This window comes from Bradyrhizobium sp. I1.14.4 (assembly GCF_050435825.1).
Taxonomy (GTDB): Bacteria; Pseudomonadota; Alphaproteobacteria; order Rhizobiales; family Xanthobacteraceae; genus Bradyrhizobium.
The window spans coordinates 432,792-489,038 of sequence record NZ_JBNDLA010000001.1; the positions used below are offsets into that span (position 1 = coordinate 432,792).

At 62.7% G+C, this 56,247-nt stretch carries 52 protein-coding genes and 1 pseudogene (2 of these 53 running past the window's edge); 37 read left to right on the forward strand and 16 right to left on the reverse strand.

Features of this window, described 5'->3' with window-relative positions; all coding sequences use genetic code 11:
• Positions 1–2,017 carry the 5' portion of a tetratricopeptide repeat protein gene (locus ABIB78_RS02035; RefSeq protein ID WP_429020835.1) on the reverse strand. Its footprint begins 452 nt before the window's first position, so only the first 2,017 of its 2,469 coding nucleotides appear in the window; its start codon is at positions 2,015–2,017; its stop codon lies beyond the left edge, outside the window.
• A gap of 149 nt (positions 2,018–2,166) precedes the next feature.
• A complete protein-coding gene (locus tag ABIB78_RS02040) occupies positions 2,167–3,969 on the reverse strand; it encodes a tetratricopeptide repeat protein (RefSeq protein ID WP_429020837.1) in 1,803 nt (600 codons plus the stop codon).
• Between the two features lie 926 nt (positions 3,970–4,895).
• Here ABIB78_RS02040 and ABIB78_RS02045 point away from each other — a divergent pair.
• The 13 genes from ABIB78_RS02045 to ABIB78_RS02105 all read left to right on the forward strand — a co-directional run bounded on the left by ABIB78_RS02045 (position 4,896) and on the right by ABIB78_RS02105 (position 19,097).
• Positions 4,896–5,120 (forward strand): hypothetical protein, encoded by a 225-nt coding sequence (locus ABIB78_RS02045; protein ID WP_429020840.1) that lies wholly within the window; start codon positions 4,896–4,898, stop codon positions 5,118–5,120.
• A 104-nt stretch (positions 5,121–5,224) separates the two neighbouring features.
• The gene (locus ABIB78_RS02050; protein ID WP_429020842.1) at positions 5,225–6,919 is read left to right on the forward strand and encodes an arylsulfatase; all 1,695 of its coding nucleotides are present in this window, start codon (positions 5,225–5,227) and stop codon (positions 6,917–6,919) included.
• Positions 6,920–7,057: 138 nt separating this feature from the next.
• Entirely contained in the window at positions 7,058–8,008 is a 951-nt protein-coding gene (locus ABIB78_RS02055) for an HAD family hydrolase (RefSeq protein ID WP_429021516.1), read from the forward strand.
• A 96-nt stretch (positions 8,009–8,104) separates the two neighbouring features.
• The gene (locus ABIB78_RS02060) at positions 8,105–8,437 is read left to right on the forward strand and encodes an HdeA/HdeB family chaperone (RefSeq protein WP_429021518.1); all 333 of its coding nucleotides are present in this window, start codon (positions 8,105–8,107) and stop codon (positions 8,435–8,437) included.
• A 51-nt stretch (positions 8,438–8,488) separates the two neighbouring features.
• A complete protein-coding gene (locus ABIB78_RS02065) occupies positions 8,489–9,463 on the forward strand; it encodes a formylglycine-generating enzyme family protein (RefSeq protein WP_429020845.1) in 975 nt (324 codons plus the stop codon).
• Between the two features lie 60 nt (positions 9,464–9,523).
• On the forward strand, positions 9,524–10,900 hold the full coding sequence (locus ABIB78_RS02070; protein ID WP_429020848.1) for a DUF3300 domain-containing protein: 1,377 nt from the start codon (positions 9,524–9,526) through the stop codon (positions 10,898–10,900).
• Positions 10,901–10,932: 32 nt separating this feature from the next.
• Positions 10,933–11,961, forward strand: a complete 1,029-nt coding sequence (locus tag ABIB78_RS02075; protein ID WP_429020851.1) for an AAA family ATPase — start codon at positions 10,933–10,935, stop codon at positions 11,959–11,961.
• A 7-nt stretch (positions 11,962–11,968) separates the two neighbouring features.
• The gene (locus tag ABIB78_RS02080; protein WP_429020853.1) at positions 11,969–12,955 is read left to right on the forward strand and encodes a DUF58 domain-containing protein; all 987 of its coding nucleotides are present in this window, start codon (positions 11,969–11,971) and stop codon (positions 12,953–12,955) included.
• A complete protein-coding gene (locus ABIB78_RS02085) occupies positions 12,948–13,439 on the forward strand; it encodes a DUF4381 domain-containing protein (protein WP_429020856.1) in 492 nt (163 codons plus the stop codon). Before ABIB78_RS02080 ends, ABIB78_RS02085 begins: the two co-directional genes overlap by 8 nt.
• Positions 13,432–14,430, forward strand: coding sequence for a vWA domain-containing protein (locus ABIB78_RS02090; RefSeq protein ID WP_429020859.1), 999 nt, complete (start codon positions 13,432–13,434; stop codon positions 14,428–14,430). Before ABIB78_RS02085 ends, ABIB78_RS02090 begins: the two co-directional genes overlap by 8 nt.
• The gene (locus ABIB78_RS02095; protein WP_429020861.1) at positions 14,423–15,946 is read left to right on the forward strand and encodes a VWA domain-containing protein; all 1,524 of its coding nucleotides are present in this window, start codon (positions 14,423–14,425) and stop codon (positions 15,944–15,946) included. The genes ABIB78_RS02090 and ABIB78_RS02095 overlap by 8 nt, the downstream gene beginning before the upstream one ends.
• A complete protein-coding gene (locus ABIB78_RS02100; protein ID WP_429020864.1) occupies positions 15,943–17,340 on the forward strand; it encodes a BatD family protein in 1,398 nt (465 codons plus the stop codon). Before ABIB78_RS02095 ends, ABIB78_RS02100 begins: the two co-directional genes overlap by 4 nt.
• An 80-nt stretch (positions 17,341–17,420) precedes the next feature.
• Complete coding sequence (locus ABIB78_RS02105) at positions 17,421–19,097, forward strand: arylsulfatase (RefSeq protein ID WP_429020867.1); 1,677 nt, start codon at positions 17,421–17,423, stop codon at positions 19,095–19,097.
• Positions 19,098–19,135: 38 nt separating this feature from the next.
• Here ABIB78_RS02105 and ABIB78_RS02110 read toward each other — a convergent pair whose 3' ends face one another.
• A complete protein-coding gene (locus ABIB78_RS02110) occupies positions 19,136–19,399 on the reverse strand; it encodes a hypothetical protein (protein WP_429020869.1) in 264 nt (87 codons plus the stop codon).
• 110 nt (positions 19,400–19,509) lie between these two features.
• Between ABIB78_RS02110 and ABIB78_RS02115 the strand changes: the two genes are divergently transcribed.
• The 6 genes from ABIB78_RS02115 (at position 19,510) to ABIB78_RS02140 (ending at position 25,942) form a co-directional block, all read left to right on the forward strand.
• Positions 19,510–19,953 carry a hypothetical protein gene (locus ABIB78_RS02115; protein ID WP_429020872.1) on the forward strand — a complete coding sequence of 148 codons (444 nt, stop codon included), beginning with the start codon at positions 19,510–19,512 and terminating at the stop codon, positions 19,951–19,953.
• Positions 19,954–20,136: 183 nt separating this feature from the next.
• Positions 20,137–21,492, forward strand: a complete 1,356-nt coding sequence (locus ABIB78_RS02120; protein WP_429020874.1) for a DUF1254 domain-containing protein — start codon at positions 20,137–20,139, stop codon at positions 21,490–21,492.
• Positions 21,493–21,587: 95 nt separating this feature from the next.
• A complete protein-coding gene (locus tag ABIB78_RS02125) occupies positions 21,588–22,586 on the forward strand; it encodes a DUF1254 domain-containing protein (RefSeq protein ID WP_429021521.1) in 999 nt (332 codons plus the stop codon).
• Between the two features lie 10 nt (positions 22,587–22,596).
• Entirely contained in the window at positions 22,597–22,836 is a 240-nt protein-coding gene (locus ABIB78_RS02130; protein ID WP_429020876.1) for a DUF3302 domain-containing protein, read from the forward strand.
• On the forward strand, positions 22,836–23,777 hold the full coding sequence (locus ABIB78_RS02135) for an HlyD family secretion protein (protein WP_429020878.1): 942 nt from the start codon (positions 22,836–22,838) through the stop codon (positions 23,775–23,777). Before ABIB78_RS02130 ends, ABIB78_RS02135 begins: the two co-directional genes overlap by 1 nt.
• 158 nt (positions 23,778–23,935) lie before the next feature.
• Positions 23,936–25,942 (forward strand): adenylate/guanylate cyclase domain-containing protein, encoded by a 2,007-nt coding sequence (locus tag ABIB78_RS02140; RefSeq protein WP_429020881.1) that lies wholly within the window; start codon positions 23,936–23,938, stop codon positions 25,940–25,942.
• A gap of 27 nt (positions 25,943–25,969) precedes the next feature.
• Here ABIB78_RS02140 and ABIB78_RS02145 read toward each other — a convergent pair whose 3' ends face one another.
• The gene (locus ABIB78_RS02145; protein ID WP_429020883.1) at positions 25,970–27,022 is read right to left on the reverse strand and encodes a SphA family protein; all 1,053 of its coding nucleotides are present in this window, start codon (positions 27,020–27,022) and stop codon (positions 25,970–25,972) included.
• Positions 27,023–27,364: 342 nt separating this feature from the next.
• On the opposite strand from ABIB78_RS02145, the gene ABIB78_RS02150 reads away from it, so the two are divergent.
• Positions 27,365–27,559 (forward strand): sigma factor-like helix-turn-helix DNA-binding protein, encoded by a 195-nt coding sequence (locus tag ABIB78_RS02150; protein WP_429020885.1) that lies wholly within the window; start codon positions 27,365–27,367, stop codon positions 27,557–27,559.
• A gap of 242 nt (positions 27,560–27,801) precedes the next feature.
• On the opposite strand, the gene ABIB78_RS02155 is transcribed toward ABIB78_RS02150, so the two are convergent.
• From ABIB78_RS02155 to ABIB78_RS02185, 7 genes are all read right to left on the reverse strand, one after another.
• Positions 27,802–28,734: a sugar-binding protein gene (locus tag ABIB78_RS02155; RefSeq protein ID WP_429020888.1), complete on the reverse strand. Its 933-nt coding sequence runs from the start codon at positions 28,732–28,734 to the stop codon at positions 27,802–27,804.
• A 94-nt stretch (positions 28,735–28,828) separates the two neighbouring features.
• Positions 28,829–29,911: an ABC transporter permease gene (locus tag ABIB78_RS02160; protein WP_429020890.1), complete on the reverse strand. Its 1,083-nt coding sequence runs from the start codon at positions 29,909–29,911 to the stop codon at positions 28,829–28,831.
• On the reverse strand, positions 29,911–30,675 hold the full coding sequence (locus ABIB78_RS02165) for an ATP-binding cassette domain-containing protein (RefSeq protein WP_429020893.1): 765 nt from the start codon (positions 30,673–30,675) through the stop codon (positions 29,911–29,913). Before ABIB78_RS02165 ends, ABIB78_RS02160 begins: the two co-directional genes overlap by 1 nt.
• A gap of 40 nt (positions 30,676–30,715) precedes the next feature.
• Entirely contained in the window at positions 30,716–32,065 is a 1,350-nt protein-coding gene (locus ABIB78_RS02170; RefSeq protein ID WP_429021523.1) for a carbohydrate porin, read from the reverse strand.
• A gap of 299 nt (positions 32,066–32,364) precedes the next feature.
• Positions 32,365–33,426 (reverse strand): ABC transporter permease, encoded by a 1,062-nt coding sequence (locus tag ABIB78_RS02175; protein ID WP_429020896.1) that lies wholly within the window; start codon positions 33,424–33,426, stop codon positions 32,365–32,367.
• Positions 33,423–34,949, reverse strand: a complete 1,527-nt coding sequence (locus ABIB78_RS02180) for a sugar ABC transporter ATP-binding protein (protein ID WP_429020899.1) — start codon at positions 34,947–34,949, stop codon at positions 33,423–33,425. The genes ABIB78_RS02175 and ABIB78_RS02180 overlap by 4 nt, the downstream gene beginning before the upstream one ends.
• 64 nt (positions 34,950–35,013) lie before the next feature.
• Positions 35,014–35,979 (reverse strand): sugar-binding protein, encoded by a 966-nt coding sequence (locus ABIB78_RS02185; protein ID WP_429020902.1) that lies wholly within the window; start codon positions 35,977–35,979, stop codon positions 35,014–35,016.
• A 241-nt stretch (positions 35,980–36,220) separates the two neighbouring features.
• On the opposite strand from ABIB78_RS02185, the gene ABIB78_RS02190 reads away from it, so the two are divergent.
• The 3 genes from ABIB78_RS02190 (at position 36,221) to ABIB78_RS02200 (ending at position 39,166) form a co-directional block, all read left to right on the forward strand.
• Entirely contained in the window at positions 36,221–37,492 is a 1,272-nt protein-coding gene (locus ABIB78_RS02190; RefSeq protein ID WP_429020905.1) for an ROK family protein, read from the forward strand.
• An 83-nt stretch (positions 37,493–37,575) separates the two neighbouring features.
• Positions 37,576–38,334, forward strand: coding sequence for an SDR family NAD(P)-dependent oxidoreductase (locus ABIB78_RS02195; RefSeq protein WP_429020907.1), 759 nt, complete (start codon positions 37,576–37,578; stop codon positions 38,332–38,334).
• 172 nt (positions 38,335–38,506) lie between these two features.
• On the forward strand, positions 38,507–39,166 hold the full coding sequence (locus tag ABIB78_RS02200) for a TetR/AcrR family transcriptional regulator (protein WP_429020909.1): 660 nt from the start codon (positions 38,507–38,509) through the stop codon (positions 39,164–39,166).
• Positions 39,167–39,196: 30 nt separating this feature from the next.
• Here ABIB78_RS02200 and paaZ read toward each other — a convergent pair whose 3' ends face one another.
• Together paaZ and paaG are read right to left on the reverse strand one after the other, a co-directional pair.
• Positions 39,197–41,224, reverse strand: a complete 2,028-nt coding sequence (paaZ, locus tag ABIB78_RS02205; RefSeq protein ID WP_429020912.1) for a phenylacetic acid degradation bifunctional protein PaaZ — start codon at positions 41,222–41,224, stop codon at positions 39,197–39,199.
• A gap of 104 nt (positions 41,225–41,328) precedes the next feature.
• Positions 41,329–42,126 (reverse strand): 2-(1,2-epoxy-1,2-dihydrophenyl)acetyl-CoA isomerase PaaG, encoded by a 798-nt coding sequence (paaG, locus tag ABIB78_RS02210; RefSeq protein WP_429020915.1) that lies wholly within the window; start codon positions 42,124–42,126, stop codon positions 41,329–41,331.
• A gap of 150 nt (positions 42,127–42,276) precedes the next feature.
• Here paaG and ABIB78_RS02215 point away from each other — a divergent pair, with 150 nt between their 5' ends.
• The 6 genes from ABIB78_RS02215 to ABIB78_RS02240 all read left to right on the forward strand — a co-directional run bounded on the left by ABIB78_RS02215 (position 42,277) and on the right by ABIB78_RS02240 (position 48,032).
• Positions 42,277–43,461, forward strand: coding sequence for an ABC transporter substrate-binding protein (locus tag ABIB78_RS02215; protein WP_429020917.1), 1,185 nt, complete (start codon positions 42,277–42,279; stop codon positions 43,459–43,461).
• 92 nt (positions 43,462–43,553) lie between these two features.
• Entirely contained in the window at positions 43,554–44,426 is an 873-nt protein-coding gene (locus tag ABIB78_RS02220) for a branched-chain amino acid ABC transporter permease (RefSeq protein ID WP_429020918.1), read from the forward strand.
• A gap of 3 nt (positions 44,427–44,429) precedes the next feature.
• Entirely contained in the window at positions 44,430–45,377 is a 948-nt protein-coding gene (locus tag ABIB78_RS02225) for a branched-chain amino acid ABC transporter permease (protein WP_429020921.1), read from the forward strand.
• Positions 45,377–46,150, forward strand: coding sequence for an ABC transporter ATP-binding protein (locus ABIB78_RS02230; RefSeq protein ID WP_429021525.1), 774 nt, complete (start codon positions 45,377–45,379; stop codon positions 46,148–46,150). The genes ABIB78_RS02225 and ABIB78_RS02230 overlap by 1 nt, the downstream gene beginning before the upstream one ends.
• A complete protein-coding gene (locus ABIB78_RS02235; protein WP_429020924.1) occupies positions 46,143–46,847 on the forward strand; it encodes an ABC transporter ATP-binding protein in 705 nt (234 codons plus the stop codon). Before ABIB78_RS02230 ends, ABIB78_RS02235 begins: the two co-directional genes overlap by 8 nt.
• A 204-nt stretch (positions 46,848–47,051) precedes the next feature.
• Positions 47,052–48,032 carry an AraC family transcriptional regulator gene (locus ABIB78_RS02240; RefSeq protein WP_429020927.1) on the forward strand — a complete coding sequence of 327 codons (981 nt, stop codon included), beginning with the start codon at positions 47,052–47,054 and terminating at the stop codon, positions 48,030–48,032.
• A 43-nt stretch (positions 48,033–48,075) separates the two neighbouring features.
• Here ABIB78_RS02240 and ABIB78_RS02245 read toward each other — a convergent pair whose 3' ends face one another.
• A complete protein-coding gene (locus ABIB78_RS02245) occupies positions 48,076–48,342 on the reverse strand; it encodes a hypothetical protein (protein WP_429020930.1) in 267 nt (88 codons plus the stop codon).
• Positions 48,343–48,507: 165 nt separating this feature from the next.
• Between ABIB78_RS02245 and ABIB78_RS02250 the strand changes: the two are divergent.
• The 4 genes and pseudogenes from ABIB78_RS02250 to ABIB78_RS02265 form a co-directional block, all read left to right on the forward strand.
• A pseudogene (locus ABIB78_RS02250) lies at positions 48,508–48,678 on the forward strand (DUF4424 family protein); the annotation flags it as partial.
• A gap of 170 nt (positions 48,679–48,848) precedes the next feature.
• Positions 48,849–50,060: an acyl-CoA dehydrogenase family protein gene (locus ABIB78_RS02255; RefSeq protein WP_429020932.1), complete on the forward strand. Its 1,212-nt coding sequence runs from the start codon at positions 48,849–48,851 to the stop codon at positions 50,058–50,060.
• Positions 50,061–50,078: 18 nt separating this feature from the next.
• Positions 50,079–50,591 (forward strand): hypothetical protein, encoded by a 513-nt coding sequence (locus ABIB78_RS02260; protein ID WP_429020935.1) that lies wholly within the window; start codon positions 50,079–50,081, stop codon positions 50,589–50,591.
• A 262-nt stretch (positions 50,592–50,853) separates the two neighbouring features.
• Complete coding sequence (locus tag ABIB78_RS02265; RefSeq protein WP_429020937.1) at positions 50,854–51,972, forward strand: branched-chain amino acid ABC transporter substrate-binding protein; 1,119 nt, start codon at positions 50,854–50,856, stop codon at positions 51,970–51,972.
• An 84-nt stretch (positions 51,973–52,056) separates the two neighbouring features.
• Here the strand turns inward: ABIB78_RS02265 and ABIB78_RS02270 are convergent, their stop codons facing one another.
• On the reverse strand, positions 52,057–52,230 hold the full coding sequence (locus tag ABIB78_RS02270) for a hypothetical protein (protein ID WP_429020939.1): 174 nt from the start codon (positions 52,228–52,230) through the stop codon (positions 52,057–52,059).
• Between ABIB78_RS02270 and ABIB78_RS02275 the strand changes: the two genes are divergently transcribed.
• Complete coding sequence (locus tag ABIB78_RS02275) at positions 52,220–53,269, forward strand: hypothetical protein (RefSeq protein WP_429020941.1); 1,050 nt, start codon at positions 52,220–52,222, stop codon at positions 53,267–53,269. The two genes, ABIB78_RS02270 and ABIB78_RS02275, sit on opposite strands and share 11 nt — an antisense overlap.
• Positions 53,270–53,311: 42 nt before the next feature.
• Entirely contained in the window at positions 53,312–54,199 is an 888-nt protein-coding gene (locus ABIB78_RS02280; RefSeq protein WP_429020943.1) for a class I SAM-dependent methyltransferase, read from the forward strand.
• On the opposite strand, the gene ABIB78_RS02285 is transcribed toward ABIB78_RS02280, so the two are convergent.
• Positions 54,158–54,736, reverse strand: coding sequence for a TetR/AcrR family transcriptional regulator (locus ABIB78_RS02285; RefSeq protein ID WP_429020944.1), 579 nt, complete (start codon positions 54,734–54,736; stop codon positions 54,158–54,160). The two genes, ABIB78_RS02280 and ABIB78_RS02285, sit on opposite strands and share 42 nt — an antisense overlap.
• A gap of 81 nt (positions 54,737–54,817) precedes the next feature.
• Between ABIB78_RS02285 and ABIB78_RS02290 the strand changes: the two genes are divergently transcribed.
• Together ABIB78_RS02290 and ABIB78_RS02295 are read left to right on the forward strand one after the other, a co-directional pair.
• Positions 54,818–55,135 (forward strand): monooxygenase, encoded by a 318-nt coding sequence (locus ABIB78_RS02290; protein WP_429020947.1) that lies wholly within the window; start codon positions 54,818–54,820, stop codon positions 55,133–55,135.
• A 157-nt stretch (positions 55,136–55,292) separates the two neighbouring features.
• A protein-coding gene (locus tag ABIB78_RS02295) for an aldo/keto reductase (RefSeq protein ID WP_429020950.1) crosses the window boundary here: on the forward strand, positions 55,293–56,247 show its 5' portion. The gene runs 95 nt beyond the window's last position; 955 of the gene's 1,050 nt are visible here — the first part of the coding sequence; its start codon is at positions 55,293–55,295; its stop codon lies beyond the right edge, outside the window.

The window sequence follows — 56,247 nt, forward strand, 5'->3', positions numbered from 1 at the left end:
GATTGACGGCCGCAGGCGCATACTGATCACTGAGGCGCAGCGCGGCGAGGTATTCTGCTTCGGCGTTGGCCACTTGACCCTCGCGCGCGAAGAAGGTCCCGAGAGTGGTCCGCCCTTCCGGCCGGTCGGCATTCAAGCGCTGGGCTTCGATAAATTCCTGCGCCGCTTTTTCGTAGTCGGCGCGATGCTCCGGCGGCTGAAGCGATGCCGGCAATCCCGCCAGGAGGGATGCGGCGCGGATGCGAACGCCCCGCACCGGGTCTGCGAGTGCGCTGGCTGCAATCGGCCAGAGCCGTTGTACGGGAATGCCATTCAGCATGTCGAGTGCGCCGATACGCACCATCGGATCCGGATCGTTCAGGCCGGTGCGCGCAATGTTTACGACATCTGGAGACAAGTAGACGTTCAACTCGGCAAGGGCGCCAGCGCGGGCGAATCCTGGATTCTGCGCGTTAACGGCAATACTCGCCAGGGAAGCGGCCGCACCGATCTGGTCGGTCCAGGCCGCATGAAACGCAGGTCCGTAGGCCTGAAAGCCCTTGCGTTCGGGGCCATGCCAGCGCTCGATGGCAGCCGCCGCCCATTCCGCCGGCTTGTCCTTGTGACAGTCATTGCACGCATTTGGCGTGCCAAGCTGCACGGACAGATCTGGGCGCGGCACCCGAAAACTGTGATCGTGCCGTTGATCCACGACCATATAGGTATGGATGGGCATGTGGCATGACGCGCAGGTCGGCGGCGGAGTCACGGCGGCGTGTTGACGATGGGAGGGGACTGCAAAACTTTCAGGCGCGTGACATTGCAGGCAGACGTTGTCTCCCGAGAGGCGCGTCTTGCCGCTGTGCGGATCGTGGCAGTCGCTGCAGGTCACGCCTGCCGCGAACATCTTGCTCTGCTTGAACGAGCCATAGTTGTAGACCTCGTCCTGCATCTGCCCGTCCGGATAGTAGAGTCCTCTGGACAAGGGCGAAACCGTATGGGTTTCCGACAGCCATTGGCCAGGAATCCAATTCTCCGAGATCTGCCCGCGCCTTGCGTGACAGAGACCGCAGGTTTCGACCTCCTTGCGCAGCGTTGCGGGCGGCAAACTGCGTGCAGCCGTGGCGACATTCTTTTCATGCGACCACGAGACGTCCCGCCGTTCTGTAAAGCGGACCAACAGTCCCATCATCTCATCATCGGTCTTGCCAAACGGCCACATGCTCTTCTTCGCCGACGCCCAGCCGACATGGTTCGAACCCTGACCATGACAGGCTTCGCAGCCGACGCTGATTTCGGCCCACGTCGTGTTGAAGCGATTGGTCGAGGAATCGTAGTTTTTCCGAACCCCCGTGGAGTGGCATTCACTGCACATGAAGTTCCAGTTCTGATTCAATTTCGTCCAGTGGAGAATGTCGCCGTGGTCAATCTTCTCGTCCGGATAAAGATGAAACCACCGTTGTCCGCCCTTCTCCTTGGGGCGCGCGTCCCAGGCGATCGTCAGAGCCTGCAAGCGACCGTCGGGAAACTCGATCAGATATTGCTGAAGCGGATCGATGCCGAACGTATATTTGATTTCGTACTCGGTCAGAGAGCCGTCAGGTCCGTCGGTCTCGACGAAGAACTTGCCATCCTTGCGAAAGAAGCGGCTGCGCGTCCCGAAATGTTCAAAACTTGCATTGTTGAAGTCGCCAAGCACGGTCTTTTCGGTCGCATGATCCATCGCATGCTTGTGCTGTGATTGCCGCCAAAGGTCCGCTTCCTCCCGATGGCAACCGGCGCAGGTCTCGCTGCCGACAAATTTTGCGACGTCAGGCGAAGCCGCGGACTTCCGGCCTTCGAACGGCAAATGCGTTCCCGTGCCGAAGACAAGCCAGTAGACGAGGCCGCAGCCGATCAGCAGGAGGGCAGTTACGGCAGCAATGATGCGGATGCGATTTGCGGACGGCTCGCTTTTCGAAATACCGTCGTTCCGATTGCGGCCTTTATGCCCTGGGCGCTTGTTCGATCGACCGGAGCGCGACTTAGACGGTGTCAAACGGGGACCCTCGAGCCTGCATTCGCGTGCGGCAGCTTCAACCGCTGCTCCAATCGTCGACTGGCATCAATTCGAATAACGAAAACGAATAACGAAAACTTGGCAAAGCGCAAGCACGGTGGGACGTCAACGAGGACAAGCCGACCGGATCATTTGGAGGCGATCGATTGGGCTTTGCGTAGGCCCGTCATCAGAGCGTCGACAATTTGATCCGTTGCGCCGTGGCGACGCAGAAAGCCCTCCGGATCGCGAGCCACGGGTTCGTACTGTGACATTTTTTCCAAGGCCTGCCGTGCAGCGTCTCGATTTCCAAGCTCGTCATTCGCCACGGCGAGCAGGAGCTGACTGAACCCGGCATCGCCGAGCTGGGATCGTTCTGCGACCGCACGCATTTGCGGGTAGTTTCCTTTCAAATAAAGATCAATGGCGATGAGATGAAAGTACCAGCTCGGAGGGTTCAAACTGCGCTCGATTGCGCGCTTGAGGATCGGAATCCCTTCTTCGAAATTCCCACGTGCGGCAAGCCGCCAGCCAAGTTGGGCGAGGACCTCCGGATCATTCGGATTGAGCGCCACCGCTTGACGGGTGACACGCTCGCTTTCTTCGTATCGCCCCACATAATAGTAGGCAGCGCCGAGGGCTTTGAGCGCCAGTGGGTTGTTCGGTTGCAGGGTCACCGCATGGGCAGTCGCCTCGAGGGCCTTCTCGTATTCCTTTTGCCGGTTACCGTCACCCGTATACCCCAGTCGCCCTGCATCGACGTGCAGCCATCCGAGCATGGCCCAGCCATCACTATAGCCTGGATCGCGTCGAACGGTCTGCTCAAGGCAACGCAGAACGGGATCGAATTCCGTCCGCGAGAAATTTCGGCGGTAGCCATAGGCGCGCAGGACGCACGCGTAGCTTTCCATGTTCGATACTGCAGGCGGCGATGGACTGTTGCCCAAATCGCTCTTGACCACGCCATAAGGCTGGCCGATCACGGTAGCAATCTCGTCTGCAAGATCCGCCTGGACACCCATGAGAGACTGGGAATTGGACGGTCGGGCGTAGGTCTTCGTCCAGACGACCTCGCCATTTGTCGCATTCACTACTCGCGTCGTGACGCGCACCTCGTCGGTATTCGTCTGGACGCTTCCATTAATGACATAAGTGACGCCAAGCTTGCGTGCGAGCTGCACGGCCGCCAGGCTGGAGTCCTGGTCCGACCCGAACGGGAAAGTGTATAGTCGGAAGCCGGCAAACCGAAACAAATTGCCGACCAGTTCCTGACCTATTCCAATTGCGAAATAGCGTGTGCCTTCTCCGGGGCTCAGTACCTCGAATGGCATAACCAGCACGGCAGGGTCGCGCGAGGAGCTCAAATGAGGTCGCGTCCTGCCGGAGAGCAAGATCCATCCCAGCACTCCGATAGCCAGACCGACAACGAACGCCGCGACGATCGGGAAATGACGGAGAAAACCTGGCTTGCTCGCCGACCTGCCATTGCCTGCGACATCATGCGTCGAACGATCCCGAATCTCCGACGCTTGATGGCTAGTTGAGGTGGCAGGCGGCGCGCCATGCCATTCGAAATTGGGAACGTACGAGCCCTTTGGAATCGAAATGCGGACCGCGTCATTTTGGCCGGCGTCCATATAGTAGCTGTCGAGATCGCGGCGCAACCGTCGGGCTTCGAGGCGGACGACCGGGTCGGCTTGGGGATCGAAGGAGTCGTCACGGCCGAATACGGCCAAGGCTATGGTAAAGCCCTTCAGGCTGTCGGCGCGCCCCGAAAGCGTTTCATCGACGATGAAGCGAAGAAATGCGCGCCGCCGCTCGCTGGCCTGGAAGTGCGTGCTTGAGAAGATGCGCTCCAGCTCGGTCCATACATCCTTCGGCGACAGCCCGGCGCCTTCGCGGCAGGTGACGTCGGACGAATCGCGTTCAGACGCAATGGGCAATTTACGCATCGAATTTGCGAGCCCACGAGGGTTCTTGCAAAGAGGGTTCTTGCAAAAAATTCTAGTGTCACTTATCCGCAATTGCAACTCACAAGCGAGCCATCCCTCCACCTCTGATCGCTGGTTATTTTTTCTCTTGCTGATCGATAGGACCCGCCTATGCGCGCTATTGTCGCAGCAGGATCGCGCAGCGCGAAGAGCGGGCTCGTGATCGCTCTCATTTGCTGCGCCAATCGGCGCGTCCTTGCGCACCTTTTCGTGCATAGGGCCGTAATGTTGTTCCGATTAGTCAGGACAAAATGTCGGCTGCGGCGGAACCGGGTGGCGACCAGCCGGGAAGTATTCTCCGCGAAACAGGTTCGAAGCTTGAAGGATGATCCTCGCGCCCCTGCTTGCCGATTCCGCGCACACTGAGGAGCGCCAGCGCGGCCGTCCTCAGTGTGCAGTGAAGAAAAGGCGCGTCGTTCCTACGGTCGAATGCCATTCTTGCGCGCGCAGTCACGGTAGGCGGAATAGCCCGCAGCGTTCCGCGCATTAGCGGCTCCGCTCGTCATGTTAGCCGCGCCGGCCGCGGCAGCTTCGTTCGCTTGCCTGAAACATTCGGCGCGGATCGCATCAACGCTCTTCTTTGGCGCAGCCTCCGCCGGGTACGCGGCGCCAAGCACCGGGACAAGCAAAGCTAAAGTTCTGAGCAACCTTACATTCATCATGTTGGACCTCCCTGTCTGAGATGCGGCTAACAATGACGCGAGTCCTAACCCATGGCTGGCTGAAGGGGGAGGTACGAACATGTTCGTACCTTGACGCGCTTGCACCCGGGGCGATGCTGGCTGCTTGTGATGCTGTCTGCTTGTTCTGCTTATAGTGTTTGCTGATGCGCGTGTGCCTAGGTCTTCCCCGATGTCGGTAGTTCCATGGAGGGAATTCGATCCATCGTGATCCGTTTTCCGCAGCGCGAACTTGAAATTCGGCGCCGCTTCGTTCGCGACCCGCATTTCAGATCGATTTGTTCAGACTACGAGGAGGCGTCGAGGGCGCTCCGTCATTGGCAACAGGCCGTCAAGGACGGAGATCGGGAAGGGGGTCGAAGAGCCGAGGAATACGTCACGCTCCTCGGCGAACTGGAAGAGGAGATCCTGACACATTTGAGCCGCCCGTGAGCCACCGGCGATCGAATGGCAAACGTGTCGGAATGAATTGGTCCTGACCTTCGTTCGCAACGCCGCAACGGCAGTGCAACGGCGATGCCGACGTTAAGCTGCAAATGGAAGCTGCAAATGAAATCGAGGAGGTGAGAGCCGTGAAAGACGCAATAAGAGACAAATTGAGGCAGTGCGCGTTTGCGGCGCTGGCAGTGCCGCTGTGGATCGGTGCAACAGCAGCTCAGGCTCAAGCCCCGGTCGAAAAGCCAAACATCATCCTGATCCTGTCGGATGACTTCGGCTACGGGGACGCCGGCGCGTATGGAGGCGGCGAAAATCGTGGCATGCCGACTCCAAGCATCGATCGTCTCGCGTCCGAAGGCATGCAATTCATGTCATTCTATGCGCAGCCGAGTTGCACGCCCGGCCGGGCTGCCGTGCAAACCGGCCGGATACCAAATCGTAGCGGCATGACGACCGTGGCATTCCAGGGACAGGGCGGAGGCATGCCGGCAGCGGAATGGACCCTGGCCTCGGTCTTGAAGACCGGCGGTTACAAGACCTTCTTCACCGGCAAATGGCATCTGGGCGAAGCCGACTACGCGCTTCCGAGTGCGCAGGGCTACGACGAGATGAAGTATGCGGGATTGTATCATCTCAACGCGTATACCTATGCCGATCCCACCTGGTTTCCGGACATGGACCCCGAGTTGAGAGCCATGTTCCAGCGAGTGACCAAGGGGGCACTATCTGGAAATGCCGGGCAACCGGTGAAAGAGGAGTTCAAGATCAACGGCCAGTACGTCAACACGCCGGACAAGGGCATCGTCGGCATTCCGTTCTTCGATGACTATGTCGAGAAAGCGTCGCTCGACTATCTGGACCGGAGCAAGGGATCGAAAGAGCCCTTCTTCATGAGCATCAACTTCATGAAGGTGCATCAACCCAACATGCCGGCTCCGGATTTCCAGGGGAAGTCGTTGTCGAAGAGCAAGTACGCGGATTCGGTGGTGGAGAACGACACGCGCATCGGCCGCATCTTGGACAAGGTGCGATCGCTTGGACTCGACAAGAACACTTACGTGTTCTGGACCACCGACAACGGCGCGTGGCAGGACGTCTATCCTGACGCCGGTTACACGCCATTCCGCGGCACCAAGGGCACCGTCCGTGAGGGCGGCAACCGCGTCCCGTCCATCGCATGGGGCCCGGGCATCAAGCCCGGAACGAAGAACTCCGACATTGTTGGCGGTCTCGACTACATGGCGACCTTCGCCAAGCTTGCCGGCGTGAAGCTGCCGGAGAACGACCGCGAGGGTAAGCCCATCATGTTCGACAGCTACGATATGTCACCGGTCCTGTTTGGAACGGGAAAGTCGGAGCGCAAGGCCTGGTTCTACTTTACGGAGAACGAACTCACGCCCGGCGCGGTGCGTCTCGGCAACTACAAGGCCGTGTTCAATCTGCGCGGCGACGATGGTGTGAAGACCGGAGGTCTTGCAGTCGATAGCAACCTGGGCTGGAAGGGGCCGGACTCATATGTGGCGACCGTTCCACAGGTCTTCGATCTCTGGCAGGACCCGCAGGAGCGCTATGACGTGTTCATGAACAACTACACGGAGCGCACCTGGACCATGGTCACGATCAGCGGGGCGACCAAAGACCTGATGCAGACATATGTGAAGTATCCTCCGCGCAAGCTCCAGAGCGAAAGCTATGCAGGGCCGATCACCCTCACGCAGTATCAGCGGTTCCAGTTCTTCAGGGAGCAGCTCGCGAAGGACGGTTTCAGCGTCGGCCTGCCCACCGGCAACTAGATCGAGCGCATGGAACGGCCTCGAACAATTCGAGGCCGTTCCGTTCTCCGTTTTGACTTGGATGGGCAGGGACCTATGAAGCGAATTCCAGTCGACCGACGGACGATCCTGGCAGGCTTGCTGGCCTCGGCTGCCACGATGTCTCCGTCCGGTCATTCAGCGCTCGCGCAGGAGGGTCCCCTTTCGTCGTGGAGTGAGGGGCAGGCAAAAAAAGCGATCCTGGACTTTGTCTCTGCAGTTACGAAAGAAGGAGCACCGGAGTTTGTGCCCATTTCGGAGCGCATCGCAACCTTCGACAACGACGGCACGCTCTGGTGCGAACAGCCGATGTACGTGCAGCTGGCCTTTGCGCTGGATCGGGTAAAGGCGTTGTCCGACAAGCACCCGGAATGGAGAAAAAAGCAGCCGTTCAAAGCTGTGCTTGACAACGACGTCCCCGCTCTCGCCAAGGCCGGCGAAAAGGGCCTGATCGAGCTCGTCATGGCGACCCATGCCGGCATGACGACGGCGGAGTTCGAAAAAATCGCCAGCGACTGGATCGCAACGGCGCGCCATCCGAAGTTCAATAGACCCTATACCGAACTGGTCTACAAACCGATGCTGGAATTGCTCGGGTATCTGCGGGCCAACGGTTTCAAGACTTTCATTGTTTCAGGCGGCGGCATCGAATTCATGCGGCCATGGAGCGAGCGCGTCTACGGCATACCGCCGGAGCAGGTCGTGGGCTCCAGCATCAAGACCAGGTTCGATATCGACAAGGGCCAGCCCGCGTTGATCCGCTTGCCTGCCATCGATCTCATCGACGATGGCCCGGGCAAGCCGGTTGGCATCAATTCGCATATTGGTCGTCGGCCGATCGCGGCCTTCGGCAATTCGGATGGCGATTTTCAGATGCTGCAATGGACAACGGCAGCCAGCGGTCGCCGTTTCGGTCTCATCGTACATCACACAGACCCGGACCGGGAATATTCGTACGACCGGAAGTCTTCGTTCGGTCGGCTCGACAAGGCGCTTGATGCGGCGCAGTCCAATGGCTGGACCGTTGTCAGCATGAAGGATGATTGGAAACGCGTGTTCAGTTTTCAGTAAGAGAGACGAAGTCAATGTGAGCGAACGACGATCGAGCAGGTAGTTCGATGGAAGAGCCGGGGTCTCAAGCAAAAGGGTGATTTACGCATGTCAGTCATGAAGCGAATCTGCGTCGTGCTCGCAATGGCCATTTTGGCGCTTGCCGCATCAGGCGCACAAGCACAAACGCCTTTATCGACCTATGCCGATTCAAAGGGGTATGTTGACGTTCAGGCGCTGACTTGCGCCCAACTTGCCGGAACGTATCAGGAAGACGCCGACATGTTGGCGGCCTGGTACAGCGGCTGGTACAACGGCCTCGCAAAAAAGCACTACGCCCACATTACACGCGCAAAATCCGGAGAGCACCAGCTGATCCTCTATTGCAGGGCTCATCCTGATTTGAAGATCATTGAAGCGATCGACACGCTCTTGAAGAACGAAAAGTAGGTCGGCAAGGGCTCGCAATCATTCGCGCCGCGGAGTGGTGGAGATCGGACGATGTTGCTGCCTTCCGAATTTGTCGGCGATCCGGACCACGGCATCATCGAAGATATGGCGTGGATTCCGGCCGGCACGTTTCACATGGGGTCGAATGACCATTATTACGAAGAGGCGCCCGTTCATCGCGTGACGGTCGACGGATTCTGGATCGACCGAACACCCGTGACCAATCGGCAGTTCAAGCAATTCGTCAACGCCACCGGGCATGTGACGACCGCGCAGGTGATCCCGGATCCGAAAGACTATCCCGGCGCACGCCCCGAAATGCTTTATGCGGGCTCGCTTGTGTTCTCACCGCCGGCGCAGGTCACCGACCTGCGGGACTGGAGTCAGTGGTGGACCTTCATGAAAGGCGCGAACTGGCGTCGTCCTTACGGTCCAAAGAGCAACATCAAGGACCTCGACGATCACCCGGTTGTGCATGTCACCTACGCCGATGCGCTCGCTTACGCGCAATGGGCCGGCAAGGATCTTCCGACGGAAGCCGAGTGGGAGTTTGCCGCACGTGGCGGACTTGACGGTGCCGAGTTTGCATGGGGCGACGAGTTCACGCCCGGCGGCCAGCATTTGGCCAATACGTGGCAGGGCCAGTTTCCAGCACAAAATCTGGTCACCGACGGCTATGAGCGCACCTCGCCGGTGAAGGCCTTCCCGCCGAATGGCTACGGGTTGCACGACATGATCGGCAATGTCTGGGAATGGACGGCCGATTGGTGGTCTGCGAAGCATGAGGCCGACGCATCCAAGCCGTGCTGCATTCCGCTAAATCCGCGCGGCGGCGCTGAAGGCGCGAGCCTCGATCCCCACCAGCCCAATATTCGAATTCCACGAAAGGTGCTGAAGGGCGGCTCTCACCTGTGCGCGCCCAATTATTGCCGACGCTATCGCCCCGCAGCGCGGCATGCGGAACCGATCGACACATCGACGAGCCATGTTGGCTTCAGGTGCATCCTGCGCGCGAGCAGTGCTTAAGGATTCTGGAGTCTCGCTCTTGAATGAGATGCGCAGACGTGACGCAGAGGAGACGCGGCGATGGGTGAACGGATCGTGGACAGGTTGCGCAGCGCGGTGGTCTGCGCAGCCTTGTTGAGTCCTGTCTCAGGCATCGTGCCCATGCCCGCCCTGGCGCAAGCAACGGCGCCGGCTGCTTCGCCAACCGCAGCGCCGGATAGTCCGGCCCAAGCTCAGGGCGGTAGCCCCGCTCCCCAGGCCAGCCCGGCTCCGACGCCGGCAGCAAGTCCGGTGCCGGCGGCAACAGCCGCCCTGTCCGAGGGGCAAATCGAGCAACTCGTCGCGCCGATCGCGCTCTATCCCGATTCTTTGCTTTCGCAAATCCTCATGGCATCGACCTATCCGCTCGAAGTGGTGGAAGCCGCACGCTGGTCGAAGGAGAACGCCGGCGTCAAGGGGAAGGCGCTCGAGGATGCCATGCAGAAGCAGTCGTGGGATCCAAGTGTAAAGGCGCTCGCCGCGATCCCGCAGACATTGCAGATGATGAGCGAGAAGCTCGAATGGACCCAACAGCTTGGCGATGCGTTCCTGGCGCAGCAGCAGGACGTCATGGCCGCCGTTCAAACATTGCGTGCGCGCGCAGATGCCGCGGGCAACCTCAAGTCCACGCCACAGCAGACAGTGACGAAGTCGGCGCCGCCTGCCGGCGTCACGCCGCCGGCCGGGACGCAGCAAGCGATCGTCATCGAACCTGCCGACCCCGATACTTACTACGTTCCGGTCTACGACCCGGGGGTTGTCTACGGTGCATGGGATTATCCAGCGTATCAGCCGTTCTACTGGTACCCGCCCGGCTACGCTGCGGCAGGTGTGATCGGCTTCACCGCCGGCGTTGCGGCAGGTGCCGCAATCTGGGGCCGTTGCGACTGGTGGCGGCGTGACGTGAACATCAACGTCAACCGATACAATCAGTTCAATCACACCAACATTGTGAATGCAGGCTGGACCCATAATCCGGCGCATCGAGGCGGCGTTGCCTATCACAACGCCGGCGTCGCGGCACGGTTCGGCAGCGGCAATACGGCCGCCGCGCGTCAGGGCTTGCGCAACCGCGCCGGCTCTCCGGGAGGAAGGTTCTCGAACGCCGGCGCCGGGCGCGCGAAGGACGTGGCTTCGCGACGTACTGCAAATCGCGGCGCCGGCGTTTCTCGCCATGCCAGTCGTAAGCAGGTGACCCGCACCCGTGCCGGAGCGGGCGGTCGCGCTACCGTTTCACGGAAAAGCGTCAGTCGCGCCCGGGTCAGCGGACGTGTCGGTGGTGGTGGCGTCCGCGCGCATGCGATCCGGGCAGGCGGGATCCGAGCGGGCGGCGGTGGCCTCCACAGAGGCGGGGGCTTTCGCGGAGGTGGCGGCTTTCATGGAGGCGGCGGCTTCCACGGCGGAGGTCGGCGTCGATAGTCAAGGCCAAACAGGTTCAAAGAGGCGATCGGATGTCCAATCTCGATGCCAGCCAAAGGAGCGAGGCCGCTGCGGTTGAGCACTCGGCGGGCGCGCGAAACGCTGTACGCGAGCTCAAATCGCGGATTGGCGAGTCCGTGCTCGGCCAGGATCATCTGGTCGAGAGCATGCTGATCGGGCTGCTTGCCAACGGCAATCTCCTGATCGAGAGCCTCCCGGGTCTTGCCAAGACCCGCGCGGTCAAGACGCTGGCAAAGCATCTCGCCGCCGATCTGTCGCGCGTGCAATTCACGCCTGATTTGTTGCCATCCGATGTGACCGGCGCCGAGATCTATGTTCAAACGGAGAAGGGTGGCCAATTCCAGTTCCAGAAGGGACCGATCTTCGCCAACCTCGTGCTTGCCGACGAGATCAACCGCGCGCCGGCAAAGGTGCAGTCGGCGCTGCTCGAAGCGATGGAAGAGCGTCAGGTCACCGTTGCCGGCAAGACCTACAAGATGCCCGACCTGTTCATGGTGCTCGCGACCGAGAACCCGATCGAGCAGGAAGGCACCTACTCGCTGCCGGAGGCCCAGCTCGATCGCTTCCTCATGCATGTCGTCATCACGTATCCGGACGAGGCCGTCGAAGGCGAGATCATCAGGCTCAATCGTGCCGAAAGCGCGCAGAAGCCGAAGGGCTACGCCGCGGAGCCGCCGTCGATACCGCAACAGACGATCCTTGACGCGCGCGGCGAGATCGACGGGATCTTCGTCTCCGACCTCGCCCAGAAGTATATGGTGGACGTGATCTACGCGACTCGTTTCCCGAGCCGCTATGGCGACCCGCTGGGCAAATGGATCCAGGTCGGTGCCAGCCCGCGTGGCAGCCTTGCGCTGGACCGCTGCGCGCGCGCCCGCGCCTGGCTCGATGAATATGAGTTCGTGACGCCTGACCACGTACGTGCGGTGGTTCATGACTGCCTGCGGCATCGGTTGATCCTCAGCTACGACGCGGTGTCACAGGGGGTCACGCCGGACCAAGTGATCGACAAGATCGTCGAGCTGGTCGCATCAGCCTGAGGCCGTCATGACCGAGACATTAGCCAAAACGCCTGGTGTCTATATCGGTCTCGACGATCTGATCGCGCTCGAACAGCGCGGAGGCAGGGTTTCCTTCCTGCCGCGCCAGCCGGTGCACAGCCTGCTGTCCGGCCGCTTCGCCTCGCGGATGCGCGGACGCGGGCTCAACTTCGAGGAGATCAGGGATTATCGTGCCGGCGACGATGTCCGGTCGATCGACTGGAAGGTGACGGCACGCCTGCAGAAGCCCCATATCCGTGTCTTCAATGAGGAGCGCGATCGGCAGGCGGTTCTCCTGGTCGACCAGCGCCTCTCGATGTTCTTCGGCAGCCGGCTTGCGATGAAGTCGGTGGCCGCGGCGCAGGCCGCGGCGATCGGCGCCTGGCGGGTGCTCGGTGTCGGCGACCGCGTCGGCGCGATCGTGTTCAACGACCGGGATATGGTCGAGGTGAGGTCACGGCGCAGCCGGGCGACCGTGCTCCAGATCCTCTCGGCCATCGTGACGCAGAACCAGGCGCTCGGCGTCGGGCGCGGTCTCGTCTCCGCACCGGCCATGCTCAATACCGCGCTGGAGCATGCCCAGCGCCGCGCATTGCATGACGCGATCGTCATCATCATCACCGATTTCGACGGCGCCGACGATGCGACGCGCAAGATGATCGGCGCGATGGCGCGGCACAATGACGTCGTCGCCCTGCTGGTCCACGATCCCTTGCAAAGTGACCTGCCGCCCTCCGCCAGCATGACCGTGACCGATGGCGAGTTGCAGATCCGGCTCGAGGTCGGGCGCGACAGTGTTCGCAAGAGCATTTCTCAGGCGACGGAGGAACGCCTGAAGGGCGTCTTTGCCCTGACGCACGAGCTCGGCATTCCCGTGCTGCCGCTCAGCGCAGCCGAGGAGACCGCCGCGCAGCTTCGTCGCCTGCTTGGCGCGATGCCCGCCAGGCACGGGCGCGGCGGCGGCCACAGAGGAGCGGAGGCGACGCTTGGCTGAAGCTCAACCTGCCAACATCGATCCGGTCGCTGGCCTCGTCGACATCCCGTTGCCGCGCGAAGTCAGCCTGTGGCCGCAGACCTGGGAATCGCGGAGCGCGATTGCCCTGCTTCTGGCGGTGGCGATCGCTACGGTGTGGTGGCTCGTGCGCCATCGGCGCGCCAACCGCTATCGGCGCGAGGCACTCGCAGAGTTGAGGGCGATGGAACAGGCAAGCTCGTCTGGGCGCGAAGAGCTGCTGACGCGATTGACGCTGCTGGTCCGACGAACCGCGCTTGCGGCTTTCCCACGCGAGCAGGTGGCGTCCCTGGCCGGACCGGCATGGCTTTCATTTCTCGACCGGCGCTATGGCGGGCAAGAGTTTTCGCAAGGTGCCGGCCGTTTGCTTGTCCGTGGGCCGTATCAGCCAGTTCAACCGGACGAAGCCGAACTGCAATCGCTCTCCGGCCTGGTGCGTCGCTGGATCAAGGTGCACCATGCTTGAGTTCGCCTGGCCATGGTTGTTCGGGTTGCTGCCGCTGCCAATTTTGGCGTGGTGGTGGCTGCCTCCTTATCGTGCCCGGCAAGCGTCGATACAGGTGCCATTCTTCGAGCGGCTGGCGGCCGCAACGGGCCAGACGCCGCAACGGGGTGCCGTGGTGCTTGAACGACGCGCCGTGCAGATGATCGCGGCGGTCGCGATCTGGATTCTCCTGGTTGCAGCTCTGGCAAGGCCGCAATGGGTCGGCGATCCCGTGACGCGGGAGGTCTCCGCGCGCGACCTGATCCTGGCGATCGACATATCGGGATCGATGGAGCAGCGCGACTTCAAGACGCCGGAGGGCTCGACGCTGACGCGGCTCGACGGCGTCAAGCGCGTGGTCAAGGATTTCATCGCGCGCCGGAAGGGTGACCGCGTTGCGCTGATCCTGTTCGGCACCAGAGCTTATGTGCAGGTGCCGTTCACCCAGGACCTGCAAACGGCGCAGCAATTGCTCGACCAGACCGCGGTCGGTATGGCCGGTCAGCAGACAGCGATCGGCGACACCATCGGTCTCGCCATCAAGATCTTTGCGACCAGCACGGCGAAACAGAAGCTTCTGATCCTGCTGACCGACGGCAACGACACGGCCAGCCGGGTGCCGCCAGAACATGCCGCGGACATCGCGCATCAGAACGGCGTGGCCGTGTACACGATCGGCGTCGGTGATCCCGCCGCCTCCGGCGAGAATCGCGTTGATCTCGGTGTGCTGCGGTCGGTTGCGAGCACCACCGGTGGTCATTTCTTCCGGGCCGAAGACGGCGCACAGTTGCAGGCGATCTACGCCGATATCGACCGCCTCGCGCCGGCGAAACTCCAGACATTGTCGTGGCGGCCGAAGCTGCCGCTGTTTCAGTGGCCGTTGGGCGCTGCCGTCATCATCAGCCTGCTGCTGTGGCTTGCGCTCCTGCTCGGGAGCGAATGGCGCCGGGTAAGAGTTCCCAGCCATGCATGATGCCGCTACCATATCGCTTCACCTGCTTCGCCCGCTGTGGCTCGTCGCGCTGATCCCGGTTGCCGCCGTGTTTGCGCTGTTGCTGTGGCGGCAAAGTGTGCGGGCGCAGTGGGGAGGCGTGATCGCGCCGCATCTTCTCGATCATTTGATCGTGCAGCCCGGCCGGGGGCGCAGCATCAATCCGCTGTATCTCGTTTCGGCCGCCATGACGCTCGGCATCATCGCACTGTCCGGCCCGACCTGGCGGCGCGAGTTGCCGCCCTTTGTCGAGGACAAGGCGCCGCTGATGATCGCGCTCGCGGTCGGCACGTCGATGAGCCAAAGCGACGTCGCGCCCTCGCGTCTCGAACGCGCGAAGCAGAAGATCTCGGACCTTCTTGTCGCCCGTGCCGGCGCCAGAAACGGACTTATCGCCTATGCCGGTACGGCGCATCTGGTGATGCCGTTGACCGACGACCGTGCCGTCATCGCACCGTTCCTCGCCGCGCTGGCGCCGGGATTGATGCCGACCGATGGGAAGAACGTGGCGAGTGCGGTGACCCTGGCTGCACAGTCGCTCGCGACCGAGCCGGTCGCCGGCACGATCCTGGTGATTGCCGATGATCTCGGTGCTGCCGACGCAGTGGCGCTCCGGCAGGCAGCGGGGCGAAACAATCTTGTGATGCTCGCGGTGACCGCAGGCCCCACGTCCGGACCGCTCGGAGGCGACGCCGTCCAGGTCAGCATCGACGGGAGCGACATTCTGCGATTGGAGCGGCGGATCGAATCGCGCTTCCAGTCCGCTCAGGGCGATGCCTTCGGTACGCGATGGCAGGACGAGGGTTTCTGGCTGCTGCTGCCGCTCGTACTGTTGACCCTGCTCTGGTTCCGCCGCGGCACGACGGTCGCATGGGTCGTTGCCTTCTTCGTCCTGACCCACGCCGGCCCATCGCGGGCCGACGAGACGTCGCGCTTTGTCGGTCTTTGGTTGACCCCGGACCAGCAGGGGCGGCTCGCTTTCGACCGTGGCGACTATCGTGCCGCGGCAAGGCTATTTGCGGATCCAATGTGGCGCGGCATCTCCGCATACCGTACCTATGACTTCATTGTGGCGGCGCAGGAGTTTTCAAAGGTCAAAACCCTGGAGGGCACATTCGCGCTTGGCAATGCCCAGGCCCAGAACCACGCCTTTGAAAAAGCCATCCAAGCCTACGACGATGTGCTGAAGGTGCAGCCGGGCAATTTCGCCGCCAAGACCAATCGCGCAATCGTGCAGGCCGCTCTCGACGCGAAGGAGGAGAAGCGCCGCAAGCAGGAGCAGGACGACAACGCACCTCCGGAGCTGAAGCCGGATGAGATGCGCGTCGATTCCAAGCAGAAGGGCGGCAAGACGATCAAGGTCACGCCGCCGGACGTCACCACCGCGAGCGCGGCGGAGGCCTGGATGCGCCAGGTCCAGACTTCGCCCGCAGACTTCCTGAAGCTGAAATTCGCGATCCAGGCGGCGGCGCCGGTGCAGAAAGGGGCGTCGCCATGAGACATTGGCTCGCCGCTCTTGTCTTGCTGCCTGCGGCCGCGCCGCTGCAATGCGTGCATGCGCAGCAGGTCCGGACGCCCGAGCCGATTGTGCAACTGACGATCGATCCACCGCGCGTCGTGGTCGGGCAGCCGGCGGCGCTCCACATCGTCGTGCTGGCGCCGAACTACATGACGTCGCCGCCGGAGCTGCCGAGCTTCCAGCTCCGCAACGCCGTGACCCGACAGTTGCAGAGCGTCAATACCAACGATCAGCGGGACGGAGTGTCCTACGCCGGGGTGCGTTTTGAATACGCGATCTATCCGCAGGAACCCGGCACTTACGCCATCTCCGGCAAGAAGGTCCACATTAAATATGCGGCCGAGCCGCCGGCGACGCGTGAGGTCGAGATCGCGCTGACTGGCCGTTCGTTCGAAGCGTTCATCCCGGATGCTGCCGCCGAACTGCGGCCATTCCTGTCCGCCAGCAAGCTGACGGTCGAGCAGGAGGTCAAGCGTTCATCGGATCAGCTCAAGGCCGGAGACGCCGTGACGCGAACCGTGACGATCAGGGCGGAAGGCACCCCCGCGATGCTCCTGCCTCCGCACGCATTCGCAGCGGTCGACGGTTTGAGGCTTTATCCGGCGCAACCGTCGCTTGAGGACAGGACCGACCGACGCACCGACGCAACGACCTCGACCCGGGTCGATTCCGCGACCTACATGCTGGAACGGCCCGGCGACTATTCGTTGCCCGCGATCGATATCGGCTGGTGGAATATCGGCAGCGGCAAGCTCGAGGTGGTTCACCTTGATGCTGTGCCGCTGAAGGTCGCGGTCAATCCGGCTGCCGGTAGTCCTGCGCCTGCGGTCCAGTCGAGCAAGAGTTGGACGTGGGATGGCTTCGTCGACATTCTTGCCGAGCACTGGTTGGCCATGCTGCTCACACTTGTCGGCATTGGGGCACTCGTGTGGTTCGCACCCGGCGTGCTGCGGCGAATCGCCGACGATCATCACCGGCGGCGGCAGGCGTATCTGCGATCCGAGGCCTTTGCCTTCGGTAGACTTCGCCGCGCCGGTCGGCAGCACGATGCAAGGGCGGTGTACTTCGCGCTGCTCGACTGGCTGCCGCATCTCGACGCGGCGCCGCCGAACAATACGCTTGGTGCCTTCAAGGCGATCGCGTGCGACGCTGCGTTGGACCAGCAACTCGGGGCACTCGAGCGCGAATTGTTCGGAGCTCCGCACACTTCAGATCCCTGGTCGCCGCGTCAACTGTTGCAAGGCGTGACCGCTGCCCGGCGCAGCCTGCACCCGCACGCGGCGCGCCATAGAAACACGCGTCTACCCCAGCACCTGAACCCGGCCGCGGCTTCGAACGCTTCGGCTTACGTGGGCAGAAAACCAGCCAGATGAGCGACGAAGGAGATCGATCAAGCAGACTGCCAGATACGAAGTAACGGCCACAACCCAAGTCAGAAATCAAGGAGCGTCGAATGAGCTGTGAGAAGAAGCAGGATAACACCGTCGCCGATCCCACCTGTGGTGACACAACCATGAATCGCCGCGCCGTATTGCTCGGCTCATCATCGCTTGTCGCGGCAGCGACGCTGACGTCGCAGGCGCTCGCACAGGCGCAGAAGGCCGCTCCTGCAGCGGCCCCTGCGGCGGGAGCGTCGGGCCGCAAGCCGAATATTCTCGTCATCTTCGGCGACGACATCGGCATTCCGCAGGTCAGCGCCTACACGATGGGCCTGATGGGATATCGCACGCCCAATATCGACCGCATCGCGAACGAAGGAGCGATTTTCACGGACGCCTACGGCCAGCAGAGCTGCACCGCCGGCCGGGCCTCCTTCATCCTGGGGCAAGAGCCGTTCCGGACCGGTCTTCTCACCATCGGCATGCCCGGCGATCCCCACGGCATCCGGGACTGGATGCCGACGATTGCGGATGCCATGAAGACCCAAGGCTACGCAACCGGACAGTTCGGCAAGAACCATCTGGGCGACCGTGACGAGCACTTGCCGACCAAGCACGGCTTCGACGAGTTCTTCGGCAATCTCTATCACCTCAATGCCGAAGAGGAGCCTGAAGGGTACTTCTATCCGAAGGATCCGAACTTCCGGAAGCACTTCGGTCCGCGCGGCGTGATCAAATCGTCCGCGGATGGCAAGATCGAAGACACCGGCCCGCTGAATATCGCGCGCATGCCGACCGTGGATGAGGAGTTCCTGGGCGCCGCCAAAGACTTCATTGGCCGGCAAGCCAAAGCGGACAAGCCGTTCTTCGTCTGGTTCAACTCGACGCGCATGCACGTTTTTACGCATCTGAAGAAGGAATCGCTCGGCAAGACCGGCAAGGGCATCCACGCCGACGGCATGCTGGAGCACGATGGAATGGTCGGCGAGTTGCTCAAGCAACTCGACGATCTCGGAATCGCCGACAACACCATCGTTCTCTATACGACAGACAACGGCGCCGAAATCGCACTTTGGCCCGACGGAGCGATGACTCCCTTTCATGGCGAGAAGGGCACCACCTGGGAAGGCGGCATGCGTATTCCCATGATGGTGCGCTGGCCAGGCGTGGTGAAGCCCGGCACCCAGTACAACGACATCATCTCGCTGATCGACTGGTTCCCGACCCTGTGTGCAGCGGCGGGAATGCCTGACGTCAAGGAGAAGATGAAGACCGGTTTCGCGGGCGCCGGCGGGAAGAACTTCAAAGTGCATCTCGACGGCTACAACTTCATGCCGTACTTGAAGGGTGACGCCAAGCAGGGCCCGCGCGAAGCGATCTACTACTTCGATCAGGGCGGCAACCTCAATGCCATCAGGTGGAACGACTGGAAGCTGAGCTTTGCCTCGTCGAAGGGAAACATCGCGACAGGCACACGCGAGGTCACAGCCTGGTCGCTGATCACCAATCTGCGCATGGACCCGTACGAGCGTGGCCTGGAGGAAGGCGGAGAGGCGATGAAATTCCTCGCCCAGAACATGTGGCTGATCGTGCCGGTGCAGGGCAAGATCAAGGAGTTCTTCTCCGACTTCGACCAATTCCCCTATCAGGAAGGCAGTTCGTTGAACGCGGGCGGCATCAACTACGGCCTGCTCCGGCAGCAAGCCGCCTTGAAGCGTCTCAACGAGCTTGAAAGCCTGAAGCCGCAATAGCAACGGACAGGAAAGACAAGTGCCATGATGGTTCAGTTTTACGTTTTGCTGCCTGCATGTCTTACAGCCATCTCCGTTGAGGTGGCGCAGCCGGCGGATGCCATGCCATCATGCAACGACGGCGCGGCGAAGAGGCGATTGCCGATTTCGTCGCGCGTGTCGCGGCGCAAGGCGGCGTAGACTTCGCGCTGGTCGCCGAGCGCGTCGCCGCGTTCGAAATGCTTCTGGCACAAACCGCTATATCCGCCCGGCGGCGCCGCGCGTAGACTTGAAGGGCCGTTGTTGGCGAATTTCGCCAGCAAGACCGCAACGATGGCAACGACGAAAGAGAGAAGAGGTAACTTTGATGTCCACTCACACCCGTACGATATCGTTCGCAACCGCCGTCCTGATAATCACATCCGGCGTTTCCATGCCGGTCGGAATAGCCTTGGCGGCGCCGTTGCAACCGGCGGCAATCCACCAGGACACAACGGCAGTGCCTGATCTCATCGAGGTCCGCGCCGCCGGTCGCCGTGGAGGGGCGATGGTTGGCCCGCGCGGTGGCGCCGTGGTGCACCGCGGTGGCGCCGCGGTCGGACCTCGCGGCGGAGCCTATCGTGGTCGAACCGCGGTCGTCGGACCGCGCGGCAATGTCGCCGTCCGCGGCACCACAGTCGTGCGAGGGCGGGGCGGCTGGGCGCGTCCGGGCTGGTATGGTTGGCCGAGGGGCGGGGCCATTGCGGCAGGCGCCGCGATCGGGTTCGTGAGCGCGGCGACCGCCGCGGCTTGGGCAGGCGCGCCGCCCGCACCCGGCATGTGCTGGTACTATACTGACCCGTCCCGGACGCAGGGCTTTTGGGACTATTGCCGGTGATGACGGAGCGCCGATCGTCGTGACACGATCGCCTGAGAGAGGCGGCCCGGGCCTTCACCGGCTCGGTCCGCGACGTCTACGCAAACAGGATACGCCTTCGATCGTCGATCAGGGCGGCAAGACCGCAAGCGCCGGACAGAGGTTTAGGGCCGGCTTTCAATTTCGATGAAATGGGGTTCGTTGATGTTTCTCCGCACTTTGACCGCTGCTGCTTCACTATGGGTGATGTCGTCGATATGCGCATCCGCACAATCCGTTTCCCCGGCCGACGCCCAGGCAATTGCGAAGGATGCTTATGTCTATTCCTACGCGATGTTGGAAAGCTACCAAACTTGGCGTACACAAGCGGTCGACAAGACCGCAAATGGATATGTCGGTGGCTTCAACGTGTTCCGGCACTATTCGGAGCCGTTCACGCCGGATAACAAGGACATCGTGACGCCGAACAACGACACGCCTTACTCCTGGGCGTGGCTCGACCTGCGTGCGGAGCCGATGGTGGTCAGCGTGCCGTCGGTGCCGAAGGACCGCTACTACGTGATGCAGTGGATCGACCTGTTCACGCAGAACTTCGCTTACATCGGCGTACGGTCGACTGGCTTCGGTGCCGGCAACTACATGATCGCCGGGCCGAAATGGCGGGGCAAGAAGCCTGACGGCATCAGGGAGGTGTTCAAAGCCGAAACCGAGATCGTCGGCGGGCTGGCGCGGACCTCCTTGCAGGGTCCCGACGACGTTCCGAACGTCAAGGCGATCCAGGCGCAATACAAACTTCAGCCGCTAAGCGCTTTCCTGAAACGATCTGCACCGCCGGCGCCCCCGCCTATCGACTTTCCGCCCTATGACAAGGCCAAGGCCCGGACCCACGATTTCATCGGCTACCTGAACTTCCTGCTGCAATTCGCCGAGCCGCCGGTTCCAAGCGAGGTTGCGATCCGCAAACGCTTCGAGAAAATCGGCATCGGACCAGGCAAACCGTGGGACGCTTCGAAGGTCGATCCCGCAACGCTTGCGGCGATCGATGCCGGCGTGAAAGAGGGGCAGGCGGAGATTGATGCACTGGCGGCCAAGACCTTCAGCACGAACGGCCTGTTCGGCTCCCGCGCGCAGCTGAAGACCAATTACCTGCAACGCGATGTTGGTGCCATGAAAGGTCTCTACGGCAACTCGCTCGAGGAAGCCTGGTATGGCGGCTACGTCTGCGACGGGAGCAAGCCGGCAATCGTCCATTTCACCAAGGCCAATCTGCCGCCGGCAAAATTCTTCTGGTCCATGACCATGTATACGATCCCGGACCGGTTTCTCTACGCCAATCCCATCAATCGTTACTCGATCGGCGATCGCACCAAGGGCCTCCAATACGGCAAGGACGGCTCTCTGACGATCTATGTGAGCAACGCCCCGCCGGGGAAAGACAAGGAAAGCAACTGGCTGCCGGCGCCCGCGGCGAAATGTAGCCTGGTGGCGCGTGTCTACGGTCCGAGCAAGGCTGCAATGACCGGGGCATGGAAGCTGCCGCCGCTGGAACCAATGCAATGACGAGCGTGCCGATGAGTCAGAATCTCCAAACAAGGTTTTCAGTTTAAACGGGAGGCATCTTGAAGTTCAGATCAGTACGTTTCGCCATGCAGGGGATGCTTGTTTGGACAGGCGCCGCCTTGGCGCAGTCCTCCCCCGCCGACCCAACTCCCGTCACAGTTGACAATTTTGTTCGCGCCGAATCGGATCTGTACTTTCGCGGCATATTGAAGGACAGCGGGGCAGTCGGAACATTCCTGCACCGCCGCGAGCCGGCGCGAATCGACAATCAGACGGTGATTCGTCTCAACCGCGACACGCTTTATTCGTCCGCTGTCTTCGATCTAGATGCGGGGGCGGTGACGATCACGCTGCCCGATACGGGCGAGCGCTTCATGTCGATGCAGGTCATCAACGAGGATCACTACGTGCCGGAAGTCGTCTACGGTAAGGGTGCGTATACCCTGACCAAGGACAAGGTCGGAACGCGCTATGTTGCCGTCGCAATCCGGACATTGGTCGATCCGGCCAATCCAAAGGACGTGGACGAAGTTCATGGACTCCAGGATGCGATCAAGGTCAGCCAGAAGGCAACCGGCAAGTTCGAGGCACCGAACTGGGACTCCGCGAGCCAGAAGAAAGTGCGCGACGCATTGCTGGTGCTCGGTTCGACCATCCCGGATTTCAAGAAGGCGTTCGGCACCAAAAGCGACGTCGATCCTGTCAGGCACCTGATCGGATCGGCGGCGGCCTGGGGCGGCAATCCCGACAAGGATGCGATCTACCTCAACGTCACGCCAACCGGGAACGATGGCAGCACGATCTATAAGCTCGATGTGAAAAACGTCCCCGTTAACGGGTTCTGGTCCGTCAGCGTCTACAATGCCGAAGGCTACTACGAGAAGAACGCTTACGACGCCTATTCGATCAACAGCATCACCGGCGAGAGACGCGCCGACGGTTCGATCGCCGTCCAGTTCGGTGGATGTGACGGCAAAATTCCGAATTGCCTGCCGATCACGAAAGGCTGGAATTATACCGTTCGTCTCTATCGGCCCCGACCCGAAATCCTGACCGGCAAGTGGAAATTTCCCGAGCCGCAGCCGGCCAGCTAGAGGAGTGATCATGAGCGGTTACGACATCTTCGCCTGGATCGTGCTCGTGATCCTGCTCGCGAGCGCGATCGGCGTCGTCTGCATTGCCGGCTGGTTGCCGGGACACATCGCCAAGTCCCGCAACCACCCGTATGCGCAGGCGGTGACGGTCGCGGGCTGGATCACCCTGTTCTTCGGTTTTGCGCTGTGGCCGATTGCCTTGATCTGGGCCTACGTCGACGTGCCCCCGCGCAAGACGGGAGACGCATGATGGCGGTCGCGATCCTCAACATCTATCTGTTGCTGCTGTTCCTGCTGGTGCGTTTCAAGGTCGTGCCTTTCAATACGTTTTGGAAGACTTCGCCGTTCATCGTTCTGGTGCTTGTGATGTTCGGCCTTCTGGTTCCGATGGGGTGGGGCGCGCCGCAAGGCAACGCGATGGTGGTGCGCAATGCCGTCTCGATCGTGCCCGACGTAGCGGGCGAGGTAACGGACGTGCCCGTGGTGGCGAACGTTCCGCTCAAGACCGGAGACGTGCTGTTCAAGATCGATCCGACGCCCTACGCGGCGCAGGTGAAGGCGATCGAGGCCCAGTTCAAGCTGGCCAAGACGCGCCTCGGCCAGATGACGCAGCTCTATGAACGTGATGCCGGCCGCGCCTTCGACGTCGAGCAGCGCCAATCGGAGGTTGACCAACTTGGCGGTCAGCTGGAATCGGCGCAGTGGAATCTCGACAAGACGGTCGTTCGTGCACCGGCCGACGGCTACGTCACCAATCTTGCACTCCGCAAGGGTGCGCGGGTCTCCGCTCTGCCGCTATCACCGGTGATGGCGTTCATCGACACGTCCAACACCATCATCGGCGTCGAGATCAACCAGATTGACGCACGCTACATCGCGCCCGGACAGGACGTCGAGGTCACCTTCAAGTACGCGCCGGGGCAAATCCATACCGGGAAGGTTGAGAGCGTGCTTCAAGCGATCGCGACCGGTCAGGCGCTGACCTCGGGCACCGCGGTGGCGCCGAAGGCGATCGAGGCCGCTCCCTTCATCGTGCGAGTCAAGCTCGATGATACCGGCTTCGCCGACCGCTTGCCGGCCGGCAGCACCGGGACGGCGGCGATCTATACCGATCATTTGAAGCCCACCCACATCGTCCGCCGTGTGGTTCTGCGTCAACTTGCAATCCTCAACTACGTCAACCCGTTCTAGTGAGGACCAACTCATGGAGAAGAGGACCGTCGGAGCCCCCCAAGCGTGCCTTGTCTGAGCAGAGGACGGGCTTCGCAATGACATCGAGGCGATCCGGATTCATGCTGCGTCGGATCCAGACTCTACTGCGGCCGGGCACAGTATTCGGCGGATCTGCCATGAGTTTTCGTATCGCCCTTACCACCTGTGTCATGTTGATGATCGGCCTGTTGGCTGCTCTGCTCATTATTGTTCAGATCCGCACACTCGATCTTGCTGTTGAAGATGCCGCAACGTCGACGATGGAGGCGGCCAGCAGAAATACGATTTCGCTTCTGCAGTATCAGGTGGAGATGCTTTCGCGGGCGACCCGAACGCTGGCTTTCAGTCCCGCGATCACCGGATCAGACGAGCCGGACGAAGTAAGCTCGTCGGCTGCCTTGATGAGAAACAATCTTGTTCAGTGGCCGGCATTGGACAGCATCTATGTCGGCTATGACAACGGACACTGGTTGCAGGTCCAACGTCTGGCGGAACTGAAGGGCGAGCAGCGCAGTCGCGTAGGAGGACCACCCGAAGCGGCATTTGCCGTCACGATGACCCGCTGGAAAGACGGTCGGGAAATGCCGACCACGCGGGTGTTTCAGGACGCGGCCGGCAACCCGATTGGACGGATTGAAATTCCGCCGCGCGGTTACGATGCTCGGCAGCGTGATTGGTACCTCAATGCCCAGAAAACCGGGCAGCTGGTCACTTCCGCTCCCTATCTTTCGTTCAACCTGCGCGTCCCCATGGTCACCTTAAGCGCGCCGGTTCAGGGAGCGGCATTGGGGGTTGTCGGCGTCGATCTCAAGCTCGACGTCTATAGCGCTTCGGCACCGATCCTGAAGTTCGGCAAGAGCGGCTATCTCGTGGTCTTTGACGCCAATCAGACCATCATCGCACATCGCGACTACGCCGCCATGTTTGCTCGCTCGTCCGCCGACCCCGTCGCCGCCAGGCTTCCGAGCACGCATGATCTGAAGGGCAGTCTCGAAGGCAAGATCATCGCGGATTGGGACAAGACCAGCCCCTATTGGCGCAAGCTGCGCGGGAGCGACCACAAGGAGTATTTTGCTCGTCTCGAAACGATCGCTCTCGGTCCGACTTTGATGGCAAATGTCCTCCTTATCGCGCCTGACGATGATTTTGCCGCCGGCATCAGAACCCTCAACACGAAGGCGAAGATCTGGGCACTGATTGCCTCCTGTCTATTCATCCCGGCGGCCTGGATCTTCGGCACGCGCATGTCCAAGACCGTCAATGCCATTACGGTTGAGGCAGACCTTCTCCAAACGATGGCGCCGCCGCGAGACAACCCGATCGGATCTTTCGTCACCGAGCTCGACACCCTGGGCAGGACGATTCATAAGTCCCAACGCGCCATCTGGTCGTTTTCCCGGCTCGCACCGCGCGAGATCGTCCGTGGTGTGCTCGACAATTCGATCTCCACAGAGCTTGGCGGCAAAAGACAGGAGATAACGGCGCTGTTTACCGATGTGCGAGGGTTTACCACCATTGCCGAAGCCGCCGATCCCGATGCACTCATGCAGCAGACGTCTCGGTATTTTTCGGCGCTAACAGAAGTGATCCTGGCGCAGGGAGGCACAGTTGACAAGTTTATTGGTGACGCGGTGATGGCGTTCTGGAATGCGCCGAACCGGCAAGCCGATCATTGCGAACGCGCCTGCCGTGCTGCGTTGCAGGCAAGGGCCGCCAACGAAACCATCAATCGCCAGTTTGATGCAGAGGGATTGCCACTGTTCCACACACGCTTCGGAATCCATGCTGGTGAGGCTGTGGTTGGCAATCTTGGCTCGTCGGAACGGATGAATTACACGGTGCTCGGAAATGTCGTGAACCTCGCCGCGCGGCTGGAAGGACTGAACAAGGACTACGGAACGCAGATCCTCATCAGCGAGGCAGTGTACGCACGGACCAAGCATCGGTTCTGCTGCCGGCTTGTGGATACGGTGGTCGCCAAGGGAATGGCTGCCGAGACTCGGATTTACGAACTCCTCGGGGAGAAGTCTGAACGCAGTGCCGAGATTCGGGCCATTGACGGAATCAATGTTGCCGCCGAGGAGATCACCGGACCGCACGCGCGTGAAGCCAAGGATGCCAAGAATGGCTCCGCGCAGGTCTGATCGTACGCGTCGAAGCGGGTTCAATCCCTACTTCGTGATTGAATGTTTCGTTGGCGTCACCGTGGAGGTCGGTGCGGCATTCGAGATCGAGAAGGTCAACCACACGTTCCAGCCTTCCGGGCGATTTTCTGCGGCAAATTCCTTGTAACCTTTGAGGTTCAGATATCCTTGCTTGTCCCCTATCGGAAACAAATAACCCAGTTGCGGACCGGCACCGAAAACGCGCGACCTGAACCCACCCAGAAAGGGCGCCGCTCCGAAATCATCGGTAATCTGCTGATAGGCATACCCGACCAGGCCGACAAAAAGCTGCTTTGACAGAAAGTGGGATGCTCCCCAGTCAAAGTGGAAATCGATCCCGCTTTGATATTGCGTCGTCGGGTTCTTGAAATTGTAGGTAAAGCCGGCGACGCCGGAAAACTCGTTACCCGTCGCAGGATTGAGGTAGGTGTAGCCGCCGCCCAGGTCGATGCCGCCATGTCCGATACCGATATTGGACAGACGCGTGGAGTCGTAGGCGCCGACGGGAATGTCGCCGAATCCGTAGACCATGTAGTTGTGGACACCCTGGTTCCACTTCAGCGACACCAATGGATAAAGGTCACCCACGCCAGTCAGCGAATCCGACAAAAGCCCATTGCGTGTCGCGACAATCGGTCCGACCTGCGCGGTCAATGTGCCGGAGATGCTGGTATCGAGGTGACCGACAATGCCGGTGACGCCGACGGCAAGTTGGCCGCCGAGCACCGGCGTCGCGAAGGTATATGTTGGCGCAACAAATAACAGATCGCCACTGGCGTTCAGATTGGCGTTGAGATTGACGTTGGCCGTCGCCGGGACCTGGCCTATCTGGATCTGGCGTGCTGCCGCAACGTTGCCTGAAGCCTCCACGCTGGTGTGGTAGGCCACCGTGCCGAGCGACCATCCCGGAACGGCGGGGGCGGCAGCCAGGCTTCCGAACTGGCCCGGAAGCCAAAGCGAAACGCCGCTTTCATCCGCGTGAGATGCTTGAGAAACGAGCAACAACGCCGCTGAAGCGGCGAGCGCCATCCGGCCGAGATTTGAGAAGACAATCTTCATTGCACCCCCGCAGCCCGTCAATATCGCAAGTAGAGCAGAATCGGCACTGAGAATCTGTAGCCGTTCGGTCACAAGCCGCTCTGAAATTGAGCAGAATCTCAGCGTGGAAGGCCCTTCCCAAGTTCGAGACCCTGCCGCGCCTTGGCAACTGTCGGGCGCGTCTCATACGTCACCATCATGCGAAATCCTAATCTTACCGCGTCACAAACGGTGGTCTGGGTGGTCGGCGCGTCGCCTGGGCTCCTCCGACTTATCTTTTTCGTATCGCAATGTCGCGAAGGACCGGCGCAGGGCCCAAACCTATCGCGTCAGCGTGTCTGAACCCGATGCGCTACTGGATGTGTGCGACGATCAGCCCGACACCGCACGGGTCGTCGAGGCGCGCTGCGAGTTCGCGGCCTCAAATGCGCCTTGGCCGAGCTTCCGGAGCGGCCTCGCCTGGTGCTTGAGAGCATCTCGGTCGAGGACGTAACGGCACACGAAGCGGCGACCCATCTGCAGGTCAGCCTTCGCACGGTCGAAAATGACCCAGGCTGACCTGCGGCACTGTACGGCGGCATTTGGCCGCACCGTGGTCCGTCGCCGCGGCGGACCAGGCTGCGGCCGAATCGATGTCGGCAAGATCGAGCAGTCTATCCTTCTCGACGGCGACGGGGCGCGGGACAACGCGCACCGTCTTCGATTTTCTGCCGTCATGTGCAATTTCGGAGGTCGTGGTCCTCCAGCATCTGCGTCGCGCGCGTAAGCTTCGGTCCGTTCAGTCGATTGCGCGTTCGTGCCTACTTCAACATCGTCGCGACGTTGTCCTTTGTCACGACGTCGAGGCCGGTGTGGATGATCTCCGGCACCTTCTGGCCCCTCTTGATGGCAAGCAGCGTATCCATCGCTTTCTCGCCCATCTCGAACGGACGCTGGCCGATCAATGCATTGGCATAGCCCTCGTTCAGAAGTTCAAGCTGCATCTTGAGGGTGTCGGCCACGACGAGCGTGAACTTGCCGGCGTCGATGTCCTTCTTGCTCTTGCTGGCAAACGCCTTGAAGCCTTCCGGGGCAAACATCGGCCAGCCGCCGACCGGGATGATCGCCGCGAGGTCGGGCACAGCGGTGCGCAGATCGGTCATCTGCTGAACGCCCAGCGCGGGGTCGTCGTTGCAGAACGTCGGCGATCCCCCGACTTCGGTCCACTTCGAGCCCTTGAGCGCCTCGCGGACGCCGTCGACGCGTTCGGCCAGGTTCTTCGCACTCGGCCCGCCGGAGACCATCGCGTATTTGCCGCCATCGGGCCGGAGCTTCAGCAATTGCTTGCCGAGCGCCACGCCGAACTCCTTGTTGTCGGTGCCGATATAGCCAATCCGCTTCGAGCCCGGGGCGTCCGAGTCAAACGTGATGACGGCAATGCCGGCCGCCGTTGCGGCCTCGATCGACTTGGTCATCGCCGCGACATCGGCAACCGAGATGGCCAGGCCGTCCACCTTCTGGGTGATGAAATCCTGGATGATCTGCGCTTGCGTCGCCGGCTCGTGCTCGACAGGACCCTTGTAGATGCATTCGACGTTGCCGAGCTCCTTGGCGCGCTTCTGGCAGCCGTCGCGGGCGAAGTCGAAGAACGGATTGTTCATCGCCTTGGGCACGATCACGAACTTGTAGCTCTGGGCAAAACCGGGCGTCGCCATCATGGCGACGATCGCGGCCGCTAGAAGTGTCTTCCTCATTGTTCCCTCCACATTGTTTTTGTGCCTATCCCTTGAAATCGGCGGCTCCCGGAGGCGGATAGGCGGACATTCATGATCCTCCAGGACGAACTCGTCAGGCCATGCGCGAGCGAAGACGATCGACCAGCACCGCCGCGATGATGATCACGCCCACCAAAGTCTGCTGCCAGTAGGAGTTGACCTGCGCGAGCACGAGGCCGTTGCGGATCACCTCGAGCAGCACGCAGCCGACGATGGCCCCGAGCGGGCCGCCGGCGCCGCCGGCGAGATCGGCACCGCCGATCACGGCGGCCGCAATCACGTTGAGCTCGTAGGATGTCGCCATGTTTGCCGGCGCCGATCCGAGCCAGCCTGAGATGATAATGCCCTGCAGACCCGCGGCGAGCGCGCAGATCACGTAGATCTCGATCTTCACCCGCACGACCGGAATGCCGGTCAGCGCAGCCGCCTTCTCATTGCCGCCGACGGCAAAGACGTGGCGGCCAAAACCGGTGTGATGCAGCACGACCGCCATCGCCACCGCAAGAACCACGAGATAGACGAACGGCACCGGCATGCCGAACACGACGCCCGATGTCAGCGCGTAGAGATAATCGGCTTCGGGGCCGCTGGGAAAGCTGCCGCGGCCGTTGGAGACGACGTAACCGAGGCCGCGTACGATCGAGAGCATGCCGAGCGTGGTGACGAAAGGCGACAGCCCAAGCACCGCGATGCAGAAACCATTGACGAGACCGACGATCAGCGCGACGCCGAGCCCCGCAAGGACCGAGACGAGCAGGATCAAGCCGGGCGTATTGGCGATCACGGTTTTGCCGTCAGCCGCCAGATGCACGAACCACTCCGCGCCAGGCATGCCCGGTGTCGAGATGTGCGTCATGACCATCGAGGTGATCATCGCGGAAAAGCACATCACCGAGCCCACCGAGAGATCGATGCCGCCGGTGATAATGACGAAGGTCACGCCGAGCGTGGCGATGGCGACGAAGGAAAAGTTCTTCGCCACATTCTGCATATTGCCTTCAGTGAGGAAGTAGGGGCTGGCGAAGTTCATCACCACGAACAGTGCCACCAGCGCGAGCAGCACGTAGCCGGTCTGCGAGGCAAACAAGCCGCTCCGCCACCATTTGGCCTTGCCTACATTGCTAAAGGTGATGGGAGATTCCAGCGACGTTGCCATCACGCAGCCTCCTTCGCTCCCGTAATGAGGGAGGTGACTTCCTCGGGGCTGGTGTCGCCGATCGCCTTGTCGGCACGTTTCTCGCCGCGGCGCATCACGACGACGCGGTCGCAGACCGCGAACACGTCGGGCATGCGGTGCGAGATCAGCATGACCGCGACGCCCTGTTCCTTCAGGCGATGGATCAGGCTCAGGACCTGCTCGACCTGGCGGACCGAGATCGCAGCGGTCGGTTCGTCCATCATCACCAGCTTGGCATTGGAGAGCCGCGTCCGCGCGATCGCGACCGCCTGACGCTGGCCGCCAGACATCTGTTTGACGAGATCGTGCGGACGGGTCTCCGAGCGCAGCTCGCCGAACAGCTCCAGCGCGCGGGCTGCCATCGCCTTGTGGTCGAGAAAGGCGAACGGACCAAGCTTGCGCTTGAGCTCGCGGCCGAGGAAGACATTGGCCGCTGCCGTGAGATTGTCGGCGAGCGCGAGGTCCTGGTAGACCACCTCTATACCGACCGCACGGGCATCGATCGGACGCACGAAATGAACCAGCTTGCCGTCAAAGCGGATCTCGCCGTGACTTGGCGGGAAATTGCCGGCGATGATCTTGACCAGCGTCGATTTGCCGGCGCCGTTGTCTCCCATCAGGCCGACCACCTCGCCGGGAGAAATGCGCAGATCGACGCCATGCAACGCACGAATGGCGCCGAACTCCTTGCCTATGCCCTTCAACTCCAGGACCGCCAGCCCGGCGTCGTGAGGGGTTACCATGGCTGGCCTCGTTCAGGCATGTTGGCAGACCGCCTCCGGCTCAGAAGTGCACCAGCGTGCGCAGACCAAGTACCCAGGCATTCTCGGTCTTGATGCCGGCGGCATTATAGCCGCGCCCGCCAGGATTGATCACGTACTGGGCGTCGAACTTGAGGTTCATCCAGCCAGTCGCCTGCCACCCGTACCAGGCTTCGATCGGAACTTCGTTTCCGCCCGCATTCAGGGTGAGCGCAGCCGAATTCACGTGAGTCGTACCCACCGCGAAACCGACTTCGTCTTCCGGGCGCCAGGAGAACGTTCCGGTGTGCCTGAAGCCCAAGGCGACCTGGTAGTCCTGATACGACGTCCGGTGATCGGCGACAGTCGTATTGAGGAACATGTACCAACCCTGTGCTTTAGCACCCTCTACGGTCAGCCGCTGCAGGATCGACTCATAGACGCCATAGCGGCCGCGTTGATCACCCAGATTCTGGTCCGAGACACCGCCGATGCCCGGGGCGATCGCGATGATACCGGGGAGGCCGCCGTCGATCGTCGACGCGCTGTCATACCAGCCGCCGAATCGCCAGGTTCCGTTCAGAGGACCGCTCGGCGCCCAGACCACCTCGACCGGCACTAGCACGCCGGAGGCCCGGCTCGAGCCGGGGACGCCCGGCAGGAAGTAAGTCGCGGAGTCCGACGTCGTCAGATAGTTCGGATTGGCGTCGTAGACGCCGACCGAAAGCTGCCATTCCTTGGCGAAGTTGTAGTGTGCGACACCGGCCCATTGGCTCACTGGCCAGTTATAGATGTAGCCGCCCTGGATATTGCCGGGCTGGCCGCCGCAGAACGTCAGGTTGATGAACTCACACAGGCCGAAGAAGAAGTCGGAGCCGACCGGAAGACGGCCGCCCTTGAGTTCAAGGCGATCATCGAACAGTTTCTGCGAATAATAGAGTTCGGTCAGGCGAAGAATACTGCCGCGGCCGAACACTTCGTTGGTCAATTGCAGCGCCGGAATTCCCGCCTCGTCATTCAGGTTGCGGCCGAAGCGGTCGACCAGCGTAAGCCCAACTGTGCCGCCCTGGATGCCGGCAAGCTTTGCCATGTCGAATTTCGCTTGAAAGAACAGCTGTCCGGCTTGGGTCGCTGTGTTCCTGTTGCCGCCCGACAGATTGCCGACGGCTTCGTCGCCCAGCGTCAGGGCCAGCGAGATACCCCGCTCCTTCAGCTGCGTTCTGCCGAGATCGCCGAACAGATACGGTCTTGTCCAGAAATCATCGGTCTCCATGTAAGGCACGGGCGGAGCCTTCGTTAGGAGATCGGCCGCATGCGCGCTGCCGCCGAACAAAGATAACAAGGCGATCCCCACGCCGCATGCCCGAGCGGTGTCTACAGACCTAAGTGACATTTTCTGCACTCCCAGCGTCCCCGGCTTTGTCTATTTTTGTGTCACGTTCCCGCCCAAAGCCCTTCAGCCCGGAACGTGCCCCGTCAGTGTATCGACCCGTCAACTTGAGATAGAAACTGCGCGCACACCAAAGCCTTTCAAGACGGTGGTGAGGGTCCGGGTTCGGCTCACTGCGCCGACGCAACCGCCAGCGCTGCGTGCTTCGTCAATCTTGCGCATCGAACTCCTCCCCATGTTCCCCTACTCAAGCATCGCGACCATATTCTTGCACCCGGTCGCGGTTTTTCCTCATCGAATTGTCACGCCTGATCGCCCGCACTCGTCGGCAGCGCAGCCGCGCCGTGCGTAGATGCGCTTTGCAGAATTGTGGTCTCCTTCGATCTTGGTGCCGTGCGGGCCAGGCCGGCCAGCGCGGCCTTGCGCCGCCGCCGGGCCTGCAATTGCTGATCCGCCAGCACGCCGATCAGGATCACCGTCCCCATCACCGCAAAGTTCAGCGAATTGGGAATGCCCAGGATGTTCACAAGGTTCTGCAGCACCTGCAGCAATGCTGTCCCCAGCACGATGCCGAGAATGGAGCCCTCGCCGCCGCGCAGGCTGCACCCGCCGAGGACGGCAGCCGCAATCGCATAGAGTTCGTAGAAATTGCCGAACGAGCTCGGAGAGACCGAGTTGGTGTAGAAGACGAACATCACGGTCGAAACGCCGGCGAGGCCGCCGCTGATGACGTAGGCGGTCGCGATCACGATATTGGTGTTGATACCGGAGAAGCGCGCCGCTTCCTCGTTCTTGCCCACGGCATAAAGCCAGCGCCCGTAGACCGATCGATGCAACAGCACGCCGAGGACCAGCGCTAGGATGATCAGGAAGATGAAGGTGTTCGGAATGCCCGCGACATTGCCGGACGCGATGTTGCTCAGCGTGCTGGCCTCGTCACCGTAGCCGAAGCCGCGCGTCGAGTCGCTCGTGTAGTAGCGCGCGGCGCCGCGATAGATCAGCAACCCGCACAGCGTCACGATAAAGGGCTGCATTTTCAGCCGCGTGATCAGGAAGCCCTGGATGCCTCCCAGTGCAAGCCCGCCCATCAGGACCAGCAACAGCGCGAACGGCCAGGGAACCTGATACGTCGTCAGCAGGTCGATGAAGATGACGCCAAGCAGCGCGAACATCGAGCCGAGCGAAAGATCAATTCCTCCGGTGATGATGACGAGCCCTTCGCCCAGCGCGAAGACACCGAACAGGCCGATCAGATTGGCCATGTTCAGCAGGTTCACGAACGACAGGAAGGCCGGATTGATCGCGCCCGTGATGGCGGAGATCACCGCCAGCAGCAAGAACAGGCCGAGTTCCTTCTTCATCATGGCGCAGCGGCCTCCATGGTTTCGAGCGCTTGGCCGACCGCCAGCCTCAACACGTTGTATTCGCTGAACTGGTCGCGCTCGAGCACGCCGCTGACACTGCCTTCATGCATCACCGCGACCCGGTCGGAGACGCCGATGACTTCCTCCATGTCCGAGGAGATCATCACGATCGCGACGCCCTGGTCGGCGAGGCTGCGCATCAGCGCGTAGATCTCGCTCTTGGCGCCGACGTCGATACCACGGGTCGGCTCGTCGAAGAACATCACGCGCGGCTGCATGGAGAGCCACTTGCCCAGCACTACTTTTTGCTGGTTGCCGCCGGAGAGCGTCACGGCCTCCATGTCGACGCTCGGCGCCTTGATGGACAGGCGCCTGGCCTGGTCCTTCGCGATCTTGCGCTCGGCCGTGCCGTTGACCAGCCACATCCGCGCATGATCCAGCAGGCTCGCGAGCGTCACGTTCTCCCGGATCGGCAGTTCCAGCACCAGCCCGGATTTCTTGCGATCCTCCGGCACCAGATAGATCCCTTGCTTGATCGCGTCCCGCGGCGAGGCGACGCCGACCGGCGCGTTGTCGATCCTGATCGCGCCACCCAGCAGCGGGTCAACGCCGAACACCGCGCGGGCAAGGGAAGTGCGGCCGGCGCCTACGAGCCCGGCGAGGCCGAGGATCTCGCCGCGCCGTACGGACAGATTGATCTGCCGGTCGGGAAAGGCCGATGTCACAACGCCGGCGATATCGCAGCCGCCCGGCTGTGGCGCACGCGCCGGCGGCGTATACAGCGCTTTCAAATCGCGGCCGATCATCAGCCGGATCATGCCGGCATGGCTTAGCTCGTCCCGCGCCAGCTCCCCCACGGTGCGCCCGTCGCGCAACACCACCACGCGATCGGCGCAGCTCATGATCTCGCCCAGCCGGTGAGAGATGTAGATCACCGAGATGCCATGCGCCTTCAGGTCGGCAATCACCTCCAGCAGCCGTTCCGTCTCCGAAATCGTCAGGCTGGAGGTCGGCTCGTCCATGATGATCACGCGGGCATCGATAGAGAGCGCCTTGGCGATCTCCACCATCTGGCGCTCCGCGATCGACAAGTTCTCGACCAGCGTGCTCGGCGTGAAATCGGCGCCCAGCCGGTCGAGCAGCGGCATCACGCGGGCGTGCATCTCCGCGTTGTCCACCAGCTTCAGCGGTCCGCCGGCAAGCTTCTCGCGCCCGATGAAGACATTGGCTGCGACGTCGAGATTCTCGAACAGGTTCAGCTCCTGGTGCACGAAGGCGATCCCCGCGAGCGTCGCCTCGCTCACCGTCATCCGGGTGTGCTCGTTACCGCCGATGCGGATCACGCCCGCGCTCGGTGCGATCACGCCTGCCAGTACGCGCATCAGCGTCGATTTGCCGGCGCCGTTCTCGCCGATCAGGCCCAGCACCTCGCCGCGGCAGACGCGCAAATTGACATCGTCGAGCGCCCTGACGCCGGGATAGGTCTTGCTGATTCCGCTGAGTTCGAGCAGCGTTTCCGCCATTCGGCATGTCCTCCTGCACACCGCCCGGCGGCCTGTGGCGGCCGGGCGGTGAAGCCGACTGATGTCACTTCTTCAGCAGTTCTTTCAGATTTGCGGCGAATTCCGCGACGTTGGACTTGCCGATCACCTTGGTCGGCACGATCAGCTTGCTGTCCTTTGGAATCCAGGACTTGTCGCCGTTCAGCGTCTTGATGATGTTGGTGGCTGAGAGATAGCCGAACTCGTATGGCTGCTGCACGACCGTGGATTCGATCGTGCCGTCGGAAATGCCGCGCAGAGTCCGCTGGTCCTCGTCGAAGCCGACGATCTTCACCTTGCCGGCCTTGCCCGCGGCCTTCACCGCATCATAGATCAGCGGCGTCTCGTAGCTCCACAGGCCGGACAGCAGCGCAATGTCGGGATATTTGACGAGCACGTTCTCCATGTTCGCCTTGGCCTTGGCAAAGTCCACTTGGTCGGTGAACACGTCGACCAACTCGACCTTGGTGCCGGCGATCGATTCCTTGATGCCCTGCACCCGCTCGCGAGCGTTGTCGGCGTCCATCGTGCCGACGAACAGCGCGATCTTGCCGCCGTTCGGCAGCGCCTTCTTGATCTCCTCACCGGCCTGCCGCCCGGCCGCGACGTTGTCGGTGCCGATATAGGCGAGGCGATTGCTCTGCGGCGCATCGCTATCGGTCGTGATCAGCACGGTCTTGGCCGCAACCTTGTTGAGTTCTTCAGTTGCATGCGGCGCATCGTCGACCGAGATCGAGATGCCGGCGACGCCGCGCACCAGCAGGTCGTCCAATTCGCGCCGCTGGCCGGCTGCCGTCCCTTCATTAGTGACGATCAGCTCGATATTGTATTCCGGGTGCTCCTTCTGCGCCTTCTCAAGCCCGCGGCCCGCGATGGTCCAGAAGTCGGCCGCGACATTGGTCACCAGCGCGATGGTCTTTTTCTGCTGCGCCTGTGCTACCCCTGTTGCCATCGCGAGCGCGGCTGCGCCCGCCAATAGCGGCACGATCAATTTTCTCGTTGAGACATTCATATGCACCTCCCTGTCGACACCCCCGGTGAGGGGATTTCACGCCCGGCGCTTTTCACGCCTTATTTTATTCACGTAACTAATAAATTAGCGCGACAAAATGTCCAGTCAAGGATGTTGTCGCTCGTGTCTTCAAGCAAAAATAGTGTAACGGTGATGTATTGTTGCCACTACCCACGCCTTTTGACCTTTATCTGAGCTGCCTGCGTTGAATAACTTCACCAAACGAATTAAAGATGCCGGCATGAATGAGCAGTCCGAACCGCTGAGACGTGCTTCAAGTCTGGCCCGCGGATCGAACCGAGGCCGTCTCGTCGAAGTCCTGCGGCGTCAGGGGCCATTGCCGCGCGTTGAGCTCGCACGCAGCACGGGATTGAGCTTCCCGGCCATTTCGGCCATCACGTCGAAACTGATGGCGGAAGAGCTGTTGTGCGAAGCCGAGACAGAGACGGCGACGTCCTGGTCCGACGATGCCGACGAAGAGGATGCGGATGGGCTGAACGGCCGTCGCCGCGGCCGGCCGGCGGTCCTGCTGACCTTGAATCCCGAGTTTGGCCGCATCATTGCGGTCTCGCTGCGAATGAATCTGATCGAGACATTGATCGCTGATTTCAGCGGCTCTGCCCTGGCGCAATCGCGACTTGAACTCACGACGCGCGGGCTCGATGCAGACGCGTTGCGCGATCTCGTGATCTCGCAGATCGACGCCATGCTTGATGCGACGGCCACGCCGCGGCATCGGCTGCTGGGAATCGGGATAGCGCTGCAGGGCATCGTCGACGCCGACACCGGCCGGCATCTGTGGAGCCCGGCGCTGTCGATCACCGACGTCGATCTGGCGACGCCGATCCGCCAGGCATTCGGCGTCGAAGTCGTGATGGCGAACGACGCGGTCGCCGTCGCGCTGGCCCTCGCAGCCGCCGAACCGGCACTGGCGCAGGGCCTCACGGCCACGCTCATGGTGGGCCATGGCGTCGGCATGGGCATCATTGTCGACGGCGAAGCGCGCTGGGGCGCGGGCGCGGGCAGTGAGATCGGCCATGTCAAGCTGGCGTCGAACGGTCCGCAATGCCGTTGCGGTCAACGCGGCTGCATCGAGGCCCATCTCGCCGACTATGCGCTCTACCGTGACGCCCGCACCTTTCTCGACCTGCCGCCGGCGGTGTCGCAGCAACCATCCGAGGCGCAGATGGCTCTGCTGCGCGCGCGGGCCCGCGCCGGCGATCCGCGTCTCGAGCAGTTATTCCGGCAGGCAGGCCACGCGCTTGCCGAGGCGGTCGCCACGACGATATCGGTTTTGCGGCCGCATCATCTCGTCCTTGCAGGTCCCGGCCTGCAGGCGTTCGACATGATGCGCAGCGCCTATGAGGAGCGGCTCGACCATGCGGTGTTGCCGTGGCTGCTCCAGTCCACGGCAATACATGTGCGCCCCAGCGAGTCGGCGACAATTGTCGACGGCATGGTGCGGCGGACGCTGCGGCTCGTGGACCACAACCACATGGAGACGACCGAGTGAACCTCGGGAGTTGTGGCTCTCTCTTGGCTTGAGCCGCAGCAACGTAACCGGCGCGCTTCAGGCGCCAAATCGAGAGAGTGCCAATGCAGGGTGCCATCTATCCAAGCCTCAAGGACCGGACCGTCCTGGTAACCGGTGGCGGCTCCGGCATCGGCGAGGCCATCGTCCGCCAGTTCATCGGCCAGGGTGCGAGGGTCGGATTCATCGACATCGATGAGACGACCTCGAGGCAGCTGCTTGCCAGCCTGCCGGCGCAGTCCAGCGTGCATTTCGAGCACGCCGACCTGCGCGACATCCCGGCCCTGCGACGCGCGGTCGCGGGCATCCGCGAAGCGCTCGGGCCGGTGACTGTCCTCGTCAACAACGCGGCGCGCGACGACCGTCATGCGATCGAGGACGTCACGCCGGAATATTGGGACGAGCGGTTCGCCGTCAATCTGAAGCATCAGTTCTTCAGTGCCCAGGCGGTCGCTCCGGACATGATCCAGGCCGGGGGCGGCGCGATCGTCAACATCGGCTCGGTGAGCTGGGTGATCGGCCAAGGCAACATGCCCTGCTACACCACCGCCAAGTCAGCCGTTCAGGGTCTTACCCGTGCGCTCGCCCGCGATCTTGGGCCGAGCAATGTGCGGGTCAATTCCATCCTGCCCGGATGGATCATGACCCAGCGGCAGCAGGATAACTGGTTGACGCCGGAAGGTGAGGCCGAGCTGATGCAGCGCCAATGCCTCAAGCGCAAGCTCGTACCCGACGACATCGCGCGCGTCGTGCTGTTCTTCGCCGCTGACGACAGCGGCGCCTGCACCAACCAGAACTACATCGTCGACGGCGGCTGGGTCTAGCACAGACCGAAATACTGTCGAGAACGCGATCAACTCGGGACAGAGGCGCCATTCCAACTCAGCCATGGAATTATCCGACCGGATGGTCAATAAATGGCGGTTCGGACACGGCCCGGCGCATGCAGGGTCGTGGTTGCAGAACTTTGACAGCCGGCTGGTGGAACGGAAAGACATGGCCCGATCGCGCGCCAAGGACTACGACGACAAGCGCCTCTCGATGCTGCATCGCTCGGCCGAGCTGTTTGCCGCCTCTGGATATGTCGGCACGTCGATGAATACGATCGCCGACGCATGCGGGGTCTCGAAGGCGCTGCTCTATCACTATTATCCCGACAAGGAGGCGATCCTCTTCGATATCCTGTCGTCGCATCTCGAGAAGCTGGTGGCGGCGGTTCGCAAGGCGAGCGGGTCGGCCGGCGATCCGGCTGAGCGCTTCAGGACGATCGTTGCGACCCTGCTCGAGCTCTACCGGCATGCCGACGCCGAGCATCAGGTCCAGATCGCAAGCCTCAAGCTGCTGCCGAAGGAAAAGCAGCAGCCGCTGCTTGCCAGCGAGCGGATCCTCGTCGGGATCATGTCGGATGCGCTGGCCGCGGCGGTGCCGGCGGCGAAGCAGAAGCGGGTTCTCAAGCCGCTGACGATGAGCGTCTTCGGCATGCTGAACTGGCATTACATGTGGTTCCGCGAGGGCGGCCCGATGACCCGCGCCGACTATGCCGACTTCGTCGTGCAGCTCGTGCTGGCCGGTGCGGAGGACGCGGCTGCCGCCGCCACCCGGCTGCGCAGCAAGGCGAAGTCGGCCAGCCGGAACCGGCAGGCCGAGTTGCTCTGAAGCGCGAACCTGTCGGAACGACAGCTGACCTTAGGTCCGCATCGCATTCATGGTCAGCAGCTCGTACGTCGCGGCCGTCTCGCCGGTACCAGTCGTGATCTCGACGTCCCAGCGCACCTCGCCATATTGCTTGTTGCGCGGCATCTTCTCCTTCGCGGTCAGCCGCACCTGGATCGTCTCGCCTGGCTGCACCGGCTTGATGAAGCGCAGCGAGTCCAGCCCGTAATTCGCCAGCACCGGACCGTAGTCGGGATCGACGAACAGGCCGGCTGCGAATGACAGCAGCAGGTAGCCGTGCGCGACGCGGCCCGGGAAGAACGGATGCCCCTTGGTCGCTTCCTCGTCCATATGTGCGTAGAAAGTGTCGCCCGTGAAGTGCGCGAAGTGCTCGATGTCGTCGAGCGTGATCTGCCGCGACTTCGAGACCAGCGTGCGGCCGATCTCGAGGTCGTCGTAGTGATAGCGGAACGGGTGCAGGTCACCCTCAAGCACCGGGCTGCCCTTGAACCAGCGGCCGGTGACGCCGCTCAGCATGGCCGGCGAGCCCTGCAATGCGGTGCGCTGCATGTAGTGTTGGAGACTGCGGACGCCGCCCAGCTCCTCGCCGCCACCGGCGCGGCCCGGGCCGCCATGCACCATCTGCGGCATCGGCGAGCCGTGTCCGGTATGCTCCGTCGCGCAGTCGCGATCGATGATTGCGACGCGGCCGTGAAAACTGCCGATGCCGAATGCGAGCTCGGTCGCGGTCGGAATGTCGTGCGTGTAGACGGATGCGACGAGGCTGCCGCCGCCGCGGTTGGTCAAAGCGACGGCCTGGTTCAGGTCGTCGTAGCCCATCACGGTGCAAACCGGTCCGAACGCCTCGATCTCGTGCACCGCGGTTGCGGCCATCGGCTTGGAGCAGTGCAGCAGCAGCGGCGGAACGAAGGCGCCGCGCTTGGCGTCGGCATCGACCAGCGGGAAATTGTCGGGATCGCCGGCCACCAGCTCGGCGTCGGTGCGCAGCCGCGCCACATGGGCGAGGACATCGCTGCGCTGGGTGAGGCCAACCAGCGGTCCCATCCTGACCTTCTCGCTTTCGGGGTTGCCGATCGTGACCTTGGCGAGACGCTCGCGCAGCGCCGTGATGACGGCATCGAGCTGCGCGGATGGCGCCAGCGCGCGGCGGATCGCGGTGCATTTCTGCCCGGCCTTGACCGTCATCTCTTTCGCCACTTCCTTGATGAAGAGGTCGAATTCCGGGCTTCCCGGCACCGCGTCCGGAGCGAGGATTGCCGCATTGAGCGAATCCCGCTCGGCGATGAACCTGACGGCCTCGCGCGCAATGACCGGATGCCGCTGCAGCTTTTGCGAGGTGTCGGCCGAGCCCGTGAAGGACACCACGTCCTGGCAGGTCAGATGGTCGAACAGATCGCCGGTCGATCCGACGATGAATTGCAGGACGCCTTCCGGCAGTGCTCCGGATTCGGTGATCATCCGCACCAGTTCGTAGGCGACATAGGAAGTGACGGTCGCGGGCTTGGTGACGACGGGAACGCCGGCGAGCAGCGCGGGCGCCAGCTTCTCCAGCATGCCCCAGCACGGGAAGTTGAACGCGTTGATATGCACGGCAACGCCGTGCAATGGCGCCACGATGTGCTGACCGGCGAACGTGCCGCCCTTGGAGAGGCCTTCGACGTTGCCGTCGAGCAGGAACCTGGTGTTGGGAAGCTCGCGGCGGCCCTTGCTGGCATAGGCGAACAGCGTGCCGATGCCGCCATCGACGTCGATGACAGCGTCGGTGCGGGTGCACCCGGCCTGGAACGACAGTTTGTGAAGCCGCGCCTTGTGCTGGCTCAAATAGTCGGCCAGCGCTTTCAGCAGGCCCGCACGCTGGTGGAACGACAGTTTTCGGAGATTTTTGCCTCCGACCGCGCGGCCATAGGCGAGGATCTCGCGCATGTTGAGATCGCTCCTGGTCGTGAGCGCCACCACGTCGCCGGTCACGGCACTGTGAATCTCGGCCGCGGGCTCGCTGGCACCGCTCCACTTTCCACGGACGAAGCTGTCGAGCTTCATGACAGTGTCCGCCGTCCGTGCGCCGCTGGATTGAGGCTGTGTCATCGAAATCGAACCCTCTGACTTTGTGATCAATGATGCGTCTTGCCTTGCGGGCGGAACGTTCAATTCCAAGCTCGTCCGACAAAGCGCGGCGTGCGCTTTTCGAGGAACGCGGTGACGCCTTCGGCGTAGTCCGCCGACCGGCCTGCGCGTCCTTGCAGGTCGCGCTCGAGCGTGAGTTGCGCGTCGAGCGTGTTGGTCTCGGACGCATCGAGCGCCTGCTTGATCAGCGCAAGGCCATCGGTCGGCTGCGTCGCGAGAGAGGCGGCGAGGGCGTGGGCCTCTGTCATCAGGTCGGAATCCTCGACCATTCTCCAGATCATGCCCCATGTCTCCGCCCGCTCCGCGGAGATCGGTTCGGCGAGCATAGCCAACGCACGGGCCCGCGCCGGGCCGACGAGCCGCGGCAAGAACCAGGTGCCGCCGGAATCCGGGACGAGGCCGAGCTTCGCGAAGGCCTGAATGAACTTGGCCGATCGTGCGGCGATCACGACATCGCAGGCAAGGGCCACGTTCGCGCCGGCCCCGGCGGCCACGCCGTTGACGGCGCACACGACCGGCATCGGAATGCTGCGCAGCTTGCGCACCAGCGGGTTGTAGAATTTTTCGATCGGCACCGAGAGATCAGGCGTTTCGCCCGGCGTGAACACGCCGTCCGAAAGATCCTGCCCGGCACAGAACCCGCGTCCGGCTCCGGTCAGGATCAGCGCATGGCAGGACTTGTCCTGCTCCGCCGCGATCAGCGCAGCCATCAGTGCTGTGTGCAGATCGGCGCTGAATGAATTCAGGCGGTCGGGCCTGTTGAGCGTCAGCACGCGATATCCGGCGCGGATATCGGTCAACACCAAATCGGTGACCATGATTACCTCCCGTTGCGGCTTCTGATGACCGAAGGTCGCATGTCCTGCGACTGAATTACTATTGACCAACCGGTTGGTCAATTATAAACGTGCGGGTAACAATATGCGACGCGCCTGCGATCGGCGCGCGAGGAGGGGAGGTTTCGCAACATGGGTTATCTTGTTGGGTTCAACCGGCGGCAGGCCGTCGGGTTCCTGTTCGGCGTTTCGGCCGCCACCTTCGCCATCTCTGCGCCAGTGGCCGCGCAGGGCACGATCAAGATCGGGACCGTGCTCTCGGTGACCGGACCGGCGTCATTCCTCGGAGATCCCGAGGAGAAGACGCTGAAACTCTACGTCGACAAGATCAACGCGGCCGGCGGCATCCAGGGCAAGAAGATCGAGCTCGTCATCTATGATGACGGCGGCGACGCCAGCAAGGCGCGCACCTTTGCAACCCGTCTGGTCGAGGACGACAAGGTCGTCGCGATGGTCGGTGGCACGACGACCGGCACCACGATGGCCATGGTTCCGGTGTTCGAGGAAGCCAAGGTGCCCTTCATCTCGCTGGCCGGCGCGATCGATGTGGTCGATCCCGTGCGCAAATACATCTTCAAGACGCCGCATACCGACAAGATGGCGTGCGAGAAGATCTTCGAGAATCTCAAGCAGCGCAATCTGACCAAGATCGCGATGATCTCGGGCACTGACGGCTTCGGTGCCTCGATGCGGACGCAATGCGTGAAGGTCGCGCCGAATTACGGCATCCAGATCCTCGCCGAGGAGACTTATGGTCCGCGCGATACCGACATGACCGCGCAACTGACCAAGATCAAGGGCACGCAGAGCGTTCAGGCCGTGATCAATCCCGGGTTCGGCCAGGGACCCGCGATCGCCACGCGCAACTATGCGCAATTGGGCATGGCGGCGACGCCGCTGTATCTGAGCCATGGCGTTGCCTCCAAGAGCTTCATCGAACTCGCCGGTCCCGCCGCCGACGGCGTCCGGTTGCCGGCCGCGGCGCTGCTCGTCGGCGACAAGCTGCCCGACTCCGATCCGCAGAAGAAGGTCGTGGTCGATTACAAGCAGGCCTATGAGGCGTCAGCAAAGCAGCCGGTCTCGACCTTCGGCGGCCACGCCTATGACGGGCTGTTTATCCTCGTCGATGCGGTGAAGCGCGCGAATTCGGCCGAGCCCGACAAGATCCGCGATGCGATCGAGGCGACCAAGGGTTTTGTCGGCACCGGCGGAATCGTCACGATGTCGCCGACCGATCACCTCGGCCTCGATCTCACTGCGTTCCGGATGCTCGAGATCAAGGGCGGGGACTGGACCCTGATTGCGCCCGGAAGCTGAGTGTCCGGGCGACGTATTGCGCAACATCTAGGCCGAGCGTGGGCGCTGCGGCTGAATCGCGACCCCACGCGGAGGGGAGCCGCTCGTCGTTCATGTCCGAATTTCTTCAGTTCCTTTTCTCCGGACTCACGGTGGGCGCGGTCTATGCGCTGGTCGCGCTCGGGTTCACGCTGATCTACAATGCGTCCGACGTCGTGAACTTCGCCCAGGGCGAGTTCGTGATGCTGGGCGGCATGGTTACGGTATTCGTGTCGGCCGCCGGAGTGCCGCTGCCGATCGCGGCGCTGATCGCAGTGATCGCATCGATCGTGGTCGGACTGCTATTGTATTGGCTTGCCATCGCACCAGCGCGAGATGCATCGGCGGTCTCCCTCATCATCATCACGATCGGCGCGTCGATCCTGCTCAAGGGCCTTGCCCAGGTCGTGTTTGACAAGCAGTTCCACAAGCTGCCGTCATTCTCCGGCGATGCGCCGATCGACCTGTTGGGCGCGGCGATCCAGCCGCAGAGCCTGTGGGTGATCGGCGGCACGGCCGTTGCGGTCATCGTTCTCTATCTCTTCCTCGAGAAGACCCTGGTCGGAAAAGCGGTGCTTGCGACATCGGCGAACCGGCTGGCGGCGCGCCTCGTTGGCATCAATACGGCCACCATCATGGCGCTGTCGTTCGGCGGCTCGGCTGCGATCGGCGCGCTCGCCGGCATTCTGGTGACGCCGATCACGCTGACCAGCTATGACGTCGGCACCATGATGGCCCTGAAGGGATTCGCCGCCGCGATGTTGGGCGGGATGGGCAATCCGCTCGGCGCCGTCGTGGGCGGCCTGCTGCTCGGTCTGCTGGAAACGATGGGCGCCGGTTATGTCAGCTCGACCTACAAGGATGCGTTCGCGTTCATCATGATCCTGGTGGCGTTGTTCGTGATGCCGCAAGGCCTGCTCGGCCGCCGCACCGTGAACAGGGTCTGATCGATGCGCGCTGCTGCCAACAACCGCTATGCGGTGATCCTCGCTCTCGCGATCATCGTCGCCGTGCTGCCGCTGACCTTCCCATCAAGCTACTATCTGCGGGTGGCGTCGCTGGTCTGGGTGTCGGCGTTCGCGGCGATCGGCCTCAATCTCCTGATGGGCAAGGCCGGGCAAGTCAGTCTCGGCCACGCCGCGTTCTTCGGCGTCGGCGCCTATTCGGCGGCGATCGGGCCCGCGCATCTCGGGATTTCAGCCTGGGCGTCATCCCTGATCGGCGCCTGCCTGGCGGGCGTGGTGGCCTTTCTGGTCGGACGTCCGATCCTGCGGCTCAAGGGCCACTACCTCGCGATCGCCACGCTCGGCTTCGGCGTGCTGGTCGCGCTCGTCATCACGACGGAGAACCGCTGGACCGGCGGGCCCGACGGCATGCCGGTCGCCAAGCTCACGATGTTCGGGTGGCGCGTGAGCACGGCCTATGCGTGGTACTGGGTATCGGGCGCATTCATGATCCTCGGGACATGGATCGCGCTCAACCTCGACGACACGCCGACCGGCCGCGCGTTTCTCGCGCTGCATGACAGCGAGATCGCGGCGCGGGTCGCCGGCATCGATGTTGCGAGCTTCAAGCTGCGGGCTTTCGTGCTCGCCGCCGTCTACGCATCGATCGCCGGCTCCTTGCTCGCCATGATGAACGGCTTTGTCTCGCCCGATCTCGCCGGCTTCCAGCATTCGGTCGAGCTGGTGACGATGGTGGTGCTGGGCGGGCTCGGCTCGATCCTCGGCAGCATCGTCGGCGCGGCGGTGCTGGTGGTGCTGCCCCAGATGCTGACGGTCTTCCAGGAATACGAGAACGTCATGCTCGGCCTGGTCATCATCGCCTCGATGGTGTTCATGCGCGACGGCATCGTTCCGACCGCGCGCAGATTTCTCGTGAAGGCGATTACACGGTGATCCTTTCGGTGAGCGATATCGGGATCGCGTTCGGCGCCGTGAAGGCGATCGATGGCGTCAGCTTCGCGGTCGACGAGGGTCAGATCTTTTCCGTGATCGGTCCGAACGGCGCCGGCAAGACCACACTGTTCAACGTGATCTCCGGCATTTACGTCGCCGGCTCCGGCCGCGTCGAACTCTCGGGTAAGGACGTCACAAAACTCGGGCCGGACGCGCTGGCGGCGCGCGGCATGTCGCGCACCTTCCAGAATCTGCAGATCTTCCAGCGCATGACGGTGGCGCAGAATGTCATGGTCGGCCGCCACCTGAAGGAGAAATGCAATCTGCTGGCCGACATGCTGCGGCTGCCGTCGGTCGCGCGCCAGAATCGCGCCACGCGCGAGGCGGCGCTCGCCTGTCTCGACGAGGTCGGGCTGCGCGACAAGGCCGACGTGCTCGCCGGCGACCTCTCCTATGGCGGCTGCAAGCGGCTGGAGATCGCGCGTGCGCTCGCGGCCGAACCGCGGATCGTGCTGCTGGACGAACCGGCGGCCGGCTGCAACGCGGTCGAAACCGAGGACATCGACCGCGTCATCTGCCGCCTCGCGGACAAGGGCATCGCCGTCGTGCTGGTCGAGCACGACATGAAGCTCGTGATGAAGATCTCTAACCGCATCCTCGTGCTCGACCGCGGCAAGGTGCTGATCGAGGGCACGCCGCAGCAGGTGCGCGACAGTTCGGCCGTCCACGACGCCTATCTCGGCACGCGCCGCACGGAGGCCAGGCGTGCTTGAGGTCGACAATCTTCACAGCGCCTATGGACGCATCGAGGTGCTCAAGGGCGTCTCCTTGCGCGTTGCGGCCGGCGAGGTCGTCGCGCTGATCGGCTCGAACGGTGCCGGCAAGACCACCTTGATGCGGGCGCTGTCGGGCGTGCAGCCGGTGACAGGCGGCTCGATCGCGTTCCTCGGTGAGCGGATCGACCGCCTGCCGCCGCATGCGCGGGTCAGGCGCGGCGTCGTGCAGTCGCCCGAGGGGCGTCACGTCTTCGCGCCGCTGAGCGTCACCGACAATCTCAGTCTCGGTGGCTATCTCAGGCGTGACGAGGACATCGAGCGGGACCGCGAGCGGGTCTACGCCATGTTTCCGGTGCTGCATGAGAAGCGGCATCTGCTTGCCGGCGGCCTCTCCGGCGGACAACAGCAGATGCTCGCGATCGGACGCGCGCTGATGGGCAAGCCGAAGCTGTTGTTGCTCGACGAACCCTCGCTCGGGCTGTCACCGCGACTGGTCGATAAGATTCTCGCTGCGATCGCGGCGCTGAAGGCTGACGGGGTCACCATCCTGCTGGTGGAGCAGAACGCCTCCGCCGCGCTCGAGATTTCTGACCGCGGCTACGTCATCGAGACCGGCCGCATTGGGTTCTCAGACGCGGCGTCGGCGCTGCTGAGCGATCCGCGAGTCAAGAGCGCTTATCTCGGCCTCGAATAGGCCCAAGCTTTCAGCTCTGCTGCACCTAGCGACATATTTGCGAAGCTTATGCGGCAACGCTTGACAGTTGTCAGAATGAGCCTTCGCCGGAACCCGCGAAAGGTTCACGTATGCAGCCGCGCCGCATGGCCCCATGCTTGGTGTGAGCCGCCACAAATCAGCCGTATATGAGCGGCGAACCTCCGCCGCCATGAGGGCGAGCCGATGACGACGCAGTCGCGTGACTTCACAGGGTTTCGGTTCTCCACCGCGCATTTCGGCGAGCGAGACCGCTTGCCGATTTTTCGCGAGCAGATCGGGCGGATGATCGTGAAGCTCGACCCGGAGCCGCTCGACGACGGCGCGTTTCATGCCGAAGCGAATGTGCGCGAATTGTCCGGGCTCGGCATCGGATCCTGGGCGTGCAGCAATCTGAAGATCGCAAGACCGCGCGAACTGCTCGACGGTACTGACGACCTGGTGCTGACGATTATCACCAGCGGCAACACCCGTGCCTCGCAGCGCGGCCGCGACATCGAGCTCGGCCCCGGGCAGGCCGTGCTGCAATCGAGCGCGGAGGCCGGCAACATGGTGGTCCCGGTATCGCCGAGCCGCTTCGTCGGTCTACGGCTGCCGCGCAAGGCGCTGGCCTCGCTGGTCAACGATCCCGAAGACATGCTGATCCGTCCGTTGCCGGCGAACACGGAGGCAATGCGCCTGCTTTCGCTGTACATCAGGGAGCTCGACGACAGCTATCAGCTTGCGACTCCCGAGCTGCGCGGCGCCGTCGTCAAGCACCTGCTCGATCTCGGCGCGCTGATCATCGGCGCCAACCGGGATGCGGCGGTTGCCGCGGAAGACGGCGGACTGGCGGCTGCCCGGCTCGCCGCGGTCAAGGCCGACATCAACGACAATCTCAGCTATGGCGACCTCACGCTGCCCGCGGTGGCTGCCCGGCTGAGGCTCACGCCGCGCCATATCCAGAGGCTGTTCGAGAGCGTAGGTTCGACATTCTCGGAATTTGTGCTCGGCCAGCGGCTGGCGCGCGCGCATCATTTGCTGACCGATCCGCGCCACAGTCGCAGCACCATCGGCACGATTGCATTCGAAGTCGGTTTCGGCGATCTGTCCTATTTCAACCGCACCTTCCGCCGGCACTACGGCGTGACGCCATCGGATATCCGCGCTGTGACACGGCGTTCCTGACCGAACGTCTCCATCCCCTTGGCAGAGCCGTCGCGCTGTCTGCCTACGGCTCGCCGCATCCGGGCACTCGCCGGATTTGCTCGATCAGCCGCCGGTGACGCCCCGCGGAGAGGGCTCTCTCATTCGCGCACATCAGCATGGCGACACACGCGACCTCCGGTTGGGAGGGCCAGGCGATGGTGCCGTCGATCGCGCCATCGCATTTGAGGTGGGCGTTCTTGGCGTCCCAACGGATCGCGCTCTCGGGGGCCCATGTCGCAGCGGCTGCAACAACGGCCAATCCCGCCAATGCCGGACGGAACGCGATCATGGATCGGGCATCCAACGAAATTGTTCGCGCATGCGCTTGGCAATCTTCATGACAATCACAAGTCGTGCGAGGCCGGCCGAATCATTAGCGACCGGCTGGCGCGCGTACAAGCGTCCAGCCTGACGTGTGTAACGTCGGCGGAGAGAAGATCACGACTGGGCGGCGCCGATCGGCGAATTCCATCTCACCGTCGACAAGGGCGAGCCCAACAATTTCGTCAGCTTCTGTGCCGATGGCGTCAAGAAGACCGGACCAGCGCGCTTCGAAGTCCGGCACCCGAACTTCACCCCGTCGCGGGATTTGAAGATCGTCATCTTCGTTCCGATTCCGAATTAGCGTGGACAAGAAGCAATGCAGTGATTGCGAACACTGTTGCGTGATGTCGCGTACGTCCCAATCCCCGTCGCATCCGTCCGAGCCTCGCATCACTGATGCGCGTAAAAGGCGGCCCCCGCGAAATCGTCCTGCGCGGGCGATTCACCGATGGCGACGCAGCGAGGCCACCAATGACTGACATCACCACCCCGTCGTTTGTCGATGCTGCCGCGGCGCTCGCGCCGCGGATTCTGGCAGCGGCGCAGGAGAGCGAGCGGTCGCGGCGGCTGCCTGTCTCGCTGGTTGAGGCGATGGCGCAGGCCGGGCTCTTCCGGCTCTGGATTCCGCGCGTCATCGGCGGCGAGGAAACCGATCCGATGACCCTCGTTCGGGTGGTCGAGGAGATCTCGCGCGCCGACGGTGCCACCGGCTGGTGCATGGCCATCGGGGGCGCCTATGGCGTGTTCGGCGGCTATCTCGCGAAGGAAACCGCGCGCGACATCTATGGCAGCGATCCGCTGGTTCGGACGGCGGGAGCCTTGCGGCCGTTCGGCACCGCCAAGGTCGTCGATGGCGGTTATTGCGTCACAGGCCGCTGGCCGCTCGGAAGCGGCTGCCAGCACTCCGGCTGGATGATCGGCAATTGCCGGATATTCGACGACGATCAACCGCGCTTGCACCCTGACGGCACCCCGGTGATGCGCTTCATGCTGTTTCCGACCGCGCAATGCGAGATCTTCGACACCTGGCACAGTATCGGGCTGCGCGGCACGGGCAGCCATGACTATGCTATCGCGGATGCCTTCGTGCCATCCGCGCAGTCGCTCTCGTTTCGCGAACCGCCGGTGGAGCAGGGGCCGCTCTATGCGTTTCCGACCATCGCGCTGTTCGGGGCGGCGCTCGCGGCCGTGCCGCTCGGCATCGCCCGCCACGCGATCGACATTCTGGTCGAGCTTGTCGGACGAAAGATCGCATCGCGTTCGCGCAAACTGCTCCGTGAGGATGCGCTGATCCAGGCCGATCTCGGCCGCGCCGAGGCCTTGCTGGGCTCGGGACGGGCTTTCCTTTACGGCAAGCTGGGAGAGGCGTGGCAGGCCGTCAGCGCCGGCGAGGTGCTCAGCGTTGCCGAGCGCGCCACGCTTTGGCTGGCTTCGACCCATGCTGCGAACACGGCCAAGCAGGCGACCGAGCTGATGTTCGCTGCCGGCGGCTCGTCCGCGCTGGACGTGAGCTGCGGGCTCGAACGCTGCGTGCGGGACGTCCATGCTGCCGTCCAGCATCTCACTTTGGCGCCGGCCAACTATCAGATGGCCGGCGAGGCGTATCTCGGGGCGGACATGCGGTCGACGCCCTTGCTGTTCTCGGATGACCGCGCCGTCATCCTTGTCCCGAACCCGAACTAGCGCCGGCGCGTTCCAGCCATGACGAACAAGTCCAGGATCCTCGCGAATCCGGCCGTGCGCCTGGTTCTCTGCCTTGGCGGGGTGGCTGGCGCGGCATCGGCACAGTCCATCGATCCGCATCATCCGACGGTGCTCGGCGCCGGTGTCAATCGCGCCAACATCACCAATGATATCCGCGGTCATTACTACAGCTTCATGGCCGGGCCGGGCCATATCGATGTCGAGCTCGCCTTCAAGGAGATGGGGGTGTTCGGCCGTCCGCTGCCGCAACATCTCAACTTCGATTTCTGGAATGCGGACGGCGTTCGGCTGTCCCACATCGAAGTCCTGTCGCAGGGCGGCATCGCCCGCCGGCACACCGACGCCGATTTTCCGGCGCGACAACGAATCAATCTGGCGGTCTCGACGCAATGGGGCGCGATCAAGGTCGGTGGCTACTACGAGATCGAGTTGAAAGGTGCCGTCGAGGCCGCGGCACCGGTCGGAGCTGAGGTCAAGCCAGCAGAGTCCGAGCCGCTGGTGCGGCCCTGATCGAATCATCACCAGCTATGTGCTGTCGCGCACACAAGACCGCCTCCGATCGCGCCGGTCGTGCGTGTCATTCCAGGCGCCAATGCACGGCAACGTGTTTCACATTGTTGCCCGATGTCGCATATGTCCAATCCCCCGTCGCCTCAGTCCGAGCCTGCCGGCCACCGCGCGCATACAAGGCAGCCCCCGGTGATCGTCGCACCCGGCGACACCAGTCGATTGCGATGCATTGAGGCGACTTGAGACCATCGAGGAGAATATGATGAAGTTTGCACTTCGAGGATACTTTCTTGCGGTTGGTGCGAGCCTGGCATTGTCCAGCGCGGCAATGGCCCAGGACATCAGCGTTGCCGTGGTTGGGCCGATGACCGGCTCGGAGGCGAGCTTCGGCCAGCAGTTCAAGAACGGCGCCGATCTCGCGATTGCCGACATCAACGCGGCGGGCGGCGTGCTCGGCAAGAAGCTGAAGCTGGAAGTCGGCGACGATGCCTGCGATCCGAAGCAGGCCGTGTCGGTTGCCGAGAAGATGGCAGGTGCGAAGATTCCGTTCGTCGTCGGGCACTTCTGCTCGTCGACCTCGATCCCTGCGTCGGACGCCTATGCCGAGGGCAATGTGCTGCAGATCACGCCGGGCTCGACCAACCCGCTCTTCACCGAGCGCGGGTTGTGGAACACATTCCGCGTCTGCGGCCGGGATGATCAGCAGGGCATGGTCGCGGCCGCCTATATCATCAAGAACTACAAGGCCAAGAACGTCGCGATCATCCACGACAAGACGACCTACGGCAAAGGTCTGGCCGACGAAACGAAGAACGCCATCAACGCGGCGGGCGTGAAGGAAAAGCTCTACGAAGCCTACACCAAGGGCGACAAGGATTTTGCCGCGCTGGTGTCTCGCTTCAAGAAGGAATCGATCGATTTCGTCTATGTCGGTGGCTACTACGCCGAAGCTGCGCTGATCCTGCGCCAGATGCGCGAGCAGGGCGTCAATGCCGTGCTGATGGGCGGCGACGCTTTGGTCGACAAGCAGTTCGCCGCGATCGCGGGTCCGCTTGCCGAGGGCTCCCTGTTCACCTTCTCGCCCGATCCGCGCAAAAAGGTGACCGCGGCCGCGACCTTGAAGAAGTTCAAGGACAAGGGCATCGATCCGGACGGCTACACGCTCTACAGCTATGCCGCCTTCCAGATCTGGAGCCAGGCCGCCACCCGTGCCCAGACCACGGATGCCAAGAAGGTTGCAGCGGCCATCAAGGCCGGAAGCTGGGACACCGTGCTCGGTAACATCAGCTACACGCCGAAGGGAGACATCACCCTGATCGACTACGTCGTGTACCGCCGCGACAAGGACGGCAACTACGCCGAACTGCCGGCCGGTCAATGATCGCTAGCCGCGACATCGGCGCTCCTCCCGGATCGATGTCGCGGCAGCACTTGTCCGGCTGCGCCGGCTCACAGCGCCAACGGATCAACCCTTTGCCAGCCCCGGGGTGTTGACGCTGTGACGCCAGGCAGAACGATAACCGGCCTGCCGGCGCCGATTGCCGGCAAAGCGGCCGATGACGGCCGCGTCAAGAACCGTCGCATTGAGCTGATCCGGCAATAGATCCCGATAATCGAAGAGAGCCCACATGTCTGACATGAGTCTGACCAATAACGGCGGTCGGGGTGACGGCGGTTCAGCCGAACGGCGCGGCACCGGCCCGTCGCAAGGACCGGCGCAAGGATCGTCGCATTCCTATCCGCTGTTGGTGCGTGATCACGGTCTTGGCACCGCGCTGAAGCTGTTGCTCGAAACCCTGCCCTATGCGCTGGCGCGATGGGGCGTGTTGCTGGGGTTTGCCGCGGCGTGCGTGGTCTGGGCCATCGTCGCCGTCGGCGGCGCCGTGTGGCTCGGCACCCACGTCGCCAGCGTGTTCGGCTATTGCTGGCTGCTTGGCATCCTGCTGCTCGGTGGATGGATCTGGGGTGCCATCCTGCGCTACACGCTTCACATGATCGCCTGCGGCCATGTCGCCGTGCTGACCGAGCTGATCACGCATGGCCGCATCGGCAACGGCACCGAAGGGCAGTTTGCCTACGGCCGCCGGATCGTGATGGACCGGTTCGGCGAGGTTGCGGTCCTGTTCGGGCTCAATGCGCTGGTCCGCGCCGTGCTTCGCGCGTTTCACAATGCGCTCGATACGCTTGGCGAATGGCTGCCGGCGCCCGGCATGAAGGCGATCGTCGGTCTGCTCAACACCATCCTGTCGGCCGCGACACGCTATCTGGACAAGGTGGTGCTGTCCTACGACTTGGCGCGCGGCGGCGACGATCCCAGGCGCAACATCCAGGACGGACTGGTCTATTATTGCCAGAACGCCAAGCCTATTCTGACGACGTCGGTCTGGATGGTCATCGTCGAGCGGATCTTGAGCGTCCTGCTTTGCCTGCTGCTGCTGGTCCCCGCCGGAGTGGCGACGGTCTGGTTGCCGGAGGCTGTCAGGGAGTATGGCGCCATGGTCACCGTCCTCATCGCGGCCCTGCTGGCGGTGACGGTGCGCGCGGCGTTCATCCAGCCGCTGTTCCTGATCTGCATGATGATCCGCTTTCACGCGCTGGTCGAGAACCAGCCGATCAATTCGACCTGGGTTGGTTATCTCGACGGCCTGTCCGACAAGTTCCGGCAGATCGGACGCTGAGATCGGCGCTCGTTATCCCTGTTGAATCGAGGGCAGGCATCCATGCAAGAGACCTCCGGCTACGACCCGAACTATGTGATGGGGCGCTCGACCGCGGAGACCGACAGGCTCAGGCGACAGTCGCAGCTTTACGATGCGTCGACATCGCAGCTGCTACGCGAGGCCGGGCTGTCGCCGGGCATGAAGGTGCTCGATGTCGGAAGCGGAGCCGGCAACGTGTCGTTCATTGCGGCAGGCCTTGTCGGCGAAACCGGGGCGGTCGTCGGCGTCGACAGCAATCCCGCGATCGTCGAGGAGGCCGCGCGCAAGGCGCATTCGCTCGGCCTGGGCCAGGTCTCGTTCCGGGTCGGCGACATCAACACGATTGAGCTGGAGCGCGATTTCGATGCCGTCGTCGGCCGGCTCGTGCTGATCTATGTGAAGGATCCCGCGGCGCTGGTTCGACAGCTGCTTGGGCACGTCAAGCCCGGCGGCATCGTGGCGTTTCAGGACCTCGACTGGGGCGAGGGGCCGATCGCCGATCCGCCGTCGCCGCTGCTGTCGCAGGCATGGGGGTATGTGAAGGAGATGTTCCAGCGAGCCGGGCTCAACAACCGCATGGGATTGTCGTTGCACGGAGCCTTGGTGGCGGCAGGCCTTCCCGCGCCGCGCATGAGCCTGTTTGCGCCGGCCGGAGGCGGTGCCGATTTCGACGGTTACGACTATATGGCGGGCGGCCTGCGCAGCAACCTGCCGCACATCGTCAAGCTCGGCGTCGCCACCGAAGCGGATCTGGCGCTGGATAGTTTTGCCGAGCGTCTGCGCGCTGAAGTGGTTGCCATGCAGGGCGTCTTTGCGCTGCCGATCTTTGTCGGCGCATGGTCGCGCAAGCACTGGGACGGAGAGGCCTCAGAGCTTGCCAATCACCGCATCGATGAACGTCGCGGCTAAATCCCTCAACTGCTTGCGGCTGTATCCGGCTCGCTCCATCACGGCCAGCCCGCGCGTGAACGTGACAATGACGCACGCCAGCCGGTTGGCATCGGCCGCGCTGCGCTTACCGGGAGCCGTGCCGATGGCCTTGCCGATCAGTTGCTCGAGCCGAGAGAGCACTCGTTGCACGCGCTGCCGCACGTCCGTGCCCGAAATGGCCGCGTCGAGTGCCGTGCGCGTGGTCAGGCAGCCCCGCGGCGGCGAACCGTCCGTCATGTTGACGATGATCATGTCAAGGAAGTCTCGGAGCCCCGCAGCCGCGTCGCCGTGGGCCAGCGCGTTGCCTGCCGCTTCCAGGAATTGCCCGGCATATTGATCGAAGGCGCGCAGGAAGATCGCTTCCTTGTCGCCGTAGGCGTTGTAGAGGCTGCCGCGCTGCACGCCGGTCGCAGCGGCGAGGTCCTGCATGGTCGCGTCGTGCAGGCCCTTGCGCCAGAACACATCGAGCGCGGTCGCGATCACCTCGTCTTCGTCGAACTGACGCACGCCTGCCATTCCGTGTCCTCCGTCCGGTCATTCTTGACACAATCGTCAAATTTGACAATGATGTCAAGAATGATGCCGAAGGAGATCAGTATGATTACCGCCGTCACGACGTTCAGACTGCCCAGGCCGATCACGCCCGAGGAAGCGCGCAGCATCTTCCTCGGCACCGCACCGATCTATCGCGGCATACCGGGGCTGTTTCGGAAGACCTATGTGCTGTCCGAGGACGGCATGACGGCCGGCGGCATCTATTTCTGGAACTCGAGGGCGGAAGCGGAAGCGCTGTACACCGATGCATGGCGCGCCCGCGCTCGGGAGAAGTACGGCGCCGATCCGACGGTCACCTATTTCGAAAGTCCCGTCGTGGTCGACAATGTTGCCGAGACGATCAGCTCCGACGATGAATAGGAAGGCGCCGTCACCGCAGATCGACGGTGGCACGGAACTTTCGACCGTCGCCCGGTCGGTGCGCTGCATGCGAGGCGCGATGTGCATCCGCTTGTGCTCAGCTCGCCCGCGAGGCTACTCTCCCTGCAAGCAAGAACACTGCAAGGGAGCCGTCACGGTGAACCAACCTCCATCCTCACATCCGGCGTCTGCGTCGGCGCTGCCACGTCGCAGGCTCGGCCGCACCGGGCTCGACGTCTCCATCCTCGGTTTCGGCACCGCGCCGCTCGGCGATCTCTTCGCGCGGCTTGACGACGCGGCGGCGATCGCGGCGGCGGAGCGGGCGTTTGCGCTGGGTGTGAACCTGCTCGACTCGTCTCCGCTCTATGGCCATGGCCTCGCCGAGCACCGCAGCGGCACCGCGCTGCGCCGCGCCACGCGTGACGATATCGTCGTCTGCACCAAGGTCGGTCGCTGGATGGACCCGTTCCGCGGACGCGGCGACGGCTCGAATTTCGTCGGCGGCCAGCCGCATCGCGCAGTGGTCGATTATTCCTATGACGGCACGATGCGCTCGGTGGAGCAATCGCTGCTGCGGCTCGGCACCGATCGCATCGACTTGCTGCTGATCCACGACGTCGACGTCTGGACCCACGGTGCCGACGCGATCGAGGCACGGTTTCGCGAGGCGATGGAGGGCGCCTATGTTGCGCTCGACAAACTGCGCGCCGAGCGGGTCGTCAAGGGCATCGGGATCGGCGTCAACGAGGCCGAGATGTGCGTACGTTTCGCCAAGGCCGGAACGTTCGACACCATGCTGCTCGCCGGCCGCTACTCGCTGCTGGAGCAGCCGGCGCTCGCCGAGTTCCTGCCGCTCGCGCAGGCCCAGGGCATCGGCGTGATGCTCGGCGGCGTGTTCAACTCCGGCATTCTGGCGACCGGCGCGGTTGCCGGCGCCAAGTACAATTACAAGGACGCGCCGCCCGAGATGATGCAGAAGGTGGCGGCGATCGACCGCGTCTGCCGCGTCCATAGCGTCGCGCTGCCGACCGCCGCCCTGCATTTCGCGCTCGGCCATTCCGCGGTCGCAAGCCTCGTACTCGGCGCGCAGACCCCGCAGGAGGTCGAGCGCA

What these genes read in the sequence shown, in the direction of transcription:
- ABIB78_RS02040 (WP_429020837.1), bottom strand. Translation starts at nt 3,969, where the DNA reads ATGCGTAAATTGCCCATTGCGTCTGAACGCGATTCGTCCGACGTCACC.
- ABIB78_RS02050 (WP_429020842.1), top strand. Translation starts at nt 5,225, where the DNA reads ATGGAAGCTGCAAATGAAATCGAGGAGGTGAGAGCCGTGAAAGACGCA.
- ABIB78_RS02055 (WP_429021516.1), top strand. Translation starts at nt 7,058, where the DNA reads ATGTCTCCGTCCGGTCATTCAGCGCTCGCGCAGGAGGGTCCCCTTTCG.
- ABIB78_RS02060 (WP_429021518.1), top strand. Translation starts at nt 8,105, where the DNA reads ATGAAGCGAATCTGCGTCGTGCTCGCAATGGCCATTTTGGCGCTTGCC.
- ABIB78_RS02065 (WP_429020845.1), top strand. Translation starts at nt 8,489, where the DNA reads ATGTTGCTGCCTTCCGAATTTGTCGGCGATCCGGACCACGGCATCATC.
- ABIB78_RS02070 (WP_429020848.1), top strand. Translation starts at nt 9,524, where the DNA reads ATGGGTGAACGGATCGTGGACAGGTTGCGCAGCGCGGTGGTCTGCGCA.
- ABIB78_RS02075 (WP_429020851.1), top strand. Translation starts at nt 10,933, where the DNA reads ATGTCCAATCTCGATGCCAGCCAAAGGAGCGAGGCCGCTGCGGTTGAG.
- ABIB78_RS02080 (WP_429020853.1), top strand. Translation starts at nt 11,969, where the DNA reads ATGACCGAGACATTAGCCAAAACGCCTGGTGTCTATATCGGTCTCGAC.
- ABIB78_RS02090 (WP_429020859.1), top strand. Translation starts at nt 13,432, where the DNA reads ATGCTTGAGTTCGCCTGGCCATGGTTGTTCGGGTTGCTGCCGCTGCCA.
- ABIB78_RS02095 (WP_429020861.1), top strand. Translation starts at nt 14,423, where the DNA reads ATGCATGATGCCGCTACCATATCGCTTCACCTGCTTCGCCCGCTGTGG.
- ABIB78_RS02100 (WP_429020864.1), top strand. Translation starts at nt 15,943, where the DNA reads ATGAGACATTGGCTCGCCGCTCTTGTCTTGCTGCCTGCGGCCGCGCCG.
- ABIB78_RS02105 (WP_429020867.1), top strand. Translation starts at nt 17,421, where the DNA reads ATGAGCTGTGAGAAGAAGCAGGATAACACCGTCGCCGATCCCACCTGT.
- ABIB78_RS02115 (WP_429020872.1), top strand. Translation starts at nt 19,510, where the DNA reads ATGCCGGTCGGAATAGCCTTGGCGGCGCCGTTGCAACCGGCGGCAATC.
- ABIB78_RS02120 (WP_429020874.1), top strand. Translation starts at nt 20,137, where the DNA reads ATGTTTCTCCGCACTTTGACCGCTGCTGCTTCACTATGGGTGATGTCG.
- ABIB78_RS02125 (WP_429021521.1), top strand. Translation starts at nt 21,588, where the DNA reads ATGCTTGTTTGGACAGGCGCCGCCTTGGCGCAGTCCTCCCCCGCCGAC.
- ABIB78_RS02130 (WP_429020876.1), top strand. Translation starts at nt 22,597, where the DNA reads ATGAGCGGTTACGACATCTTCGCCTGGATCGTGCTCGTGATCCTGCTC.
- ABIB78_RS02135 (WP_429020878.1), top strand. Translation starts at nt 22,836, where the DNA reads ATGGCGGTCGCGATCCTCAACATCTATCTGTTGCTGCTGTTCCTGCTG.
- ABIB78_RS02140 (WP_429020881.1), top strand. Translation starts at nt 23,936, where the DNA reads ATGAGTTTTCGTATCGCCCTTACCACCTGTGTCATGTTGATGATCGGC.
- ABIB78_RS02145 (WP_429020883.1), bottom strand. Translation starts at nt 27,022, where the DNA reads ATGAAGATTGTCTTCTCAAATCTCGGCCGGATGGCGCTCGCCGCTTCA.
- ABIB78_RS02155 (WP_429020888.1), bottom strand. Translation starts at nt 28,734, where the DNA reads ATGAGGAAGACACTTCTAGCGGCCGCGATCGTCGCCATGATGGCGACG.
- ABIB78_RS02160 (WP_429020890.1), bottom strand. Translation starts at nt 29,911, where the DNA reads ATGGCAACGTCGCTGGAATCTCCCATCACCTTTAGCAATGTAGGCAAG.
- ABIB78_RS02165 (WP_429020893.1), bottom strand. Translation starts at nt 30,675, where the DNA reads ATGGTAACCCCTCACGACGCCGGGCTGGCGGTCCTGGAGTTGAAGGGC.
- ABIB78_RS02170 (WP_429021523.1), bottom strand. Translation starts at nt 32,065, where the DNA reads ATGTCACTTAGGTCTGTAGACACCGCTCGGGCATGCGGCGTGGGGATC.
- ABIB78_RS02175 (WP_429020896.1), bottom strand. Translation starts at nt 33,426, where the DNA reads ATGATGAAGAAGGAACTCGGCCTGTTCTTGCTGCTGGCGGTGATCTCC.
- ABIB78_RS02180 (WP_429020899.1), bottom strand. Translation starts at nt 34,949, where the DNA reads ATGGCGGAAACGCTGCTCGAACTCAGCGGAATCAGCAAGACCTATCCC.
- ABIB78_RS02185 (WP_429020902.1), bottom strand. Translation starts at nt 35,979, where the DNA reads ATGAATGTCTCAACGAGAAAATTGATCGTGCCGCTATTGGCGGGCGCA.
- ABIB78_RS02190 (WP_429020905.1), top strand. Translation starts at nt 36,221, where the DNA reads ATGAATGAGCAGTCCGAACCGCTGAGACGTGCTTCAAGTCTGGCCCGC.
- ABIB78_RS02195 (WP_429020907.1), top strand. Translation starts at nt 37,576, where the DNA reads ATGCAGGGTGCCATCTATCCAAGCCTCAAGGACCGGACCGTCCTGGTA.
- ABIB78_RS02200 (WP_429020909.1), top strand. Translation starts at nt 38,507, where the DNA reads ATGGCCCGATCGCGCGCCAAGGACTACGACGACAAGCGCCTCTCGATG.
- paaZ (WP_429020912.1), bottom strand. Translation starts at nt 41,224, where the DNA reads ATGAAGCTCGACAGCTTCGTCCGTGGAAAGTGGAGCGGTGCCAGCGAG.
- paaG (WP_429020915.1), bottom strand. Translation starts at nt 42,126, where the DNA reads ATGGTCACCGATTTGGTGTTGACCGATATCCGCGCCGGATATCGCGTG.
- ABIB78_RS02215 (WP_429020917.1), top strand. Translation starts at nt 42,277, where the DNA reads ATGGGTTATCTTGTTGGGTTCAACCGGCGGCAGGCCGTCGGGTTCCTG.
- ABIB78_RS02220 (WP_429020918.1), top strand. Translation starts at nt 43,554, where the DNA reads ATGTCCGAATTTCTTCAGTTCCTTTTCTCCGGACTCACGGTGGGCGCG.
- ABIB78_RS02225 (WP_429020921.1), top strand. Translation starts at nt 44,430, where the DNA reads ATGCGCGCTGCTGCCAACAACCGCTATGCGGTGATCCTCGCTCTCGCG.
- ABIB78_RS02240 (WP_429020927.1), top strand. Translation starts at nt 47,052, where the DNA reads ATGACGACGCAGTCGCGTGACTTCACAGGGTTTCGGTTCTCCACCGCG.
- ABIB78_RS02245 (WP_429020930.1), bottom strand. Translation starts at nt 48,342, where the DNA reads ATGATCGCGTTCCGTCCGGCATTGGCGGGATTGGCCGTTGTTGCAGCC.
- ABIB78_RS02255 (WP_429020932.1), top strand. Translation starts at nt 48,849, where the DNA reads ATGACTGACATCACCACCCCGTCGTTTGTCGATGCTGCCGCGGCGCTC.
- ABIB78_RS02260 (WP_429020935.1), top strand. Translation starts at nt 50,079, where the DNA reads ATGACGAACAAGTCCAGGATCCTCGCGAATCCGGCCGTGCGCCTGGTT.
- ABIB78_RS02265 (WP_429020937.1), top strand. Translation starts at nt 50,854, where the DNA reads ATGAAGTTTGCACTTCGAGGATACTTTCTTGCGGTTGGTGCGAGCCTG.
- ABIB78_RS02275 (WP_429020941.1), top strand. Translation starts at nt 52,220, where the DNA reads ATGTCTGACATGAGTCTGACCAATAACGGCGGTCGGGGTGACGGCGGT.
- ABIB78_RS02270 (WP_429020939.1), bottom strand. Translation starts at nt 52,230, where the DNA reads ATGTCAGACATGTGGGCTCTCTTCGATTATCGGGATCTATTGCCGGAT.
- ABIB78_RS02280 (WP_429020943.1), top strand. Translation starts at nt 53,312, where the DNA reads ATGCAAGAGACCTCCGGCTACGACCCGAACTATGTGATGGGGCGCTCG.
- ABIB78_RS02285 (WP_429020944.1), bottom strand. Translation starts at nt 54,736, where the DNA reads ATGGCAGGCGTGCGTCAGTTCGACGAAGACGAGGTGATCGCGACCGCG.
- ABIB78_RS02290 (WP_429020947.1), top strand. Translation starts at nt 54,818, where the DNA reads ATGATTACCGCCGTCACGACGTTCAGACTGCCCAGGCCGATCACGCCC.